General features: G+C 71.0%; 51 protein-coding genes and 3 tRNA genes (1 of these 54 cut by a window edge). 23 read left to right on the forward strand and 31 right to left on the reverse strand.

Annotated features, from left to right (window positions below; all coding sequences use genetic code 11):
• Nucleotides 1–301: right-handed parallel beta-helix repeat-containing protein (locus tag ACZ69Q_RS18180; RefSeq protein WP_471042689.1), on the forward strand; the 301-nt coding region annotated here is incomplete at its 5' end.
• A gap of 479 nt (nt 302–780) precedes the next feature.
• Here ACZ69Q_RS18180 and ACZ69Q_RS18185 read toward each other — a convergent pair.
• The 9 genes from ACZ69Q_RS18185 to ACZ69Q_RS18225 all read right to left on the reverse strand — a co-directional run bounded on the left by ACZ69Q_RS18185 (nt 781) and on the right by ACZ69Q_RS18225 (nt 9,787).
• Nucleotides 781–945, reverse strand: coding sequence for a LexA family protein (locus ACZ69Q_RS18185; RefSeq protein WP_471042692.1), 165 nt, complete (start codon nt 943–945; stop codon nt 781–783).
• 210 nt (nt 946–1,155) lie between these two features.
• The gene (locus ACZ69Q_RS18190) at nt 1,156–1,317 is read right to left on the reverse strand and encodes a hypothetical protein (protein ID WP_181925304.1); all 162 of its coding nucleotides are present in this window, start codon (nt 1,315–1,317) and stop codon (nt 1,156–1,158) included.
• Between the two features lie 216 nt (nt 1,318–1,533).
• Entirely contained in the window at nt 1,534–2,439 is a 906-nt protein-coding gene (locus ACZ69Q_RS18195; RefSeq protein ID WP_471042695.1) for a S41 family peptidase, read from the reverse strand.
• A 282-nt stretch (nt 2,440–2,721) separates the two neighbouring features.
• The gene (locus ACZ69Q_RS18200) at nt 2,722–3,957 is read right to left on the reverse strand and encodes an MFS transporter (RefSeq protein ID WP_471042697.1); all 1,236 of its coding nucleotides are present in this window, start codon (nt 3,955–3,957) and stop codon (nt 2,722–2,724) included.
• Between the two features lie 49 nt (nt 3,958–4,006).
• The gene (locus ACZ69Q_RS18205; protein ID WP_471042699.1) at nt 4,007–4,765 is read right to left on the reverse strand and encodes a GntR family transcriptional regulator; all 759 of its coding nucleotides are present in this window, start codon (nt 4,763–4,765) and stop codon (nt 4,007–4,009) included.
• A gap of 448 nt (nt 4,766–5,213) precedes the next feature.
• Nucleotides 5,214–5,681 (reverse strand): excalibur calcium-binding domain-containing protein, encoded by a 468-nt coding sequence (locus ACZ69Q_RS18210; protein WP_471042703.1) that lies wholly within the window; start codon nt 5,679–5,681, stop codon nt 5,214–5,216.
• An 85-nt stretch (nt 5,682–5,766) separates the two neighbouring features.
• On the reverse strand, nt 5,767–6,924 hold the full coding sequence (locus ACZ69Q_RS18215) for an alkaline phosphatase PhoX (protein WP_471042705.1): 1,158 nt from the start codon (nt 6,922–6,924) through the stop codon (nt 5,767–5,769).
• 413 nt (nt 6,925–7,337) lie between these two features.
• Nucleotides 7,338–8,825, reverse strand: coding sequence for a sensor histidine kinase (locus ACZ69Q_RS18220; protein ID WP_471042708.1), 1,488 nt, complete (start codon nt 8,823–8,825; stop codon nt 7,338–7,340).
• Nucleotides 8,822–9,787, reverse strand: coding sequence for a response regulator transcription factor (locus tag ACZ69Q_RS18225; RefSeq protein WP_471042711.1), 966 nt, complete (start codon nt 9,785–9,787; stop codon nt 8,822–8,824). The genes ACZ69Q_RS18220 and ACZ69Q_RS18225 overlap by 4 nt, the downstream gene beginning before the upstream one ends.
• Before the next feature lie 192 nt (nt 9,788–9,979).
• On the opposite strand from ACZ69Q_RS18225, the gene ACZ69Q_RS18230 reads away from it, so the two are divergent.
• Together ACZ69Q_RS18230 and ACZ69Q_RS18235 are read left to right on the forward strand one after the other, a co-directional pair.
• The gene (locus ACZ69Q_RS18230) at nt 9,980–10,585 is read left to right on the forward strand and encodes a carbonic anhydrase (RefSeq protein ID WP_125528785.1); all 606 of its coding nucleotides are present in this window, start codon (nt 9,980–9,982) and stop codon (nt 10,583–10,585) included.
• Nucleotides 10,582–12,381: a SulP family inorganic anion transporter gene (locus tag ACZ69Q_RS18235; protein WP_471042715.1), complete on the forward strand. Its 1,800-nt coding sequence runs from the start codon at nt 10,582–10,584 to the stop codon at nt 12,379–12,381. The genes ACZ69Q_RS18230 and ACZ69Q_RS18235 overlap by 4 nt, the downstream gene beginning before the upstream one ends.
• Before the next feature lie 184 nt (nt 12,382–12,565).
• On the opposite strand, the gene ACZ69Q_RS18240 is transcribed toward ACZ69Q_RS18235, so the two are convergent.
• The 5 genes from ACZ69Q_RS18240 to ACZ69Q_RS18260 form a co-directional block, all read right to left on the reverse strand.
• Nucleotides 12,566–13,348: an SDR family NAD(P)-dependent oxidoreductase gene (locus ACZ69Q_RS18240; RefSeq protein WP_471042718.1), complete on the reverse strand. Its 783-nt coding sequence runs from the start codon at nt 13,346–13,348 to the stop codon at nt 12,566–12,568.
• Between the two features lie 95 nt (nt 13,349–13,443).
• Nucleotides 13,444–14,028, reverse strand: coding sequence for a TetR/AcrR family transcriptional regulator (locus ACZ69Q_RS18245; protein WP_471042720.1), 585 nt, complete (start codon nt 14,026–14,028; stop codon nt 13,444–13,446).
• A gap of 49 nt (nt 14,029–14,077) precedes the next feature.
• Nucleotides 14,078–14,428, reverse strand: coding sequence for a nitrite reductase small subunit NirD (gene nirD / locus ACZ69Q_RS18250; protein ID WP_471042723.1), 351 nt, complete (start codon nt 14,426–14,428; stop codon nt 14,078–14,080).
• Nucleotides 14,425–17,019 carry a nitrite reductase large subunit NirB gene (gene nirB / locus ACZ69Q_RS18255; RefSeq protein ID WP_471042726.1) on the reverse strand — a complete coding sequence of 865 codons (2,595 nt, stop codon included), beginning with the start codon at nt 17,017–17,019 and terminating at the stop codon, nt 14,425–14,427. The genes nirD and nirB overlap by 4 nt, the downstream gene beginning before the upstream one ends.
• Nucleotides 17,020–18,231, reverse strand: coding sequence for an NAD(P)/FAD-dependent oxidoreductase (locus ACZ69Q_RS18260; RefSeq protein WP_471042729.1), 1,212 nt, complete (start codon nt 18,229–18,231; stop codon nt 17,020–17,022). It lies immediately after the preceding gene.
• A gap of 261 nt (nt 18,232–18,492) precedes the next feature.
• Between ACZ69Q_RS18260 and ACZ69Q_RS18265 the strand changes: the two genes are divergently transcribed.
• From ACZ69Q_RS18265 to ACZ69Q_RS18280, 4 genes are all read left to right on the forward strand, one after another.
• Entirely contained in the window at nt 18,493–19,014 is a 522-nt protein-coding gene (locus ACZ69Q_RS18265; protein WP_471042731.1) for a hypothetical protein, read from the forward strand.
• 10 nt (nt 19,015–19,024) lie between these two features.
• Nucleotides 19,025–20,305: a sensor histidine kinase gene (locus ACZ69Q_RS18270; protein ID WP_471042734.1), complete on the forward strand. Its 1,281-nt coding sequence runs from the start codon at nt 19,025–19,027 to the stop codon at nt 20,303–20,305.
• A 42-nt stretch (nt 20,306–20,347) separates the two neighbouring features.
• A complete protein-coding gene (locus tag ACZ69Q_RS18275; protein WP_471042736.1) occupies nt 20,348–20,998 on the forward strand; it encodes a LuxR C-terminal-related transcriptional regulator in 651 nt (216 codons plus the stop codon).
• A gap of 74 nt (nt 20,999–21,072) precedes the next feature.
• Complete coding sequence (locus ACZ69Q_RS18280) at nt 21,073–21,855, forward strand: sulfite exporter TauE/SafE family protein (protein WP_471042739.1); 783 nt, start codon at nt 21,073–21,075, stop codon at nt 21,853–21,855.
• A gap of 46 nt (nt 21,856–21,901) precedes the next feature.
• Here ACZ69Q_RS18280 and ACZ69Q_RS18285 read toward each other — a convergent pair whose 3' ends face one another.
• Nucleotides 21,902–22,810 (reverse strand): NAD(P)-dependent oxidoreductase, encoded by a 909-nt coding sequence (locus ACZ69Q_RS18285; protein WP_471042742.1) that lies wholly within the window; start codon nt 22,808–22,810, stop codon nt 21,902–21,904.
• Nucleotides 22,811–22,906: 96 nt separating this feature from the next.
• Here ACZ69Q_RS18285 and ACZ69Q_RS18290 point away from each other — a divergent pair, with 96 nt between their 5' ends.
• Nucleotides 22,907–23,308, forward strand: coding sequence for a winged helix-turn-helix transcriptional regulator (locus ACZ69Q_RS18290; RefSeq protein WP_471042744.1), 402 nt, complete (start codon nt 22,907–22,909; stop codon nt 23,306–23,308).
• Here ACZ69Q_RS18290 and ACZ69Q_RS18295 read toward each other — a convergent pair.
• The 3 genes from ACZ69Q_RS18295 to ACZ69Q_RS18305 form a co-directional block, all read right to left on the reverse strand.
• Nucleotides 23,246–23,932, reverse strand: a complete 687-nt coding sequence (locus ACZ69Q_RS18295) for a class F sortase (protein ID WP_471042745.1) — start codon at nt 23,930–23,932, stop codon at nt 23,246–23,248. The two genes, ACZ69Q_RS18290 and ACZ69Q_RS18295, sit on opposite strands and share 63 nt — an antisense overlap.
• A gap of 117 nt (nt 23,933–24,049) precedes the next feature.
• Complete coding sequence (locus tag ACZ69Q_RS18300; protein WP_471042747.1) at nt 24,050–24,565, reverse strand: hypothetical protein; 516 nt, start codon at nt 24,563–24,565, stop codon at nt 24,050–24,052.
• 705 nt (nt 24,566–25,270) lie between these two features.
• Nucleotides 25,271–26,917 carry a M4 family metallopeptidase gene (locus ACZ69Q_RS18305; protein WP_471042750.1) on the reverse strand — a complete coding sequence of 549 codons (1,647 nt, stop codon included), beginning with the start codon at nt 26,915–26,917 and terminating at the stop codon, nt 25,271–25,273.
• A 110-nt stretch (nt 26,918–27,027) separates the two neighbouring features.
• On the opposite strand from ACZ69Q_RS18305, the gene ACZ69Q_RS18310 reads away from it, so the two are divergent.
• On the forward strand, nt 27,028–27,456 hold the full coding sequence (locus ACZ69Q_RS18310; RefSeq protein WP_471042753.1) for a gamma-glutamylcyclotransferase family protein: 429 nt from the start codon (nt 27,028–27,030) through the stop codon (nt 27,454–27,456).
• Nucleotides 27,457–27,611: 155 nt separating this feature from the next.
• Here ACZ69Q_RS18310 and ACZ69Q_RS18315 read toward each other — a convergent pair whose 3' ends face one another.
• From ACZ69Q_RS18315 to ACZ69Q_RS18325, 3 genes are all read right to left on the reverse strand, one after another.
• Nucleotides 27,612–29,789, reverse strand: a complete 2,178-nt coding sequence (locus ACZ69Q_RS18315; protein ID WP_471042754.1) for a molybdopterin oxidoreductase family protein — start codon at nt 29,787–29,789, stop codon at nt 27,612–27,614.
• Nucleotides 29,790–30,078: 289 nt separating this feature from the next.
• Nucleotides 30,079–30,375, reverse strand: a complete 297-nt coding sequence (locus tag ACZ69Q_RS18320) for a hypothetical protein (RefSeq protein WP_471042755.1) — start codon at nt 30,373–30,375, stop codon at nt 30,079–30,081.
• 175 nt (nt 30,376–30,550) lie between these two features.
• Nucleotides 30,551–31,237: a SanA/YdcF family protein gene (locus tag ACZ69Q_RS18325; protein ID WP_471042757.1), complete on the reverse strand. Its 687-nt coding sequence runs from the start codon at nt 31,235–31,237 to the stop codon at nt 30,551–30,553.
• A gap of 223 nt (nt 31,238–31,460) precedes the next feature.
• Between ACZ69Q_RS18325 and ACZ69Q_RS18330 the strand changes: the two genes are divergently transcribed.
• The 5 genes from ACZ69Q_RS18330 (at nt 31,461) to ACZ69Q_RS18350 (ending at nt 38,603) form a co-directional block, all read left to right on the forward strand.
• Nucleotides 31,461–32,333 (forward strand): sirohydrochlorin chelatase, encoded by an 873-nt coding sequence (locus ACZ69Q_RS18330; RefSeq protein ID WP_471042760.1) that lies wholly within the window; start codon nt 31,461–31,463, stop codon nt 32,331–32,333.
• 148 nt (nt 32,334–32,481) lie between these two features.
• Nucleotides 32,482–33,735, forward strand: a complete 1,254-nt coding sequence (locus ACZ69Q_RS18335; protein ID WP_471042761.1) for a deoxyguanosinetriphosphate triphosphohydrolase — start codon at nt 32,482–32,484, stop codon at nt 33,733–33,735.
• A 156-nt stretch (nt 33,736–33,891) separates the two neighbouring features.
• Nucleotides 33,892–35,157, forward strand: coding sequence for an NAD(P)/FAD-dependent oxidoreductase (locus ACZ69Q_RS18340; protein ID WP_471042764.1), 1,266 nt, complete (start codon nt 33,892–33,894; stop codon nt 35,155–35,157).
• A gap of 123 nt (nt 35,158–35,280) precedes the next feature.
• Entirely contained in the window at nt 35,281–37,182 is a 1,902-nt protein-coding gene (dnaG, locus tag ACZ69Q_RS18345) for a DNA primase (RefSeq protein ID WP_471042765.1), read from the forward strand.
• A 113-nt stretch (nt 37,183–37,295) separates the two neighbouring features.
• Nucleotides 37,296–38,603 carry an RNA polymerase sigma factor gene (locus ACZ69Q_RS18350; protein ID WP_471042768.1) on the forward strand — a complete coding sequence of 436 codons (1,308 nt, stop codon included), beginning with the start codon at nt 37,296–37,298 and terminating at the stop codon, nt 38,601–38,603.
• Between the two features lie 100 nt (nt 38,604–38,703).
• Here the strand turns inward: ACZ69Q_RS18350 and ACZ69Q_RS18355 are convergent, their stop codons facing one another.
• From ACZ69Q_RS18355 to ACZ69Q_RS18370, 4 genes are all read right to left on the reverse strand, one after another.
• Nucleotides 38,704–40,632, reverse strand: a complete 1,929-nt coding sequence (locus tag ACZ69Q_RS18355; protein ID WP_471042770.1) for an ABC transporter ATP-binding protein — start codon at nt 40,630–40,632, stop codon at nt 38,704–38,706.
• Complete coding sequence (locus ACZ69Q_RS18360) at nt 40,632–42,365, reverse strand: ABC transporter ATP-binding protein (protein WP_471042773.1); 1,734 nt, start codon at nt 42,363–42,365, stop codon at nt 40,632–40,634. The genes ACZ69Q_RS18355 and ACZ69Q_RS18360 overlap by 1 nt, the downstream gene beginning before the upstream one ends.
• A 176-nt stretch (nt 42,366–42,541) precedes the next feature.
• Nucleotides 42,542–43,996 carry an FGGY family carbohydrate kinase gene (locus ACZ69Q_RS18365; protein WP_471042775.1) on the reverse strand — a complete coding sequence of 485 codons (1,455 nt, stop codon included), beginning with the start codon at nt 43,994–43,996 and terminating at the stop codon, nt 42,542–42,544.
• A 151-nt stretch (nt 43,997–44,147) separates the two neighbouring features.
• Nucleotides 44,148–44,456 carry a YtxH domain-containing protein gene (locus tag ACZ69Q_RS18370; protein ID WP_471042778.1) on the reverse strand — a complete coding sequence of 103 codons (309 nt, stop codon included), beginning with the start codon at nt 44,454–44,456 and terminating at the stop codon, nt 44,148–44,150.
• Nucleotides 44,457–44,614: 158 nt separating this feature from the next.
• Between ACZ69Q_RS18370 and ACZ69Q_RS18375 the strand changes: the two genes are divergently transcribed.
• From ACZ69Q_RS18375 to ACZ69Q_RS18390, 4 genes are all read left to right on the forward strand, one after another.
• Nucleotides 44,615–44,687: transfer RNA gene (locus ACZ69Q_RS18375), tRNA-Asn, on the forward strand.
• Nucleotides 44,688–44,693: 6 nt separating this feature from the next.
• Nucleotides 44,694–44,766, forward strand: a tRNA-Asn gene (locus ACZ69Q_RS18380).
• 179 nt (nt 44,767–44,945) lie between these two features.
• A tRNA-Ile gene (locus ACZ69Q_RS18385) sits at nt 44,946–45,019 on the forward strand.
• Between the two features lie 119 nt (nt 45,020–45,138).
• The gene (locus tag ACZ69Q_RS18390; RefSeq protein ID WP_471042780.1) at nt 45,139–45,363 is read left to right on the forward strand and encodes a hypothetical protein; all 225 of its coding nucleotides are present in this window, start codon (nt 45,139–45,141) and stop codon (nt 45,361–45,363) included.
• Between the two features lie 273 nt (nt 45,364–45,636).
• Here ACZ69Q_RS18390 and ACZ69Q_RS18395 read toward each other — a convergent pair whose 3' ends face one another.
• The 6 genes from ACZ69Q_RS18395 to ACZ69Q_RS18420 all read right to left on the reverse strand — a co-directional run bounded on the left by ACZ69Q_RS18395 (nt 45,637) and on the right by ACZ69Q_RS18420 (nt 52,008).
• Complete coding sequence (locus tag ACZ69Q_RS18395; RefSeq protein WP_471042782.1) at nt 45,637–45,918, reverse strand: DUF6510 family protein; 282 nt, start codon at nt 45,916–45,918, stop codon at nt 45,637–45,639.
• A 1-nt stretch (nt 45,919) separates the two neighbouring features.
• Nucleotides 45,920–46,684, reverse strand: a complete 765-nt coding sequence (locus ACZ69Q_RS18400; protein ID WP_471042783.1) for a ferredoxin reductase — start codon at nt 46,682–46,684, stop codon at nt 45,920–45,922.
• Nucleotides 46,654–47,253, reverse strand: coding sequence for a sulfite oxidase-like oxidoreductase (locus ACZ69Q_RS18405; protein ID WP_471042786.1), 600 nt, complete (start codon nt 47,251–47,253; stop codon nt 46,654–46,656). The genes ACZ69Q_RS18400 and ACZ69Q_RS18405 overlap by 31 nt, the downstream gene beginning before the upstream one ends.
• Nucleotides 47,254–47,306: 53 nt before the next feature.
• Nucleotides 47,307–47,915 (reverse strand): YceI family protein, encoded by a 609-nt coding sequence (locus ACZ69Q_RS18410; protein WP_471042788.1) that lies wholly within the window; start codon nt 47,913–47,915, stop codon nt 47,307–47,309.
• A gap of 207 nt (nt 47,916–48,122) precedes the next feature.
• Complete coding sequence (gene pepN, locus ACZ69Q_RS18415) at nt 48,123–50,672, reverse strand: aminopeptidase N (RefSeq protein WP_471042791.1); 2,550 nt, start codon at nt 50,670–50,672, stop codon at nt 48,123–48,125.
• Between the two features lie 82 nt (nt 50,673–50,754).
• Nucleotides 50,755–52,008, reverse strand: coding sequence for an ATP-grasp domain-containing protein (locus ACZ69Q_RS18420; protein ID WP_471042792.1), 1,254 nt, complete (start codon nt 52,006–52,008; stop codon nt 50,755–50,757).
• Nucleotides 52,009–52,440: 432 nt separating this feature from the next.
• Here ACZ69Q_RS18420 and ACZ69Q_RS18425 point away from each other — a divergent pair, with 432 nt between their 5' ends.
• The 5 genes from ACZ69Q_RS18425 to ACZ69Q_RS18445 form a co-directional block, all read left to right on the forward strand.
• The gene (locus ACZ69Q_RS18425) at nt 52,441–52,623 is read left to right on the forward strand and encodes a hypothetical protein (protein ID WP_471042795.1); all 183 of its coding nucleotides are present in this window, start codon (nt 52,441–52,443) and stop codon (nt 52,621–52,623) included.
• 61 nt (nt 52,624–52,684) lie between these two features.
• Nucleotides 52,685–54,013, forward strand: a complete 1,329-nt coding sequence (locus tag ACZ69Q_RS18430; protein ID WP_471042797.1) for a lysine N(6)-hydroxylase/L-ornithine N(5)-oxygenase family protein — start codon at nt 52,685–52,687, stop codon at nt 54,011–54,013.
• A gap of 50 nt (nt 54,014–54,063) precedes the next feature.
• Nucleotides 54,064–54,426: a cupin domain-containing protein gene (locus ACZ69Q_RS18435; RefSeq protein ID WP_031476050.1), complete on the forward strand. Its 363-nt coding sequence runs from the start codon at nt 54,064–54,066 to the stop codon at nt 54,424–54,426.
• 2 nt (nt 54,427–54,428) lie between these two features.
• Nucleotides 54,429–56,051 carry a class I tRNA ligase family protein gene (locus ACZ69Q_RS18440; RefSeq protein WP_471042800.1) on the forward strand — a complete coding sequence of 541 codons (1,623 nt, stop codon included), beginning with the start codon at nt 54,429–54,431 and terminating at the stop codon, nt 56,049–56,051.
• Nucleotides 56,052–56,055: 4 nt separating this feature from the next.
• Nucleotides 56,056–56,425, forward strand: the 5' portion of a protein-coding gene (locus tag ACZ69Q_RS18445) for an FAD-dependent oxidoreductase (protein WP_471042803.1). 857 nt of this gene lie beyond the right edge of the window; 370 of the gene's 1,227 nt are visible here — the first part of the coding sequence; its start codon is at nt 56,056–56,058; the stop codon falls past the right edge of the window.

Here is a 56,425-nt window from a genome sequence, read left to right on the forward strand (position 1 = left end):
GCGCCGCAACCAGATCCACGGCAACAAGGAGAGCGGCGTCTTCGTCCAGGACAACGGTATGGGCACGCTGGAGGACAACGACATCACCGGCAACACCAGGGCGGGTGTGACGATCAGGACGGGCGGCAACCCCACCCTGCGCGCCAACCGGATCAACCGCAACACATATGAGGCGGTATGGATCTACGACGGCGGCGGTGGCGTGATCGAGGACAACGACCTGACGGCCAACACCAAAGGCGCATGGGACATCGCGAAGGAGTGCGAGGCGAACGTCACGCGGGCCCGCAACACGGAATGAATGGCCTGCAAACGCCGCCAGGACCCGTGCGCTCAACGACGATCGTGATCAATACCCCTAGGGCCTGTGGTCGATCACGTCTGCTTGGGCGCTGCTCACACAGCCAGGAGGCGACTGGTGAAGCCTTCGGCCCGCAGCCGTTCCACGCCACCGCCACATCAGCGGGGATCATCCGTTCACTTATGAATCGGTGGCGGGCGTCCGATGCTCTGTGACCTTCAGCCATAGTTGGCCACCCGTCTGACGGGAGCGCAGGTAGCGGACTCGGGTTGAAACACTGATGGCCATTTTACTCAGTGACAGTTGGCCCAGACCAACCGGATTCACGGGGCGAGATGGACTCTGACCTGCTACTTCGGTGCACCGATTCGCGTCGCCCGCCTCATGTTGGCCAGAGGATGGCCACGGTGCCCCGTGCCGGGCAGGGGCACGGTCCGCCGCGGACGCTGACCGACGTTGGGGTGCTGGTAAGAATCGTGTCACCAGCGCAGGGCGATTCCCCTCCCCGTACGGGTGCCTGGTCCGCGATCGATGACGCCGAGCTGTGCCATCTGGTCGAGCTGGTACGCCACGGACGCCGTGCTCGACAGACCCACGCTCCTGCCGATCTCCCGCATCGAGGGCGCCTCGCCGTGCTCGGCCACCTAACCCCTGATGCACTGCGGGATCCGCTCCTGCCGGTCAGTGAGAAGTTCTTCCAACTCCTCCAGCGTCCGGACACGTTGGCGCAGTTCAACCCTGGCCGCGGGTGATCGGCCGGCTTCCGTTCTCGTGAGGGTTGTCCACCAGTGACTGCGGCTCCCCGCCGTTTCCCGACCGAACGGGCACGAGAGGGGCACGTTGACTGGCGATCTCTAGACGGCGAGCAGCCCGGCGAGGACCACAGCCCCCGCCGCGGAGAAGACCCGCAGCTTTCTCCAGCCTGGTCCCGAAGCCTGGCGGTTCAGCTCCCACATGAACACCAGACCGCCACCAAGGCCCAGCGCACTCCGCAGCAGGAAAACGGTGGTGTGCACAGGGAGCCTCCAGGGACCTTCGAATGGACGGGAAGGCTACCCCGGGCGGCGGTCTGGTGGTGGATGGGGCGCTCATACGGGGGCGCGGGGGCTCGCGCGGTCGGCGTAGCGACTTTGGCCGGGAGCTGCTTTGGCGCGAGTGATCATGGCCCCGTAGGCTTCCGGCGCGTCGGGCAGTCTGTGGACCTGCCCGGTAAAGCACGACGAGGGGCTGGGTCAGCCTGCCAGTTGGGCGAGGGCCAGCGCGTGTGCGTGGTCGAGGGAGTCGGCAGCAGCGCAAGGGATGTCCGGCTGCAAACCGGTGCCCTCCCAGTTCGTGCCGGAGACGGGGTTGATGGCACGGCCCATAGGGATGGTGGCCTCCAGGTGCGGGTGCACCGTCCAGCCCTTGCACGGATGTGCGCCGCCGCGGGTGCGCTCGCCGACGACTACGGCGCGGCCGAGCTGCTGGAGGTCGTACGCCAGCTCCTCAGCGGCAGAGAAGGTGCTGCCGCTGGACAGCACGTACAACGGCTTGCTGCCACCGAAGCGGGCGCCGGGAACGTGCGGCAGGCTCCAGGACTGCTCGCGGCGCTCGCCGTCGCGCCAGTGCATGGTGTTGAGGTGGGTGCGCTTGTCCAGTAGGTAGCTGCAGACGAAGGCGACCGTGTCCGGGTCGCCGCCCCGGTTGGCGCGAAGGTCCACGATCAGCGCCTGGGCGCGGGAGACCAGGGTGAGTGCGGCGCCCAGTGGTTCGGCGGCCCACTCCAGCGGAAACAGCATCGGTGCCAGCTCCAGTACGGCGACCCCTCCGTCGAGCAATTCCACCCGGGGTGCACCGCCCAGCGAGGTGTCGAAGTCCCGGCGCATGGCGTCCAGGGTGGCCGCGCCCTCCTTGGGGGGCACCGGGTCAGTGTGGTGCTTCAGTCTCAGGTGCCGGTCGCCGTTGACGGACTGCAGGTCCGCGGTGACCACACGGGCGAGCTCCTCGACGCCGTCGACGTCATAGGCGCCCTCGGCGAGGCGTCGTTGCAGCAGGCCGGCGACCTGCTCGGCTATCTCGGGGAAGACGTAGTGCTCGGTCAGTAGCCGGGTGGTCTCGTCGATGACAGGGGCGGGCTGAAGCTCCGTAAATGTCGTCATGGAAGGTAGTAGAGCACCGCCTTCGCGGAAGCGTCGGAGAGTTTGGACCGAGGATGCTCTTGCAGCCCTGCCTGCCGACGACCACCGCGCGGCCCACAGGCGGCCCCATGTTGGTCATTCGCCGCAGGGTCACATCGAGTTGGTGGCACGCGGACCTTGGAGTACCGAACCCTCACCCGCCGACCAACTGTGTCGTGGCTGCTCTCCGCCCTCGCCCGCCGTCGGCAGGTCGCCCTCACCTGGGGACACCCGAGCCACTCAACGTGCTGGTTCGGGGGCCTTTTACGTGGGCAGTGCGCGCATTGTTCGAAGCGGCGACAGGAAGTTGGGGAGGGCACTCAGCGTCATACCGGCTGCACCAATCCACAAGGTGCCTGTTGCTCCGAATACAGAGCCCGAGACCCCGCCCAAAAGCCCACCGAGAGGAATACCGCCCCAGGAGACGAATCGAGCTGTTGCGCTCATCCGGCCCAGAAGCCGATCCGGTGTCAGGGCCTGTTGGAAGCTTGATTGAGCCACCACGCGGACGACTCCGCCCAGAGAAAGGGCCGCGAGTCCGATCGCAGCCACATACACGCTCCAACCCGTTCGAGCCATCGGCATGAGGCCGGTCAACGGACAGGTGGCCAGTGACGCGAGCCAGATGACCCGACCGCGCCCGACTCGCTTCGAGACCCTGGTCGCCAGCAGTGAGCCCAGCAAGGCACCACAACCCATTCCCGACAGTATGAGGCCAATAGAAAAGGACCGGAGGCCCATCTCCCGTTCCAAAAAGACCAGCAACATGGTTTGATACACGACCAGGAAGAGATTGAATATTGCATCCCCCAGCATGATTGCACGTAGGATAGGGTTCGTGACTACGAACTTCAGTCCTTCCTTGATCTCTCGGCTCAACTGAGGGTGCTCACTCGGCTCTGGCTTTTGCTCGCGCTTCCGGATGGTGGCCGCAAGCAGCCCCGACGTAACCATCCCGGCCGAACTCACCAAAAGCGTTGCAGGAGCTCCGATCAGGCCGACCAGCGGCCCTGCCACAGTCGGCCCGCTGATACTGGTCACTGACCGTATTGCCGACAGTTTTGAGTTTCCTTCCACGAGATTGCTGCGTCCCACCAAGTGCGGGAGATAGCTGGCGTACGCAACATCGAAAAAAACGGTCAACACTCCATGAACCAAGGCGACTGAGTAGAGCCACCAGATGGTGAGAGTGTCTGCCCACCACGCCACCGGTATCGTCAAGAGGGCCAACGCGCGAGTGAGATCAGTGCTGATCATCACCGATCGCTTCCGCATGCGGTCCACCCACGCGCCTGCCGGCAGCCCGACCAGGAGCGATCCTGCCGTAGTCATCGCGGTCAGTAATCCCACTTGGAACTCGTCTGCATGCAATGCCGTGATGGCGGCCAGAGGCAAAGCTAGAAAGATGATGCGGTCGCCCAGTTGACCGAGCGCAGTGGCAGCAAGCAATCGCTCAAAGTCCCGATCGTGTAAGAAGCCGAGCCGGGATGATTTTGGCATGGAATACCCTACTGTCGAATTTGCGATGTCTCTCTAATGGCTTCAACGGTTACGGACGGTCGACTCCGAATTCGTAGACCACTTCACGGCGCACATCCGGAATGACCATGTCAGCCGTCTCCACCGGACGTCCGTCCGTGTCGAAGATGGTCCGCTCGATCTGAAGCACGAGGTCCCCCACGCTGATCCCCAGGAGGTTCGCCTGCACCTGGGTGGCGCGAGCTGGGCGTGGCACCTCGACCACAGTCGAGATATCCACGCCGATGGAACGCATGCGCTCGAGCACCCCCTTTCCCGCCAGGGGACCCATCTCGGGCAGCACAACCGGCGTTCCACCCGTGATGGCCATCGGCTCCCAGGATTCGGAAAGCTGCACGGGTTGCCCGTCGGCGAGGAACTCGTAATGCGTATGGACGCAGAGGTCCCCAGGGCTGATGGCGAGCCGCTCGGCGATTGGCTCGGAGGCGGGGACGCGCACCTGACTGTGTGAATCCCAGGCGTTGGCCCTGCCCCGCTCCCTCCTGTCCTGCCAGAGGGGAGAGACCTCCCGGCGTTCGCGGTGCCGCGAACGGACCAGCCGCAGACGCTCTCGCGGCATGCGGACGTAGGTGCCCGAGCCGGCGCGTCCCTCAAGGAGACCGTCGATGATCAAACGGTCCATAGCCCTCTGCATGACGTTGCGTCCGATCCCGTACTCCACGGCGAGCCGTGCCCGGGAGGGCAGACGCTCCCCGATCTCCCACTCTCCCGCGAGAATCCGTGCGCGCAGCACGTCGGCCACTGCGAGGTACGGCGCCTCTCGGGGCATGGACGATCCTCCGGCTGTTCTACTCGACGGCAATTGGTCGTTTCCAGTGGGGCGTTGGCAAGCTACTGCACCGGGTGGAAGCTGCTGGAGTAGAAATACGCTCGGCGCTCTGGCCGGACGAGAAGAAGCCACGGCCAAGAAGACACCGGCGAGGCAGTAGCCCGCCAAGAAGACGGCCCCAAAGAAGACCACCGTGAGAAAGGCGTCGGGGAGCCGGCCCCGCAGCGCTTAGTCCACGAAGCCGAGCGCCTTGTGTGGGAGGCGGAGGCGGGTCGGACGGTCGACATGATGGAAGCCGTCCTGAACGAGGTGCCCTGAGAGTGCCCTGAGGGCGTGACTGACGGCTGGCTTCCCAGGTCAGGAAGCCAGCCATACCCCCTGTGCGGGGGTGCCGCCCTTCGGTGTGTGTGGGTATGTCTGCGTTCGTGGGTGCACGCGCAGGGTGGCGTTAGCTGTCGCAGCCCACCCCGTCGTTGTCGCGGTCGAGGTGGGAGGCGTAGCCGGGTTCGCCTCGGTGGATGGGGGCGGCGCCGGCTGCGCGGGCCTCGGTGCAGTTGGCGTAGTAGACGTCCGCGCCGGAGGAGTCGTCCTCGGCGGCGGCGCCGGTGTCCGTCGCGGGTGTGGCGGTGACCGTCGTGGTGACCTTGACGGTCTTCGTGGCTGTCACCGTCGGTGCCGGCTCGGGTTCGGGTGCCTTGGCCGTCATGGTCGCGGTGACGGTGACCGTGGGCCGCGGTGAGGCCGCGGCCGGCTTCGCCTCGGTGGTCTTCGAGTCCTCGCCGGACGCGCCGCCCGCGCCGATGCCGATGAAGAAGGCCAGGGCGAGGGCGGGGATCGCGTAGCGCTTGCGGGCCCAGGCCGGGGCCGGGCGGACGGGCGGCTGCGGCATGGGTGCCGAGGTGTACGGATTGGTCATGTCATCCCCCCACTGGTGTTGCGTGAGGGGATGACCGTATTGCTCTGCGACCGTGCGTGAAGGAGATGTGGCTGTTTTGTGATCGCTATGCGCGGAAGGGGCCCGTCACCTCGTACGTGATGCCGCCCGAGGAGCTGCCGCTCGTGCCCCGCTGGCTGGAGAAGTACAGACGCCTGCCGTCCGGGGAGAACGCCGGGCCCGTGATCTCCGAGCCGGACTGGCCGTCGATCCGCAGGAACGAGGCGACCACGTCGTCCGGGGTGATCACGCAGATCTCCATGTTGCCGCCGTCCTCGGCGACGAACAGGTCGCCTGAGGAGGCGCCGGTGATGTTGTCGACGCCGGTGAGCGGGGCCGTGCCGTTGACGAGGGAGTCGTCGTACGCCAGCTCGTAGGTGTTCGACGTGAGATTGAGCTGCCAGACGCGGTTGTCGCCCTTGGTCGTGAACCAGACCGTGTCGTCGGCGTAGTGGCAGCCCTCGCCGCCGTTGAAGGACTTGGAGCCGGAGACCTGGGAGCGGGTGGCGGTGGGGGAGCCGTCCGGGTCGGGGATGTTCGCCCAGGTGAAGGAGCCGCTGGTGGCGCTGCCCGCGACCATGACCTGGAGCGTGCCGGAGGACAGGTCGCCCCAGGTCGTCGGCACGAAGCGGTAGAAGCGGCCGTTGGTCTCGTCCTCGGTCAGGTAGACCACCTTGCGGACCGGGTCGGCGGCCGCCGCCTCGTGCTTGAAGCGGCCCATCGCCGCGCGCCGCACCGCGGCGTTCGTGCCCCAGGGGTCGGTCTCGTAGACGTAGCCCAGGGACACCTCCTCGCAGGACAGCCAGGTGTTCCACGGCGTCTTGCCGCCCGCGCAGTTCTGCCGGGTGGACGAGAGGATGCGGTACGCGCCCGTGATCGCGCCCGCCGCCGAGAACTTCACCGCGCTCGCGCCGCCGGAGGGGTTGATCTCCGAGTTGGAGACATAGATCCAGCCCGAGCCGTCCGCGTAACAGGCCCCGCCGTCAGGGGCGTTGTGCCAGGTGTACGACGTCCCGGAGACCGTCTGTCCGGAGCGCGCGATGACGCGGCTGGTGAAGCCGCTCGGCAGTCTGATGCCGTTGGCGTCGGGGGAGCCCAGTGCCCCGTAGGGGCCCGAGCCGGGCTGGGCGGGCGCGGCGTACGCGGCGCCGCGCCACAGGGTTCCGCCGAAGACGGCCGAGCCGCCGCCGATGGCGGCCGCACGCAGGAAGGTACGACGTTCCACTTTTGCTCCAAAGGGTGCCGTGACCGGCCCCGCCGCCCGGTCGGGGGCGGGGTCGCGCGGTCACGGACGCTAGGGGTGCGGGGTTAAAGACCCCAGGGGTGCGCGGTGGACGCCCTATGGACAGGCTGTGAAGCGGGTGTGCGGGAGGCGCGGGCCCGCCGACACGGCGGCCCTGCGTCGGGAGCGCCGGGGGCGGCCTTGCGCTGGGAGTGGCGGGGGCGGCCTTGCGCTGGGAGTGCCGGGAGGCGGCCTGCCTTGCGCAGGGAGTGCCGGGGCGACCTTGCGCCAAGAGTGCCGGGAGTGCCGGGGCGACCTTGCGCCGGGAGTGCCGCGGGACCTCCCGGCGACGCTACGTCGGGAGTGCCGGGGCCTCCCGGCGGCACTACGTCCGGAGCACCGGACCCCCACCGCCCCTACGCCCGCAGCGCCGGAGCCTCCCGGCGGCGCTGACCGCCTCTGCCCAGCGGGTGGCCGCCCCCGGCACCCTGCGCGGGTTCCGCCGACGGCAGGCGGATCACCGCGTCCAGGCCGCCCGAACTCGCGGCGTGCAGGCTCGCCTCGCCGCCGCTCGCGTGGGCGAGGCGCTGCACCAGCGACAGGCCGAGGCCCGTGCCGCCCTTGGGGGCGCCCGGTGCCCGCCAGAACCGGTCGAAGGCGCGGGCCCGCTGCTCCGGCGTCATGCCGGGGCCCTCGTCGGTGATGTGCAGGTCGACCCAGGCAGGGCGGGCGTCGCGCAGGGCGCGGCGGGCCGGGACACGCAGCCGCAGCTCCATCGTCACGGTGGAGCCGCGCGGGGAGGCGCGCAGGGCGTTGGAGAGCAGGTTGTCCACGATCTGCTCGACCCCGCCCGGCACCGCAAGCACCGGCCCCACACTGCCCGCGAACAGCACCAGCGAGACCCGCTGCTGCTCGAAGAGCGGCAGCCAGGTGCGGTGCCGTTCCGCGCAGACGGCCCCCACGTCGACCTGGGCGGGCGTCGCGGAGTCCTCCTCCAGGCGGGCCATCGCCAGCAGCCCCTCGACCATCCGGGAGAGCCGGTCCGTCTCGGTCACGGCGGCGGTGAGGCTGCCGAGGCCACGGTCGGAGACGTTCGGCTCCAGGTTCTCAAGGCGCAGTCGCAGCGCCGCCAGTGGCGTCTTGAGCTGGTGCGAGGCCTCGCCCGCGAACGCCCGCTGGGCGGCGAGGAGATGGGCGAGCCGGGCCGCCGTACGGTTGAACGCGGTGGCCAGCCGGCGCACCTCCGGCGGGCCCTTCGTCATCGTCACCGGCGTGGCCCGCCCGCCCGCGGCCAACTCATGGGTGGCCCGCTCCAGTTCGCGGATCGGCCGCCCGGTCCAGCGCGCGATGGCGAACCCCACGACCGCGACCGCCGTGAGCACCCCGAGCCCGCCGAGGGCCAGCAACAGCCAGACGTGATGGACGCGTTCGTGCACTGTCCTGGTCGGCAGCGTCAGCCACACGGCACCCTGCAACCCCGTGGCGTGCCGGACCGGCGCCGCGACCGAGAGGTACTGGACCCCGCCGATGGTCGACGTACGGACGTCCACCGTGGAGGTGCCGTGCAGGGCTGCCGCGATACCGGGCCGCGAGGCGAGGTCGGACGACATGACGGCGGCCCGCGGATGCGAGGTGGCGAGCAGCGTGCCCGCGGCGTCCACGATCACCACCTTGCCACCGATGCGCTCGGCACAGTGCACCGCCCTGCGCGGCAGGTCCCGCTCGGCACGGCCCGCGCTGAGCGAGAGCGAGGCGTACGCGGAGACCGACTCGGCCTCGTCCTTCGCCGCGTTCACCACCCGCTCCCGCTCGCTGCGCGAGTACACGAAGCCCAGCGGGATCTCCAGGCACAGCAGCACCAGCGCGGCGAGAGAGAGGTAGCTGAGCAGCAGCCGGCGGGTCACGGCGAGGACACCCGCTGTCCGCCCGGCTCGGTCTGCACCGCCAGCCGGAAGCCGACCCCGCGCAGCGTCTGGATCCACGCCGGGTCGCCCAACTTGCGCCGCAGCGAGGCGACATGGACGTCCAGCGTCTTGGTTGGGCCCTCGTAGTGCGGATCCCACACCCGGTCCAGGATCTGCTGCCGGGAGTACACCGCACCCGGATCCTCGGTCAGCAGCGCCAGCAGCTCGAACTCCTTCGGTGTGAGGGTGACGGGGATCTCGCCGACCCAGACCTGACGGGTGCGGCGGTCCACGACCAACGGGCCGGGCGGGTAGGAGGGCCGGGGTGTCGGGTCGTCGTACGACGGAGGCGGCGCGGCCTCGTACGAGGGTGCGGCGCGCGGCGCAGCGGCCGCCCTTTCCGCCAGTGCCCCGGCGCGCAGCCGCTCCACCAGCGCCTCCGTACGGCCACGGTCCATCGCGGTCTCCATACGGACCGGCTCGGCCGGGGTCTCCGTACGGCCGCGCTCCGCCATCGCCTCCGTACGGCCGCGCTCCGCCACCGTCTCTGTACGCACTGGCTCCGCCATCGCCTCCGTACGCACCGATTCCGCCTTCGCCTCCGTGCGCTGGGTCCGCCGGGTCACGGCGCGCACCCGTGCCACCAGCTCCCGGATACTGAACGGCTTCGCGAGATAGTCGTCCGCCCCCAGCTCCAGGCCCAGCACCCGGTCGGCCTCCTCACCCCGCGCACTCAGGATGATGACCGGCACGTCCGAGACCTGCCGGATGCCCCGGCACACATCGATGCCGTCCATGTCGGGCAACCCGAGGTCGAGCAGGACGACATCGCCGTACGCGCTTCTCAACCCCTCCGCCCCGGTGGTCACGTGATCCACCGTCAGCCCGAAGTGACCCAGCCCCTCGGCGAGCGGTTCGGCGATCGTCTCGTCGTCCTCGATGAGCAGCACTCGTATGCCCATACGTCCTGTCTCTCCGTGAATTTGCATTCTCTGCCCTGACGGGCACACGCTACAAGAAACAAGCGCTTGCGGGGCGTTGCGACAAAGAATGTCCAATTGCTGGACGCGCTCTGGCCTTTACTTAACCTTCCTCTGGTGTGCCCTCCTCTACGGTGCTGTGAGCTGGTCGAACTCCAAGCTGAGGAGGCATCGTTGAAGGCATTGCTGGACCGTGCCCGCTCGTTCAGGCGCAGGGTCGATTTCGAGAGCGTTGAATACCGGAAACTGGCCGAGGGGCAATATCCCGAGGCGCTCTTCATTACCTGCTCGGACTCGCGGGTCATACCCGCACTGATTACCGGCGCGCGGCCCGGAGAGATATTCGAGCTGCGCAATGCGGGCAATATCGTGCCGCCGTACGGCAGTCCCGGCGCGTCCGGAGAAGCCGCCACCATCGAGTACGCACTGGAGGTGCTCGGGGTTCAGGACATCGTCGTGTGCGGTCACTCACACTGCGGCGCGATGGGTGCCCTGAAGTCCGGCGACGACCTGACCGCGCTGCCCGGCGTGGACGCCTGGCTCCAGCTCGCCCGCCCCGAACTGGCGCCGGTCCTCACCGCCGCCTCCGACGACCCCTCCCTGCCCGACGTGGCGCAGGGCAACGTCGTCAACCAGCTCGCCGTACTGCGGACCCACCCGGTGGTGCGGCAGCGGCTGGACGGGGGGCGGCTGCGGCTGCACGGCTGGTACTACGAGGTCGACACCGGGCAGGTGCACGAGCTGGAGGGCGACGGGCGGTTCCGGGTGCATACCGGATGAGCGGGGCGCATGCGCGCGGGCGCGCGTCGGGGCGTACGAAGAGGGCAGTGCCGAAGCGGGCAGTGCCGGAGGGGGCCGTGCCGGTCAGGGCCGCGGCGCCGCCCCCGAATCCCGGCTCTCGGTCCGGTGCCGGCTCCGGCCCCGAGTCCGGTCCGAAGCGGTCCGGTGCCAGGCCCGACCTCGCCAACGAGATCACCGCGTCCCTCGTCGTCTTCCTCGTCGCCCTGCCCCTGTGTATCGGCGTCGCCGTGGCGTCGGGTGTGCCCGCCGAGCTCGGGATCATCTCCGGGGTGATCGGCGGCCTGGTCGTCGGCGCGGTCCGGGGCAGCACGCTCCAGGTGAGCGGGCCGGCCGCCGGGCTCGCCGCGCTGGTCGCTGAGACGGTGCTGGAGCACGGCCTGGCGATGCTCGGCGTGATCGTCCTGTTCTCGGGCATCCTCCAGATCGTCCTCGGCGTCGTACGCCTCGGCCGGATGTTCCAGGCGATCTCCCTGGCCGTGGTCCAGGGCATGCTGGCCGGCATCGGGCTGCCGCTGATGTTCAGCCAGGCCTATCCGATGGCCGACGCCAAGGCGCCCGGCACGCCGATCGAGAACATGGCCGGGATGCCGGGCCTGTTCGCCGGGATCCTCACCGATCCGCAGGCGATGATCGCCACGCTGCTCGGGGTCGCCACCATCGTGCTGAGCTTCGTGTGGAAGAAGGTGCCGGGCCCGGCGAAGCGGATCCCGGCCGCGCTCGTCGCGGTCGGCGTCGGAGTGGCGGTGGCCGCGCTGCCCGGCGTGGACGTGAAGACGCTCCAGGTCGGCAACCTGCTGGCGTCCGTGCGGGTGCCGGGGGCCGGGGAGTTCGCGGGGCTGGCGGACGCGGCGGTCATCACGTCCGTCCTCACCTTCACGGTGATCGCCTCCGCGGAGAGCCTGTTCACGGCGGCCGCCGTGGACCGTATGCACAGCGGGCCGCGCACCCGCTACAACACCGAACTCATCGCCCAGGGCGCCGGGAACACCATCGCGGGCATCCTCGGCGCCCTCCCCATCACGGCGGTCGTGGCGCGCAGTTCGGCCAACGTCCAGGCCGGAGCGAAGACCCGTATCTCGCGCACCCTGCACGGCCTGTGGCTGCTGGCCTTCGCGCTGCTGCTGCCGCAGGTACTGGCGCTGATCCCGATCTCGGTGCTCGCGGGTGTCCTCGTGCACAGCGGCTGGAAGCTGTTCGCGCCGGAGGAGTTCCCGAAGATGTGGCGTCAGGACCGGGGCGAGTTCGCGGTGATGACGGTGACGACGCTGGTCATCGTGGCGACGGCGCTGCTGGAGGGCGTCCTGATCGGCCTCGCGGCCGGGATCGTGCTGGCCGCCCTGCGTATGTCGCAGACGGTGATCCGCCAGCACGTCGAGGAGGACACCGCGAAGGTCGTCATGGCCGGCAACGCGACGTTCCTACGGCTGCCGCAGGTCATCGAGGCGCTCGAGAACGCGGCGGCCTCGGGCAAACCGCGCATGCGCCTGGATCTGACCGGCGTGACGCATCTGGATCACGCGTGCCGCAGCCAGGTGGAGGAGTTCACGGCGCAGCAGCGGGGGTTGGGGCTGCGGGTGGAACTGCTGATGCCGGGACCGGCGAGGACGGAGACGCCGGTCGGCACCGGGCCCGCCCCGCAGCCGGAGGCCGCGCCGGCGTCGGCTCCCGGCCCGGACGCGCAGTGGTTCTACCTGGACACGGGCCCGCTACCCGGCGACCACGCGGACCCGGCGCAGATCCATGCGGAGAGCTACCGTCCGGTCACGTCACGTTAGCATCACGGGCCCTTCATAACTCCGCCGCGGGCGGCGCGGCCCTCCTCGCCGGGGGCGGGCCAGTGCTGCTGGTGGCGCACAGGCGCCGCACCAACCGCTGAACCCCAAGCCCACCAACGCGACGGCCCCACCACCCGGTGAGCCCCGCCACCCGCTGAGCCCCGCCACCTGCTGAGCCCCGGACTCAGGCCGTCGCCCCGCTGTCCACCACCAGGTCCGTGCCCACCACCGACGTGGCGTCGTCCGAGGCGAGATAGAGGACGGCGGCGGCGATCTCGTCCGTCGTCGAGATGCGGCCGAGGGGCAGGGTGGTGCGGGCGCGGGTCGCGCGGGCCGCGTCGTCCTCGCCGGGGCGCAGGGACATGGGGGTCTCCACGGCGCCGGGGCTGACCGCGTTGATGCGGACGCCGTCGCGGATGTGGTCGAGGGCGGCACCCCGGGTGAGTACGGAGACGGCGGCCTTGGAGGCGGAGTAGGCCGCGGCGCCGGGGTTGCGGGTGTGGACGCCGAAGGTGGAGGCGATGTTGACGATCGCGCCGCCCGTCGACTGGGTGCGCATCTGCCGGATCTCGGCCCGCAGGGCGAGGAACACGCCAGTGACGTTGATGTCGAGCTGGGTGCGCCAGTCCTCCTCGGAGAGTTCGGCCAGCGGGGCGCCGCCCCGGAAGACACCCGCGTTGTTCACCGCCACGTCCAGGGAGCCGAACCGGTCGACGGCGGCGGTGACCGCGGCCTCGACGTCCGCCGCGCGCGAGACGTCGGCGGTCACCGCCAGCGCCTTCCCTCCCGCCGCCTCGATCAGCGCCACCGTCTGCTGCAGTTGCTCCCGCCGGCGCCCCGCCGCGACGACGTTCGCCCCTTCCGCGGCGAGCGCGAGTGCCACCGTCCGTCCGATGCCCGAGCCGGCGCCGGTGACCAGGGCGGTCCGGTCCGTGAAGCGGGTGCGGTGGTGCGAGGTGGTGGTCATGGTCTCCCCTATGTCGACTGATCGGACATTTTCTTGACCGATCGGTTCAGTATCAGCGCAAAGAAAAGAGCACCCCGTGAGGTGCTCCTCGGTTCTCAGTCAAGCAGGGCCAGGGCCTGCTCCGCCGCGTCCCGCACCCGCGCCGGGTCCGACGACGCCTTGCCGACCACGCGCAGGCCCTGCAGCAGGACCAGCAGCATGCGGGCCAGGGTGAGCGGGTCGCGCCCGGCCGGCAGTTCGCCCTGCGCCTGCGCGCGGACCAGTGCCGAGTGCAGCACCGTCTCGAGCTGGTCCCAGTTGCGCTCCACGTGCCGGGCCGCGGCCGCGTCGTGCGGGCCGAGTTCCGCCGCGGTGTTGGTGATCATGCAGCCGCTCAGCCGCAGTTGGGCGTCCGTGGCCTCCGCCGCGTACCGACGGACGAGGCTTCGTACGGCCGGCAGCGCGGGGCCCGGCTGGGACAGCTCCCGCACGATCGGCGGGAGCCCGGCCCGGTCGTAGCGCTCCAGCGCCTTCAGGTACAGCTCGTGCTTGTTGCCGAAGGTCGCGTACAGGCTCGCCCGTCCGATGCCGAGGTGCTCGACGAGGTCGGACATCGACGTCGCCTCGTAGCCGCGCCGCCAGAACAGCTCCAGGGCTGCCTGCAGCGCGGCCTCGGGGTCGAATTCCTTGGTCCTGGCCACGACGGCCAGCCTAGGATCAGTCAGAACGATCAGTCAAGAAATATCGACGCTACGACGCCCGTACCTCGTACGTCGCGATCCGCACGCTCTCGTCGTCCAGGCACTGCCCCGTCTCCAGGTCGAACCGCTGCTTCAGCAGGGGCGACGCCACGAACGGGCGGCCCTGGTGGGTGCCGGTCAGGCCGCGGGAGAGGACCGCGGCGCCGCCGAACGGGTCGCGGTTGTCGATCGCGTACAGCGTCCCGGCGCGGTCGCGGAAGAGGGCCACCTGGCCGCCGTCGGGCAGCAGGGCCGCCACGCCGCGGCCCGGGAGCAGCCGGGTCAGGTCGCAGACCGTCAACCAGTCGTCGGCCAGCCGTACTTGGACCTTCAGGTCAGTGGTCTCGGGTGCGAGGGTCATCGCTGGGCGCTTCCTTCCAGGGGACGGTGGCCGATGGTCAGCAGCGGCAGGTCGGGCTTGATCTGGTCGCGCTCGGGCACGAAGCCGACGACCGGGTCGGGGGTGTCGGGGGCGTTGACGAAGGAGACGAAGCGGGCCAGCTTCTCGGGGTCGTTGATGGTCTCCGACCACTCGTCGCGGTAGTTCGCGACATGGGCCGCCATCAGCGACTCCAGCTCCTCGCAGATGCCCAGCGAGTCCTCGACGACCACGTCACGGACGTGGTCAAGGCCGCCGGGGAGCCGCTCCAGCCACACGCTCGTGCGCTCCAGGCGGTCCGCCGTGCGGATGTAGAACATCAGGAAGCGGTCGATCAGACGGATCAGCTCGGCGTCGGACAGGTCCTGTGCGAGGAGGTCCGCGTGGCGCGGCGTCGCACCGCCGTTGCCGCCGACGTAGAGGTTCCAGCCGTTGGCGGTGGCGATCACGCCGAAGTCCTTCGACTGGGCCTCCGCGCACTCGCGCTGGCAGCCGGATACCGCCGACTTCAGCTTGTGCGGCGAGCGCAGGCCCCGGTAGCGCAGCTCCAGATCGATCGCCATGCGGACCGAGTCCTGGACGCCGTAGCGGCACCAGGTCTGGCCCACGCAGGACTTCACGGTGCGCAGCGACTTGCCGTACGCGTGCCCGGACTCGAAGCCCGCGTCCACCAACCGCGCCCAGATGAGGGGGAGCTGCTCGACCCGCGCGCCGAACATGTCGATGCGCTGACCGCCGGTGATCTTCGTGTAGAGGCCGAAGTCGCGGGCGATCTCACCGATCACGATCAGCCCCTCCGGGGTGATCTCACCACCGGGGATCCGCGGCACGACGGAGTACGAGCCGTTCTTCTGGATGTTGGCGAGGAAGTGGTCGTTGCTGTCCTGCAGGGACGCCTGCTCGCCGTCCAGGACATAGCCGCTCGCGCCGATCGTCGGGGCGAGCGAGGCGATGATCGAGCCGACCGCCGGCTTGCAGATCTCGCAGCCGTCGCCGCCCCGGGCGCCGTCGCGGCCGTAGCGGTCGAGCAGGTCCTGGTAGGTGTTGATGCGCAGGGCGAGGACGATCTCGTAGAGCTCCTCGCGGGTCTGCGCGAAGCAGCCGCACAGGCCCTTGTCGACCTCGACGCCGGACGCCTCCAGCTCGGCGGTGACGAGCTGGCCGAGGACCTTGACGCAACTGCCGCAGGTCGTACCGGCCTTGGTGCACTTCTTCACCTCGGGCACGGTCGTGCACTGGTGGTCGGTGACCGCGCCGCGGATCGTGCCCTTGGTGACGTTGTTGCAGGAGCAGATGATCGCCTCGTCCGGCAGCGCGGACGGGCCGAGCTGGGCGGGCGCCCCGGCGCCGGCCGGCAGCACGAGAGACTCCGGCGAGACCGGCGGGACCGAGCCGGTGAACGCCTTCAGCGTGCCGTACGCCTCCGCGTCGCCGACCAGGATGCCGCCGAGCAGTGTGCCGTCGCGACCGATGACCAGCTTCTTGTACAGGCCCGCGCGGGAGTCGGAGTAGACGACGTCCAGGCAGTCCTCGGCGGCGCCGTGCGCGTCGCCGAAGGACGCCACGTCCACGCCGAGCAGCTTCAGCTTGGTGGACAGGTCGGCGCCGGTGAAGGACGCCTCGTCGGCGGCGATCGTCGCGGCGGCCGTCTCGGCCTGCTCGTAGCCGGGGGCGACCAGGCCGTACACCCGGCCGTCCGACGCCAGCGCGCACTCGCCGATCGCGAACACGTGCGGGTCGGCGACCGTACGGCACTGCTCGTCGACCGCGATGCCGCCGCGCTCGCCGACCGTCAGACCGCAGTCGCGGGCCAGTTGGTCGCGGGGGCGGACACCGGCGCTGAACACCACCAGGTCGGTGGCCAGTTCGGAGCCGTCGGACAGCTTCATGCCGGTGACGGCACCGGCGTCGTCGACCACGATCTCCTGCGTGCCGACCCCCGTGTGCACGCTCAGGCCCATGTCCTCGATGGTGCGCAGCAGCGCGGCGCCGCCGCCCTCGTCGACCTGGACGGGCATCAGCCGGGGCGCGAACTCCACGATGTGGGAGGTCAGTCCGAGACCCTTCAGCGCGCCCGCGGCCTCCAGGCCGAGCAGGCCGCCGCCGACCACCGCGCCGGTCGTCGCCGTCTTCGCGTACTCCTCGATGGCGAGGAGGTCCTCGATCGTGCGGTAGACGAAGCAGCCCTCGGCGTCCTTGTTGGGGACCGGCGGGACGAAGGGGAACGAGCCGGTGGCGAGGACGAGGGTGTCGTAGTCGAAGACCTGGCCGGACCGGGCGGTGACCTTCTTCGCCTCGCGGTCGACGGAGACGGCCGGATCGCCGACGTACAGCTCGATGCCGTGCGTGGCGATGAACTCCATGTCCGTCATCGACAGGTCCTCGGGTGTCCTGCCCGAGAAATACGAGGTGAGCGCCACGCGGTCGTAGGCCGGGCGCGGCTCCTCGCACAGCACGACCACGCGGTGCGTGGCCGTCAGGCCGCGCTCGGCGAGCGCTTCGAGGAAGCGCTGGCCGACCATGCCGTGGCCGACGAGCACGATCGTGGGGGTGGCCCCCGGGGCGGCGGTCATTCAGGAGCCTCCATCGTTGGTGAGCAGGTGGAGCAGGGGGGCGTCGTCGGGGAGCGGCTCCGCTCCCTCCCAGGCGCGGGCGAGCGCGCCGACGGTGCCGAGTTCGCCGACGAGAACCCCGCCGACCAGGCGGTCGTCGCGGACGACGACCTTGCGGTAGGTGCCGCGGGTGGCGTCGGCGAGCTGCACGACGTCGTCCCCGGGGAGGGCCTCCGTCTCGCCGAAGGCGGCGAGGTCGAAGGCGCTCCGCCCGGCGAGCGTGAGCCGGGTCAGTGAACGGGTGCCGGTGTAGCGGGCGTTCGTACGGCCGGACAGCGACTCGGCCAGGACGTCGGCCTGTTCGAGCGCCGGGGTGGCGAGGCCGTACACCTGGCCGTCGTGCTGGACACAGTCGCCGATCGCCCTGATGTGCGGGTCGGAGGTGCGCAGTTCGTCGTCGACGAGGATGCCCTTGTGGACGGCGAGGCCCGCGTCCTGGGCGAGACCGACGCGCGGGTGCACCCCGCAGGCGATGACCACGAGGTCCGCGTCGAGCGCGTATCCGTCGGCCATCTCGACCGAGCGGACCGCACCACCCACCGAGCGCACGTCGCGCACCCGGCACTCGGTGTGGACCTCGACGCCGAGGTCCTTCAGGTGCCGGTGCACCAGTTTCGACGCGCTCGGATCCAACTGACGCTCCATCAGCCGCTCGGACTGCTGGGCGAGCACGACCTGCGCGCCGCGCAGCGCCAGCGCACGGGCCGCCGAGACCCCGAGGAGCCCGCCGCCGATCACGACCGCCCGCACCCCCGGCCGTACCGCCTTGGACAGACCCAGGCAGTCGTCCATGGTGCGGAAGGCGTGGACGCCCTCCGGCAGTTCGTGATCGGGGGTGAACAGCCCGCGCAGCGGCGGCAGCACCGGGTTGGAGCCGGTGGCCAGTACGAGGGTGTCGTATGCGATCTCCGACCCGTCCGCGAGGTGTACGGCTCGCACCTCGCGGTCGATGCCGGTGACCCGGCCCCGGGTCAGCTCCGCGGGCGCCGGCAGGGCGATCACGTCGGGGCTGTAGCGGCCGGCCAGCACCTCGGCGAGCAGCACCCGGTTGTACGGGCGGTGCTCCTCGTCGCCGACGAGCGTCACGGGCGTGCCCAGCTCGCCGAGCCGCCGGGCGAGTCGTACGCCCGCGAGGCCGGCGCCGATCACCACCACACGCGTATTCGAGGTCATGCCAAGGAGCGTGCGGTGCCGGTGTTTCCCGACCGCATCACGTCTGTTTCCCGCGGGGAACGCTGCCCTCAGCGAGGCCCGCGAGGGGATGTGAGGGTTCGCAGGGCGCGGTGCGGGCGGGCTGTGAGGCCGGGTGGGAAGGCGGCGGGGTGGGGTGAACCGTACCTCCGGTTTCCGTGCAGGCCCCATCGTCTACGACCCGGGGCGAGGGGAACCTTGGGACATCCGGTTCCAGCAGCACATGCCCAGGGGGAGCGCGTCATGGACCTCATTCGCAAGATCCCGGTCCCAGAGCCGGGACCGGCGGGGCGGGACGTCGCCGCGGTGTGGGTCTGGCGGTTCGTGCGCGAGCCGTTCGACGCGGTGACGTGGCGGCGGACGGCGTACGCGGTGACCGCTCTGCCGGTGGGAGTGATGTGTGTCCCACTCGCCCTGGCCGGGCTGCCGACCGGGCACTGGCAGCGGGCCCTCGCACGGCGGCTCCTCGGTGCCGAGATCACCGCCGGCCCGCGCGCCGGGCTGGTGCACGCGCTGGTGGCGCTGCCGCTGAACCTGATCTGTGCCGTCGTCACGCTGTACGGCTGGTCGATCGTGCCGATGAACCTGGGCTGGCCCCTGCGCGCGGGCGGCGATCCCGCCGGCGCGTGGGGCGGGCCGACGTTCGCCGGGGCCTGGGCGTTCCACGCGATCGTGGGCGGGCTCGGCTTCCTGCTGCTCATGCCGTGCGTCGTACGCGGGCTGACCGGGCTCCAGCTCCGGTGGGCCCGCGCGGCCCTCGCCTAGGTTGGCCGCCGTGAACCGCCTCCGCTCCCTCGCCGCCGCCACCTTCGGCCGCCGCGCCCTGGCCGCCCTGCTGTACGCGGTGATCGCCTTCCCGCTGGCGCTGGTCGGCTTCGTGCTGGTCCTGGTCGGGCTGGCGCTGGGCGGGGCGCTGTCCGTGACCACGCTGGGGCTGTGGCTGATCGCCGGGACGGTGCGCGGGGCGCTGGTGCTGGGCGCGGCGCAGCGGGCGCTGGCCCGCGGGCTGCTCGGGGTGGAGATCGAGGCGCCCACCCCGCCGGGCGGCGCCGGGGTGCTGGGCCGGCGGCGGGCGCTGCTCGGGGAGCGGGTGGGCTGGCGGGCCGTCGCGTGCGCGCTGTCGACCCCGTTCACCGCGGTACTCGGGCTCGCGGCCGTCCTCGCCGGATACGTGTACGGCGTCCTGTTCACCCTGCATCCGCTGCTCAAGCACCTGAACAACCGGACCGTCCACCATGCCGACGGCTCGGTGACGCGGGTGTCGCTGGAGTTCTTCGGGTACCAGGTCGACAGTTGGCCGCGCTGGCTGATCCCGGTCACGGCAGGGCTGCTGCTGCTCGCCGTCGCGCCCGCCCTGCTGCGCCACGCCCTCACCCCCCACCGCCTCCTGCTGACGGCGCTGCTCGGGCCGAGCGCCGCCGACCGCCGGATCCGTGCCCTGGAGGAGACCCGCGCACACGCAGTCGAGGACGCCGCCGCCACCCTGCGCCGGATCGAGCGCGACCTGCACGACGGCACCCAGGCCCGGCTCGTCGGCCTCGCCATGCATCTGACCGTGATCCACGAACTGGTCACCGCCGACACCGACCGCGACCGCGTCCTCGCCGCCGTCGACACCGCCCGCTCCAACGCCACCCAGGCCATCGCCGACCTGCGCCACCTGGTCAAGGGCATCCACCCGCCCGTACTGGACGAGGGCCTGCCCGCGGCCCTCGCCACCCTCGCCGCCGACAGCGCCCTGAGCGTCGACGTCACCACCGACATCCGCACCCGCCCCACCCCGGCCGTCGAGTCCATCGCCTACTTCTGCGCCGCCGAACTACTCGCCAACGCCACCAAACACAGCGGCGCCGACGCGGCCACGGTGACGGTCACCGCCCACGACGGCCCGCTGCGCCTGCGCGTCGCCGACGACGGCCGGGGCGGAGCGGTGATCGGCGCGGGCTCCGGACTCACCGGGCTGCTCGCCCGGGTGCGCACGGTCGACGGCACCCTCACCTGCGACAGCCCGCCGGGAGGGCCTACGGTGGTCACCGTCGAGCTGCCCCGCGCCTGACTCGGCCGCACGGACCACCCGCCGACCGCCGATCGGAGCCGCATGCGCGTCGTCATCGCCGAGGACTCCGCCATCCTGCGCGACGGGATCGTGCAGCTCCTCCGGCTCAGGGACGTCGAGGTCGCCGCGGCCGTCTCCGACGCCGAGGCGCTCCTGGCCGCCGTCGCCGAACACGCCCCCGATGTCGCCGTCGTCGACATCAGGCTGCCGCCCACCCAGAGCGACGAGGGCGTGCGGGCGGCCCTGCGGCTGCGGCGCGAGCATCCCGGCCTCGGGGTGCTGCTCTTCTCGCAGTACGTCGAGACCGCGCACGCCGCCCGGCTGCTCACCGACCCCGCCGGGTTCGGGTATCTGCTGAAGGAACGGGTCGTCGACATCGGGGAGTTCGTCGGCGCGCTGGAGCGGGTCGCGGCCGGCGGCACCGCGCTGGACCCCGAGGTAGTCGCCCAGCTCTTCGGCGCGAGCCGGCGCGCCACCGCCCTGGACGCGCTCACGCCCCGGGAGCGCGAGGTGCTCGCCCTGATGGCGGAGGGCCGTACGAACCACGCTGTCGCGGCGGCGCTCACGATCTCCGAACGGGCCGTGGAGAAACACGTCTCCAACATCTTCACCAAGCTCGACCTGCCGCCCTCGGAGACGGGACATCGCCGGGTGCTGGCGGTCCTGCGCTATCTGGAGGGCACGCGCACCTGACCGGAGCGCCGCGAACCTCAGATGCTCCTCAGGTACATGGACGGCACACGCATCCCCTGCCTAGGGTCGCGATCATGCCCGACATATCCCTGACCACGGTCGTCGTCCTGTGCCTCGCGGCCCTCGCGGCCGGCTGGATCGACGCCGTGGTCGGCGGCGGAGGACTGCTGCTGCTCCCCGCCCTGCTGCTCGGCCTCCCGGCGAGCACCCCGGCCGCGTACGCGCTCGGCACCAACAAGGCGGTCGCGATCGTCGGCACGACGGGCGCCGCGGTGACCTACGCCCGCAAGGCACCGGTGGACGTAGGTCTGTCCGTGCGCATCGGCCTCGCCGCCCTCGCGGGCTCCAGTGGCGGTGCCTTCTTCGCGGCCGGAATGAGCACCGAAGTGCTCAAGCCCGTGATCATGGTCGTGCTGCTGGCCGTGGCCGCCTTCGTGATCCTGCGCCCCGCCTTCGGCACCGCCCCGGCGACCGGCCCGGCCTCACCCCGCCGGATCCTCGCGGCGATCGGCCTCGCGGGCCTGGGCATCGGCTTCTACGACGGCCTGATCGGCCCCGGCACCGGGACGTTCCTGGTCCTCGCCCTCACCGCCGTGCTCCACCTCGACCTCGTCACCGCCTCCGCGACCGCGAAGATCGTCAACTGCTGCACCAACGCCGGCGCGCTCGCCACCTTCGCCTGGCAGGGCACCGTCCTGTGGCAACTGGCCGCGGTGATGGCCGTGTTCAACCTGGCGGGCGGCACCCTGGGAGCCCGTACGGCATTGAAGAAGGGCAGCGGATTCGTCCGGGTCGTGCTGCTGACGGTGGTCTTCTCTCTCGTGGTGAAGCTCGCGTACGAGCAGTGGGTGGCCTAGGGCCCGATCCAGTGGCTGGCCTAGGGCCCGATCCGGCCGACCGGCCCTAGGAGGGCCGCCCCTGACCCCGCCGCGCATCGAGCAGTTCGACCGCGCCTGTGGTGTCCTCGTCACCGTGCCCCTCGGCCAGCCACCGCTCCATCAGCGCCATGTACGGCGTCAGCAGCTCCGGGCTCACACCCTGCTCCTCGGCCGTGGCCAGCAGGGTGGCGTTCCCCGCGACCTGCATCGCGAGGTTGGAGACGACGTCCTTGCCGTAATCACCGCTCTGCAACTGGTCGGCCGCCTTGTGCGCGGCGGGGGCCATCGCGCCGAGCCACGAGGCCAGCAGCGGCGCGAAGTCCTTCGGGGCGATGTCCTCCCGGCGGATCAGCGCGAAGGCGTGCAGGACGCCGGCGAACATGCCGCTCATCGCGCTCAGCAACGCCACGTCGTGCAGCGCCGCGAAGCCTGGGTCCGAGCCGACGTAGCGGGTGCCCGCCGGGACGGCGAGGGCGGCGCGGTGCTCCTCGAAAAGGGCGGACGAGCCGCTGTAGAGGACATAGGCGCCGGACTGCGCGTTCCCGATCATCGGCGGTACGGCCATGATCCCGGCGTCCAGGAAACGGGCGCCCCGGGCCTGCGCCCAGGCGGCGCGGGCGCGGCCCTGGGCGGGCGTTCCGGTGGTCAGGTTCACCAGGTCACGGCCGGACAGGTCGACGCCGTCGAGGGCCTCGCCGACCGAGGCGTCGTCGAGCAGACAGAGCACGACCAGCCGGCTCGCGGCCACCGCCTCGGCGGCACTCGCGGCGACGGTCGCGCCCGCGGCGGCGAGGTGCCCGGCGCGGGCCGGTGTGCGGTTCCAGACGGTGACCGGATGGCCCGCGGCGAGCCAGGCGCGGGCCAGGGCGGTGCCCATGGCGCCGGTGCCGAGAAGGGACAGGGGGGTTCGGGAGGCAACAGGGTTGTCAGTCATGGCGTTTAGGCTCGTCGCAGGGAACGGCCTGCTCAAGTACGTACTTCCAAGTGGGCGGTTACCTGTGGGAAAGGGTCCAGGCAGGGGAGGGGCGGCATGGCGGTCGGACGGCGGCCGGGGGCGTACGTCTGCGGGATCGACGCGGCGATGGACGTGGTGGGCGGCAAATGGAAGGTGCTCGTGCTGTGGGCGCTGAACGAGCGTCCGTGCCGCTTCGGGGAGCTGCGCCGGGAGCTCGCGGGGGTGACCGAGAAGGTGCTCGCCGCCCAACTGCGGGAGCTGGAGGCCGACGGCATCGTGCACAGGGAGGCGTACGACGAGGTGCCGCCGCGCGTCGAGTACTCCCTCACACCGCTGGGCACCTCGCTCAACGCGGCGCTGGCCCCGCTCGGGGCCTGGGGCCGGGAGAACATCCTGGGTCCTCGCGAGGAGCGGTCAGCGGCTGCCCGTCAGATGCGCGAACACGACGACGTTGCCCCGGTACCCGGTCGTCCGTGAGTAGCCGCCGCCGCAGGTGATCACCCGCAGTTCGGGGCGGGCCGCCGGGCCGTACACCTTCTCGTCGGGGAAGGCCTTCGCTTCGTACACCTCGACGGCGTCGACGGAGAACAGGGCGGTGCCGCCGTCGCGGCGGTCCACCTCGATCGTGCTGCCCTTGCGCAGGGCGCCGAGACGGTAGAAGACGGCGGGCCCGTCGGCGTTGTCGACGTGGCCGGCGACGATCGCGGTGCCCGTCTCGCCGGGCGTGGTACCGGCCTCGTACCAGCCGGCGAGGTTCGCGCGCCCGGCGGGCGGGACGTCGAGGCTGCCGGTCCTCGTCAGGCCGAGGCCCATGAGGGGGGCGTCGACGCGGATCGACGGTATGCGTATGCGGTCGGGCGGGGAGGGCGCGAGCGCGAGCGCGGCGGCGTGCAGCGGGTCGCGCGGGCCGGTGCGCGGACCGCTGCTCTCCCGGGCCCCGGCGAGGCCGTCGCCCTGCGAGGTCTCCCCGGCCTGTGCCGGCGACGGCTGCGGCGGGGCGTGCGTCTCGCCGCCGTTGTGCAGCAGCCAGGCGCCGGAGCACAGGGCGAGGACGGTGGCGGCGGCTATCGCGGCGTCACCGACGCTCCTTCGACTGCGCACGCGAGCCTCCTGTGACTCTCCTCGGGCCGCCCGTTCCCCCTCCGGGCCGCGAGGGGTGTCGGACCCGGAGGGGGAGGGGACGTGCGGTACCGGCGGACGGACAGCGGAGGGTGTCCGTCAGATCCCGTCGCCTCTCGCCCGGCGATGCAGGAGCCAGGTACCGCCCGCGGCGGCGACGGCGAGAGCCGCCACGCCGGCCGCGGTCTGCACGGGATCGCGGCCAAGAGCGCCGCCGACCCCCGTCTTCACACTTCCCCTCGGATGGACCTGCTGCCCGCTCGCCGGCGTCAGCGTGACCACCAGGTCGCCCGCGACCCGTTTGCCGCCGTCGGCGCAGGTCGCGACGATCTCGTACGTCCCCGGCTGCGCGCTCGGCGGCACCCGGAACCGTCCGGTCGCCTTCCGCTCCCGCGGCGCCAGCGTGAACGAACCGGCGCCGACCGCGCTGGCGTCGCCCGCCGCACCGCCGCCGGGGCACGCGGATGTGTCCACCGTGACCTGCTCGCCCGGATCCACCGAGGCCGGGCGCAGCTCCAGGCCGTCCGCGTCGGCGCCGTACGCGGGCGCGACGACTGTGGCCAGGGCTCCGACGGCCAGCGCGGTCCCGGTCAGCAGACGGGCGGTACGACGCATCGATGCTCCTTCGAGCGCAACGGACCCACGACCCGCGACACCCCCATGTGCCGCCGTCGGCCGAGCCCTGCCCTTCCGAGGAAAGTCCCGAAGAGCCGCCCGCGCCTGCCGAGGCAACACCGAAAGCGGGGTGAACGGGCGCGGGGAGGGACCGGAGGAATACGCGGAGAGAGCCGTTTCAGCAGGTCAATGGGGCGATGCGGGGAAGCGGAGGAAGAGAATCGGTTGGGTGGGGCGCGGGGGTGTGAACGGGTGACGGAATCGGCCGGAGGGTCCGATGGGGTCGCCGGGCAGTCGGCCGGAGGGTCCGTCGGGGTCGCCGGGCAGTCACCTTGACAATGGGCGACGACGACATACGGCTCCATGACGACTGGGCAGGCCACTGCCAACCCAGGGGCGCGGGGAACTGCGCGACCGGCCATCTACGACCCGCACCCGCCCACGCAGCACGGCAGGCGGCGAGCACAAGCGTCCTCGCCGCCGAACCGGCGTCGACCCGGCCAACCCAGGGGCGCGGGGAACTGCGCGACCGGCCAACTACGACCCGCACCCGGCCACGCAGCACGGCAGGCGGCGAGCACAAGCGTCCTTGCCGCCGAACCGGCGTCGACCCGGCCAACCCAGGGGCGCGGGGAACTGTGCGACCGGCCATCTACGACCCGCACCCGCCCACGCAGCTCACCCCCCGACCCCTGCCCCGACCGGTCAGCCCACGTTCACCGCACTCCAAGCCGCGGCCACCGCCCGCTCCTCCGCACTCCCGGCCCCGTAAAGATCCTTGGCCGCGCTCAGCGTCGCCGCCCGCGCCCCCGCGTACTTCGTCGAGGACGTCATGTAGACGGTCAGCGCCCGGTACCAGATCTTCCCGAGCTTGGCCCGCCCGATCCCGCTCACCGAAGAGCCGTCACAGGTGGGGGAGTTGTAGCTCACCCCGTTGATCGTCTTCGCCCCGCTGCCCTCGGCCAGCAGATACGCGAAGTGGTTGCCGATCCCCGACGAGTAGTGCACATCGAGCTGCGCGGTCGCCGTGCTCCAGCAGTCCACCGAGACCCCGTCCTTCGACGGCTTGTCCATGTACCGCAGGGCATCCCGCCCGAGCCCCGACCGGACGACCTTCTCGCCGATCCGATAGTCCCCGGGGTCCGAGGAGTTGCCCGCGTGGAACTCCACCAGCGTCCCGAAGATGTCGGAGGTCGCCTCGTTCAGCCCGCCGGACTCGCCCGAGTACGTCAGCGCGGCCGTCTTCGACGTCACGCCGTGCGACATCTCGTGCCCGGCGACGTCCAGCGACACCAGCGGCCCGAGCTGGGTTCCGTCACCGTCGCCGTACGTCATGCAGAAGCAACTGTCGTCCCAGAACGCGTTGTTGTAGCCGTTGCCGTAGTGCACGCGGTTGAACGAACCCTTGCCGTCACCCGCGATGCCGTTGCGGCCGTGGACGTCCCGGTAGTAGTCCCACGTCGCGTCAGTGCCGAACTGCGCGTCCACCGCCGCCGACGAGCGGTTGGCCGACGTACCGCTGCCCCAGTGGTTGTCGGCGTCGGTGAAGACCGTCGCCGGCGCCCGGTTGAGGCAGATGTTCAGGATGCACAGGTCCGTCTTGTTCGCCGCGTCACCCGTGTAAGTACCGCCGCGCGTCGCGTCCTTGAGCTGGTACGCCGACCCCGACGCGGTCGTCTCCAGCGGCACCGTGCCCGCGTACAGCGACTTGCCGTCACCGGACGCCGTCTCGATGCTGTCCCACGCGTCGATCTGCGCACCCGTGCCGGCGTCCGTCAGCACGGTCCGGGCGACCGGGTTGCCGAGGGAGTCCTGCGCGACCGCGTCGGTCCGCCAGGCCAGCTTCGGGGCGCCGTGCAGGGCGTCGACGACCAGCTCGGGCCTGGAGGTGAGCCTCTTGAGCGTCTCGCCGACGTTCACGGCGCGCAGCGCGCTCGCGGCGAGGTCGGCGGCCCGGGGCCCCGAGACCTTCGGTGACACGCTCTTCAGGGAGATCGGGCGCCCGACGGCACGGGAGGCGCCGCGGTACGTACCGTCCTTCTTCAGATGCACGACGAAGTCGCCCCCGAGAACGGGCAGTCGGTGATATGTCCGGTCGTAGCGGACATGCTGCGTGCCGTCCGAGTCCACCACCACGTCCCGGACGCTTGTGTCCTGCGCGGCCGTCAGCCCCAGACTCCCCGCGACGTCGGAGAGGACGGAGGCCGCGTTCTCCACGGCATCGGCCCTGCTCGGCGGTTCGTCCGCGTCGGCGGTGGGGGTGAGGACGGCGGCCAGCAGGCCGGCGACGGCGACGGCGGCGCCCGCGGTGGCAAGACGGGAACCTCGGATGTGCGCCCGTATTCGGCTCATCGGTCTCCTTGAACTGGACGGCTCGGAAGCTGACCCAGATTCAAGGGGGCATGAACATGCTGTGGCCAGGGTGAATACGTGGAGGTGTGTGAGAGGAGAGAATCGTTTCCGTGACCCCCTCTCCTCGACTCCCGTTCTTCGTCTACGGCACCCTGCGCCCCGGTGAGCCCAACCACGACCACTTCCTGCGTGGGCGCGTCCGCGCGGAGGAACCGGCGCGGCTGGAAGGGGCGGTGCTGTACGACGGGCCGGGTTATCCGTATGTCGTGGAGGAGGCGCGCGGGGGTGGCGTCGTGTACGGCGATCTGGTCGTCGCCCGGCCCGAGGAGTACGGCGCGCTGCTGGCCGCCCTTGACCTGCTGGAGGAGTACGCGCCGGGTGATCCGCGCAACCTGTACGAGCGGGTTGCCCGCGACGTGCTCCGCGGTGCCGACGGAACTGTCGTGCGGGCGTGGGTGTATGTCGCCGCCCCGGCTGTTGCCGCGCGGCTGCGGGCGCGGGGTGTGGTGATCGAGAGTGGGGACTGGGGGCGGCGTTGAAGGAACCACTGCGGGTGCCGCGATGAGTCGTCTTTCGGCCGCGGCGCCGTCGTGGCCGGTCGCGCAGTTCCCCGCGCCCCTTGGGGCGTTGGAGCCGCCGTCCGCCTACAACGCACCGCCTCCCCCCGCCCCTTAGGGCGTTGGGGTCCTGTCCCTCATGACTGCACCGTCTCCACCCGTACCGCGCACGTCTTGAATTCCGGCATTCGGGACGTCGGGTCCAGTGCCGGGTTGGTCAGGGTGTTGGCGCGGCCCTCTCCGGGCCAGTGGAAGGGCATGAAGACGGTGTCGGGGCGGATGCCGGTCGTGATGCGGGCGGGGGCCACCGCCCGGCCCCGGCGTGAGATCACGGCCACCGGGTCGCCGTCGGCCGCCCCGAGCCGCGCCGCAAGCCTTGGGTGCAGCTCCACGAAGGGGCCCGGCGCGGCGGCGTTCAGCTCATCCACGCGGCGGGTCTGGGCGCCGGACTGGTACTGGGCCACGACACGTCCGGTGGTGAGGAGAACCGGGTACTCGTCGTCGGGCTCCTCGGCGGCCGCCCGGTGCGAGACGGGCACGAACCTCGCCCGTCCGTCGGGTGTGGCGAAGCGGTCGAGGAAGAGGCGAGGCGTGCCGGGATGCGGTGCCGCGGCGGCATCGTGGTCCTGTGCGGGGTCGTCGGGCCCGGCGTCCAGCGAGGCGTCCTCGCAGTCGCCGGCGTCGTCGGCCGTCCCCGTCGCCGCGGGACACGGCCAGAACACGCCGTTCTCCTCCGCGAGCCTCCGGTAGGTGATCCCCGAATAGTCGGCAGGTCCGCCCGCGCTCGCCCGGCGCAGCTCCTCGAAGACCTCCTCGGCGTCGGTCGGGAAGCCCTTCTCCAGCCCCCGTTCCCCACCCAGCCGCGCCGCGAGCTCGTGCATGACTTCCAGGTCGCTGCGGACGCCCTCCGGCGGGCTGATCGCGCGGCGGCGCAGCAGGACCCGGCCCTCCAGGTTGGTCGTCGTGCCCGTCTCCTCCGCCCACTGCGTGACCGGCAGGACGACGTCCGCGAGTTCGGCCGTCTCCGACAGCACGACGTCACAGACCGCGAGGAAGTCCAGGGACCTGATCCGCTCCTCGATGTGCGCGGCACGCGGCGCCGACACCACCGGGTTGGAGCCCATCAGCAGCAGCGACTTGATGTCGGTGCCGAGCGCGTCCAGCAGTTCGTAGGCGCTGCGTCCCGGGCCGGGCAGGCTGTCGGGGTCCACGCCCCACACCTCGGCGACATGCCGCCGCGCCGCCGGGTCGTCCAGCTTGCGGTACCCGGGCAACTGGTCGGCCTTCTGGCCGTGTTCGCGCCCGCCCTGCCCGTTACCCTGCCCGGTGAGGCAGCCGTATCCGGACAGCGGCCGGCCCGCCCGCCCCGTCGCCAGGCACAGGTTGATCCACGCGCCCACGGTGTCCGTGCCCTTGGACTGCTGCTCGGGCCCGCGCGCGGTCAGCACCATGGCGTGCTCCGGCTCGCAGAACAGCCGTACGGTCTCCCTGAGTTGAGGCACGGACACGCCCGTGATCCGCTCCACGTACTCCGGCCAGTGCGCCATCGCGGCGGCCCGCGCGTCCTCCCAGCCGGCCGTGCGCTCCCGGATGTACTCCTCGTCCACCCGCCCCTCGGCGACGACCAGGTGCAGCAGGCCGAGGGCGAGGGCGAGGTCGGTGCCGGGACGGGGTGCCAGGTGCAGGTCGGCCTGCTCGGCGGTCTTCGTGCGGCGCGGGTCGATGACGATCAGCGTGCCGCCGTTCTCACGCAGCTCGTTGAAGTAGCGCAGCGAGGGCGGCATCGTCTCCGCGGGGTTGGAGCCGACGAGGATGACGCAGCCCGTCCTCGGGATGTCCTCCAGCGGGAACGGCAGCCCCCGGTCCAGGCCGAACGCCTTCATCCCGGCCGCCGCCGCCGACGACATGCAGAAGCGGCCGTTGTAGTCGATCTGCGAGGTGCCGAGCACGATCCGCGCGAACTTGCCGAGGCCGTACGCCTTCTCGTTCGTCAGGCCGCCCCCGCCGAAGACGCCGCACGCGTCCGGACCATGTTCCGTACGCGTGCGGCGAAGGCCCTCGGCGACGCGGTCGAGTGCCTCGTCCCACGTGGCCGGCACGAGCGTACCGCCCGACCGCACCAGCGGCGAGGTCAGGCGGACGCTCGAGGTCAGCACCGCGGGTGCCGTACGGCCCTTGCCGCACAGCGCTCCCCGGTTCACCGGGAAGTCCGGGCGCTCGACCACCGCGACACCCCCGTCCTGCTGGGGCGTGAGGTTCATTCCGCACTGCAGGGCGCAGTACGGGCAGTGGGTGGGCGTCGCGGAGTTCGGCATACCGTTCAGCGTGCTTCCGGCGTGTTACGCGCGCGGCGGCCCCCTGTTACGCCGCCGGGACGGTGACCTCCCGGCCGCCTCCCGACCGCCGTGAGCTTCGCCGGGATGCCGCATGGGTTGTCGGTCGTCTGCCGCTCTGTCGTGGCTGGTCGCGCAGTTCCCCGCGCCCCTCGCGGGGGCGTTGCCCAGCCGCCGGCGCGAGCCCTCCGGACGTGAGGAGGGCGGGAGAAGGGCACAAGCCCCGCTCCCGCCCGTTCAGGGACGGTCCTTGGTCAGAGGACGCCCTGGGTCAGCACTCGTACGCGTAGTACGGGACGTCGCCGGGCTCCAGGCCGATCGTTCCGATCGCACCGGGACCGATCTGGATGCACGACGGGTCAAAACCGTCGACCTCGACGCTGGCGAAGATGGTGTACCCGCATTCGTTGTAGATGTCCGCCCACCCGGGGCCGGAGCCGACGAGGTGGGCGCAGCCCGGCTCCCTCGGCTGTCCGGCCTCGGCCGCGGTGGCGGTCCCCGCGGCTGCCGCACCGGTGATCAGCGCCACCGCCGCGGCCGTGGCGAACAGAGAGCGAAGACGAGTCATCAGGTGTCCTTTCCCCCAGACGCGGCGGCGGTCCGATCCGCCGCCGCACTGTGACGGACGCTATGAGTAGTCGAATGACTACGGAAAGTGCTCGCTGAGGGGATTCACGCGGTTGGCTGGCGTGCGCGCGTCAAAACCTGCGTGTGAGAGCGTGGGCCACTCGTTTCGGGCGCCGCTACCGCCCTGCCGCCAGCGCGTTCGCCACCCCCGGCTCCCTCGGCCCGAGGAAGTGCGGGTCCGGCTCGAAGACGGCGTCCAGGGCCGCCTTGCCGGCCGCGAGGATCTCCCGGGTGCCGCCGTAGTACCAGGTCATGTCGTGCCTGTCCTGCACCCCGACGCCGTACGACGCCACCCCCGCCTCCTCGCACAGCGCGACCGCCCGCCGGATGTGGAAGCCCTGGCTGATCAGCACGGCCTCGTCCACCCCGAAGATCTTCTTGGCCCGGACGCAGGAGTCCCAGGTGTCGAAGCCGGCGTAGTCGCTGACGATGTGCGCGTCGGGCACGCCGTGCCGGGTCAGATACGTACGCATGGCGTCGGGCTCGTCATAGTCCTTGCGGCTGTTGTCACCGGTGACCAGGACCACCTTGATCCGCCCCGCGCGGTACAACTCGGCCGCCGCGTTCAGCCGGTGGGCGAGATAGGGGGAGGGCTCGCCGGCCCACAGCCCGGCGCCGAAGACGACGGCCACGTCGGTGCGCGGCACATCGGCCGTGCTGCGCAGCCGGTCGCCGGTGACGATGTGCATCCAGGTGGCCGGAAGCAGCGCCAGCACACATCCGGCCACCAGGGCCTGCACCAGCCGCCGCTGCCCGGCGCGGGTGCGCGGAAGTCTCGGTCGGCCCAGCTTCGGTCGGCGCATCGGACGGTCCCTCCCCGGTCGGCACACGGCCCGTTCTCGACAGTCAGGGACGCCCTGCCGACCGCCGCGGTTCACTCCCCATGGTGTGAGCAGTTGCACTCCGGCAAGTGAAACCGCAGGTCACACCACCTCACACCGCCCGGGTGCGGCACCGTGAACCCGGCGAAAGAACCCGTCATTCCTGTGAAACGGGGCGGCAACGTCGCGCCGCCACCATCGGTTCATGACGGCGTCGAACCACCTTCACGACGAGTCCACGACGGCCCACCTCGACAGTACGGCGCACCTCATGAACCGGATCAGCAGCCAGCTCGCCAGCCAGCTCAGCCTCGTCCAGCTCGACGGGCGCCGGCGCCCCGAACCGCCCGCGCTCGTGGTCGTGGCCCACGGCAGCCGCGACCCGCGCGCCCTGAGCACCGTCCGTGCGCTCCTCGACGAGGTCCGTGCGCTGCGCCCCGGCCTGCCGGTCCACCTCGGCCACATCGAGCTGAACGAGCCCCTGCTCCCCGACACCCTCGCCGCCCTCGGCGACCGCGAGGCGATCCTCGTCCCGCTCCTGCTCAGCCGCGGCTACCACATCAAGCGGGACATCCCCGAGATGGCCGCCGAGTCGTCGGTACGCGCACGCGTGGCCGGCGCGCTCGGCCCGCACCCCCTGCTGGTGGAGGCCCTGACCGCCCGTTTGGTGGAGGCGGGCTGGCGCACCCGCATGGACGAGCCGACGCGCCGCACAAGCGCGGTGGTCCTGGCCGCGGCGGGCTCCCGCGACCCCGCGTCCAAGCTCGACACCTCCCGCACGGCCCGCCTCCTCGCCGACCGCCTGGGCGTCCCGGTCATCCCGGCCTACGCCACGACGGCGACCCCGACGGTCCCGGACGCGCTGACCGCACTGGCGGCCCGAGGCCGCACGCGGGTGGCGGTGGCCTCGTACTTCACGGCCCCGGGCCGCTTCGCGACGGAGTGCGCCCAGGCGGCCCCATGGATCGCCTCGGCCCCCCTCGGCACCCACCCGGCGATGGCCCGCCTCCTCCTGCACCGCTACGACCGGATGGCGACAACGCCGGTCACGGCAGCAGTGGAACTGGCGTCGGCTTAGAACGCCGGGAGCGTATGCGCTTCCAGGGGCGCGGAGAACTGCGCGAACGGCCACACACCACCCGCACACGCAATCCGACACATCCCGGCAGACGAGTAGGCGAAACACAGCCCCCCGTTTGTCACTGTCTGCCTTTACTGTCGGGTGCATGTACTACGACGAGTCGGCAGTCGAACGCTGGGCAGCCGAACCCGACAAGCGCCCCGGCCGCACCGCCTTCCAGCGCGACAGAGCCCGCGTACTCCACTCGGGGGCCCTCAGAAGGCTCGCAGGCAAGACCCAGGTGGTCACGCCGGGCACCCACAGCCAGGCATGGGACCCCAGCCCCCGCACCCGCCTGACCCACTCCCTGGAGTGCGCCCAGGTCGGCCGAGAGCTGGGCGCCGCCCTCGGCTGCGACCCCGATCTCGTGGAAGCCGCCTGCCTCTCCCACGACCTCGGCCACCCGCCCTTCGGCCACAACGGCGAAGTCGCGCTGAACGAGTTCGCCGAGGACTGCGGCGGCTTCGAGGGCAACGCCCAGTCCCTGCGCCTGCTCACCCGCATCGAACCCAAGCGGTTCACCCCGGAGGGCTCCGTCGGCCTCAACCTCACCCGCGCCACCCTCGACGCCGCCACCAAGTACCCCTGGCCCCGCGGCGCCCACCCCGCCGACCCCAAGTCCCCGAAGTTCGGCGTCTACGAGGACGACAGGCCCGTCTTCGACTGGGTCCGCAAGGACGCCCCAGCCTCCCGCACCACCTTCGAGGCCCAGGTCATGGACTGGTCCGACGACGTGGCCTACTCCGTGCACGACGTCGAGGACGGCCTGCACGCCGGCCACATCGACCCCAACTGCCTGCACGCCGAACCCGAACGCCGCGAGGTCTTCGCCGTGGCCGTCGGCCGCTACGTCCCCGAGGACACCGACCCCGCCGAACTCGCCGCCGCCCTCGACCGGCTCCAGGACGCACCCTGGTGGCCGCACGGCTACGACGGCTCCGCCGTCGCCCAGGCCCGCCTGAAGGACGCCACCAGCCAGCTCATCGGCCGCTTCTGCCTGGCCGCCGAGTCCGCCACGCGCGCGGCGTACGGCGACGGCCGGCTCACCCGCTACGGCGCCGAACTCGTCGTACCCCGGCAGACCCGCCTGGAGTGCGCGGTCCTCAAGGCCGTCGCCGACCGGTACGTCATGCAGCGCGCCGAGCAGGAGCGGCTGCGCGCCGATCAGCGGATCGTCGTCGCCGAACTGGCCGAGGCGCTCACCGCTCGCGCGCCCGAGGGGCTGGACCCGCAGTTCCGGGCCCTGTTCGACGCGGCCGGCGACGACCGCGCCCGCAAGCGCGTGATCGTCGACCAGATCGCGTCCCTCACGGACGCCTCCGCGCGCGCCCTGCACACGCGGCTCACACAGCGGGCCTGAGCGCGGGTGCCGTCACCCGCGCGCGACAGGTGAGACACCGGGGACGAACGGGCACTCGAAAGTGACCCTGCGTGGCCTGATCGGGTCACCCCCTCTTCCCGCATCACGCTGCGTGCGGGACGCTCATGTGGCGGCACCCTTACGAGGAGGCATCAAGTGGTCGACGCGGATCAGACATTCGTCATCGTCGGAGGAGGGCTCGCCGGCGCCAAGGCGGCCGAGACGCTCCGAGCGGAGGGCTTCACCGGGCGGGTGATACTGATCTGCGACGAGCGCGACCACCCGTACGAGCGGCCGCCGCTGTCCAAGGGCTACCTCCTCGGCAAGGAGGAGCGCGACAGCGTCTTCGTGCACGAGCCCGCCTGGTACGCGCGCAACGACATCGAGCTGCACCTCGGCCAGACCGTCGACGCGATCGACCGTACGGCGAAGACGGTGCGGTTCGGCGAGGACGGCACCGTCGTCCACTACGACAAGCTCCTGCTGGCCACCGGCGCCGAGCCGCGCCGCCTGGACATCCCGGGCACCGACCTGGCCGGCGTGCACCATCTGCGCCGGCTCGCGCACGCCGAGCGCCTCAAGGGCGTCCTGACCTCGCTCGGCCGGGACAACGGCCACATCGTGATCGCCGGAGCCGGCTGGATCGGCCTGGAGGTCGCGGCGGCGGCCCGTGAGTACGGCGCCGAGGTCACCGTCGTCGAGCCGTCGTCGACGCCGCTGCACGGCGTGCTGGGCCCCGAGCTGGGCGCGGTCTTCGCCGAGCTGCACCGTGAGCGCGGGGTGCGGTTCCACTTCGGCCGGCGGCTGACGGAGATCGTCGGCCAGGACGGCATGGTGCTGGCCGCGCGCACCGACGACGGCGAGGAGCATCCCGCGCACGACGTGCTCGCCGCGATCGGCGCGGCCCCGCGCATCGGTCTCGCCGAGGCGGCCGGGCTGGAGATCGCCGACCGCGCCCACGGCCGGGGCGTCGTCGTCGACGAGCGGCTGCGCACCTCCGACCCCGACATCTACGCCGCCGGCGACGTGGCGTCCTTCCCGCACGTCCTGTTCGACACCCGGCTGCGGGTGGAGCACTGGGCCAACGCGCTCAACGGCGGCCCCGCGGCGGCACGGGCGATGCTGGGGCAGGACGTCACCTACGACCGCGTGCCCTATTTCTTCTCCGACCAGTACGACCTGGGGATGGAGTACTCCGGCTGGGCGCCCCCGGGGTCGTACGACGAAGTGGTGATCCGGGGCGACGCCGGGAAGCGGGAGTTCATCGCGTTCTGGTTGAAGGACGGCCGGGTCCTCGCCGGGATGAACGTGAACGTGTGGGACGTCACAGAGCCGATCCAGCAGCTCATCCGCTCGAAGGCACCGGTGAACACGGAGACCCTGGCGGATCCGCATGTGGCGCTGGAAAGCCTGATCCCCTAGGCGCCTGCCGGGTTCCCCCGGCTCACGGGTGCGGGCGGTCCGTGGCCGGTCGCGTACTTCCCCGCGCCCCTGGGCGTTGCAGCTCGCCACAGACATGTCGGTGCGCCCCCGTAGAATTCACGCGTGGCAGGACGGATCAACGACGAGGACGTGAAAGCGGTACGGGACGCGGTCCCGATCGACGCCGTGGTGTCCGAGTACCTCCAACTGCGCAACGCGGGCGGCGGGAACCTCAAGGGGCTGTGCCCCTTCCACGACGAGAAGTCGCCGTCCTTCCAGGTCAGCCCCAGCAAGGGGTTCTTCCACTGCTTCGGCTGCCAGGAGGGCGGCGACACCATCACGTTCGTGATGAAGGTCGACCACCTCTCCTTCTCGGAGGCGGTCGAGCGCCTCGCCGCCCAGGCCGGTATCACCCTGCGCTACGAGGAGGGCGGCTACAACCCCTCCCACCAGCGCGGCGAACGCATCCGCCTGGTCGAGGCCCACAAGATCGCCGCCGACTGGTACATGGAACAGCTCGCCACCAGCCCGGAGGCCGACACCGGCCGCCAGTTCCTCGCCGAGCGCGGCTTCGACCAGGCCGCCGCCCAGCACTTCTCCGTCGGCTACAGCCCCCAGGGCTGGGACCACCTCACCCGCTTTCTGCGCGGCAAGGGCTTCACCGACAAGGAGCTCCTGCTGTCCGGGCTGTCGCAGGAGGGCCGCCGCGGCCCGATCGACCGCTTCCGGGGCCGCCTCATGTGGCCGATCCGCGACATCGGCGGCGACGTGGTCGGCTTCGGCGCCCGCAAGCTGTACGAGGCGGACAACGGCCCGAAGTACCTGAACACCCCCGAGACGGCGATCTACAAGAAGTCCCACGTCCTGTACGGCATCGACCTCGCCAAGAAGGACATCGCGAAGGCGAGCCGCGCGGTCGTCGTCGAGGGCTACACCGACGTCATGGCCTGCCATCTCGCCGGCGTCACCACCGCCATCGCGACCTGCGGCACCGCCTTCGGCGGCGACCACATCAAGATCCTGCGCCGGCTGCTGATGGACAACGGCTCGGCGCGTGTCATCTTCACCTTCGACGGCGACGCGGCCGGCCAGAAAGCGGCCCTGCGCGCCTTCGAGGACGACCAGAAGTTCGCGGCGGAGACGTACATCGCCATCGCGCCCGACGGCATGGACCCCTGCGAACTGCGCCTCGCCAAGGGCGACGAGGCGGTCGCCGACCTGACCCAACCGCGCACCCCGCTCTTCGAGTTCGCGCTGCGCCAGATCGTGGTCCGCTACGACCTCGACACCCCGGCGGGCCGCGCCGCCGCGCTGGACGAGGCGGCACCGATCGTCGCCCGCATCAAGAACAGCGGCGCCCAGCACGAGGTGGCGGTCCAGCTCGCGGGCATGCTCGGCATCCTGGACACCCAGTTCGTCGTCAAGCGGGTGGCCCAGTTGGCGCGCTGGGCGCGTGATCGGGGCGGCAGGGGACAGGCGCCGGCGTCCCGCGGGCAGCAGCAGTACGACTCCGCACCCGCGCCCCGCACCTCCGGCCCGGCCCTGACCCTGCGCAACCCCGTCTACGCCACCGAACGCGAACTGCTCAAACTCGCCCTCCAGCGACCCGAGTTGGTCTCACCGGCATTCGACGCGTACGGCATTGACGAGTTCACCGCCGCCCCCTACGCCGCCGTACGCCAGGCGATCATGGACGCGGGCGGCGCGGAGTACGGCATCCAGGACGCGCAGGAGTACCTGGTCCGCGTCCGCGACGCCGCCCCCGACGACCAGGTCCGCGCGATGGTCACGGAGCTCGCCGTCGAGGCGATCATGCGCAGGACCGTCGACGAGAACTACGCCGGCGAACAGCTCGTCACCGTCCGCCGCCGCGCCGTGGAACGCCGCGTGCGCGACGTCCAGAGCCAGCTCACCCGTCTCGGCGCGGGCGGCGACCCGGCCCAACTGACCTCCGTGCAGAACGAACTGTGGGTGTTGCAGCAGTACGACCAGGCATTGCGCGGACACGGCGCGGCAGCGCTCTGACCGTCCCCCCGCTTCCCCGTACGTCGGGGTAACCGCGCGGTCACGGCCCGATTGCAAAAAGTCACCGCACGCCCCTCGTGGCGGCTATGTGTCGTACTCCACACTGGGTTCCGGTGCCTGAGTCCTCGGAGCGCGGCCGACCCGTTTCCCACGAGTCCCACACCCCCGCGGTTCCGCTCATCGCGTACGGGACGGACAGCGGCAAGGCCGCCGACTCCGCCCTCGAAGCAGCGCTGCCGTACGCCTCGGCAGCGATCATCCTGGAGGTCGCCCCCGTGCAGACCCAGACCCTCATCCAGAACGACACCGGTACGGACGACACGGCCGCGGACGCGGAGCCCGACGTTCTCGTCGCGGTGCCCCCGCAGAGCCGTGTCGTGCACCACCCCGGGGCGGAAACCGACGCCTCACCCGAGCCGGCGGAGCCGCCGGCCGAGGCGCTGGACACCGCCGACACCGCCGAGCCGGTCGAGACACCGCTGCCGGCCCGTGCGCGCGCCGACAACAGCGGCCCCTCCTCGGACCTGTTCCGCCAGTACCTGCGGGAGATCGGCCGCATCCCGCTACTCACGGCGGCAGAGGAGGTCGACCTCGCCCGCCGCGTCGAGGCCGGCCTGTTCGCCGAGGAGAAGCTCGGCAGCACCCCCGACCTGGACAGCCAGCTCGCCCTCGACCTGGACCGCCTGGTCGTCATGGGCCGGATGGCCAAGCGGCGCCTCATCGAGGCGAACCTGCGGCTCGTGGTGTCCGTGGCCAAGCGGTACGTCGGCCGTGGCCTGACCATGCTCGACCTCGTCCAGGAGGGCAACCTCGGCCTGATCCGGGCCGTCGAGAAGTTCGACTACGCCCGCGGCTACAAGTTCTCGACGTACGCCACCTGGTGGATCCGCCAGGCCATGTCCCGCGCCCTCGCCGACCAGGCCCGCACCATCCGGGTGCCGGTCCATGTCGTGGAGCTGATCAACCGGGTCGTCCGCGTCCAGCGCCGCATGCTCCAGGAGCGCGGCTACGAGCCGACGCCGGAAGAGGTCGCCGACCACCTCGACCTGCCGCCCGAGCGGGTCAGCGAGGTGCTGCGCCTCGCCCAGGAACCGGTGTCGCTGCACGCGCCCGTGGGCGAGGAGGACGACGTCGCCCTCGGTGACCTGATCGAGGACGGCGACGCGGCATCGCCGGTCGAGTCGGCGGCGTTCCTGCTCCTGCGCGAACACCTCGAAGCGGTCCTGTCGACCCTCGGCGAACGCGAACGCAAGGTCGTCCAGCTCCGCTACGGCCTCGCGGACGGCCGCCCCCGCACGCTGGAGGAGATAGGCCGCATCTTCGGCGTGACGCGGGAGCGGATCAGGCAGATCGAATCGAAGACCCTGAACAAGCTCAGGGATCATGCGTTTGCGGATCAACTACGGGGCTATCTGGACTGATGCCGTCCCCGCGCCCCTGAAGGGGCGCGGGGAACTGCGCGACCAACCACAACGGACCCGCAGCCGCCCCACGACCCCCGTGGCACCCCCGGACCGCGGATCAGTCCACCTCGGCCACCGCCTGGGCGAACTGCGCCTTGTACAGCCGCGCATACGCCCCGTCGGCCGCCAACAGCTCGCTGTGCGCGCCCTGTTCGACGATCGAGCCGTTCTCCATGACGAGGATCGTGTCCGCGTCCCGGATGGTCGACAGCCGGTGCGCGATGACGAACGACGTACGCCCGTGCGCCAGCTTCGCCATAGCCTTCTGGATCAGCACCTCGGTACGCGTGTCGACCGAGGACGTCGCCTCGTCGAGGACCAGGATCACCGGGTCGGACAGGAACGCCCGCGCGATGGTGATGAGCTGCTTCTCGCCCGCGCTGACCCCCGACCCCTCGTCGTCGATCACCGTGTCGTACCCGTCGGGCAGCGTACGCACGAACCGGTCGGCGTGGGCGGCCCGCGCCGCCTCCTCGATCTCGCCCCGGGTGACGTCCCTGGACGCCCCGTACGCGATGTTCTCCGCGATCGTGCCGCCGAACAGCCAGGTGTCCTGCAGCACCATCCCGATCCCGGCGCGCAGTTCGTCGCGGGACATACGGGCGATGTCCACGCCGTCGAGGGTGATGCGCCCGGACGACACGTCGTAGAACCGCATCAGGAGGTTCACGAGCGTCGTCTTGCCTGCGCCCGTCGGACCGACGATGGCGACCGTGTGCCCCGGCTCCACCTTCAGTGACAGATCCTCGATCAGCGGCTTCTCGGGGTCGTACCGGAACGACACGTGCTCCAGCGCCACCCGGCCCCGCAGCTCCTCCGGCCGCAGCCCCGGCACGGGATCCGCCTGCTGTTCCTCCGCGTCGAGGAGCTCGAAGACCCGCTCGGCCGAGGCGACACCGGACTGCACGAGGTTCGCCATCGACGCGACCTGCGTCAGCGGCATCGAGAACTGCCGCGAGTACTGGATGAACGCCTGCACGTCACCGATCGACAGCGAGCCCGAAGCGACCCGCAGACCGCCGACCACCGCGACCAGGACGTAGTTGATGTTCGACACGAACAGCATCAGCGGCTGCATGATGCCGCTGTTGAACTGCGCCTTGAACCCGGCCTCGTACAGCGCCTCGTTCTGCTCGGCGAACTGCTCGGCCGACTCCTCCTGGCGCCCGAACACCTTCACCAGGGTGTGCCCGGTGTACATCTCCTCGACGTGCGCGTTGAGCTTGCCGGTGGTGCGCCACTGCTGCACGAAGTGCGGCTGCGACCGTTTGCCCACGCGCGTGGCGACGAAGAACGACACCGGCACGGTCACCAGCGCGACCAGCGCCAGCAGCCACGACACCCAGAACATCATCGCCAACACACCGATGATGGTCAGCACCGAGTTGATGAGCTGCCCCATCGACTGCTGGAGCGTCTGCCCGATGTTGTCGATGTCGTTGGTCGCCCGCGACAGCACTTCACCGCGCTGGCGCTTGTCGAAGTACGACAGCGGCAGCCGCGACAGCTTCGTCTGCACGTCCTCGCGCATCCGGTACATCGTGCGGTTCACGGCCCGGTTCACCAGCCGCGTCGCCACCGCCATCAGCAGACCGGCGACGACGAACACCGCGAGCGCGAAGAGCAGGACGTTCCCGACGGCGGTGAAGTCGATGCCCTGGCCCGGGGTGAAGTCCGTGCTGCGCAGCATGTCGGCGATCTGGTCGTCACCGCGCTCCCGCATGGCCGCGAGGACCTGCTCCTTGGTCATCCCGGGCTCGAACTGCCGCCCGACGATGCCGGCGAAGACCAGGTCGGTGGCCTCGCCGAGGATCTTCGGCCCGGCGACCGACAGACCCACGCTCACGACCACGCAGAACAGCAGCACGTAGATCGTGATCCGCTCCGGCTTGAACTGGCCGATCAGCCGCCTGCCCGACACCTTGAAGTCCAGCGAGCGCTGATCGGGACCTCCGCCGGCCATCATCCGTCCCATGGGCCCGGCCATCAGGCAGCCTCCGCTTCCGTGAGCTGGGAGAGCACGATCTCTCGGTACGTCTCGTTGTCCGCCATCAGCTCGTGGTGCCGGCCCGTGCCGACGACCCGGCCCTCGTCCAGTACGACGATCCGGTCCGCGTCCCGGATGGTCGCCACCCGCTGGGCGACGATGACGACGGTCGCCTCGGACGTCTCACGCCCCAGGGCGGCGCGCAGGGCGGCGTCGGTGGCGTAGTCGAGGGCGGAGAAGGAGTCGTCGAAGAGATAGATCTCCGGGCGCTGCACCAGCGTGCGCGCGATCGCGAGCCGCTGGCGCTGACCGCCCGAGACGTTCGTGCCGCCCTGGGCGACGGGCGCGTTCAGCCCGCCCTCCAGCCGCTCCACGAACTCCTTGGCCTGCGCCACCTCCAGCGCGTGCCACAGCTCCTCGTCCGTCGCCTCCGGATTGCCGTAGCGAAGGTTCGTCGCCACCGTCCCCGCGAACAGGTACGGCTTCTGCGGCACGAGCCCGACGGTCTTCGCCAGGAGCTGGGGATCGATCGTCGCCACGTCCTCCCCGTCCACCAGCACCCGCCCGTCGGTCGCGTCGAACAGCCGGGGGACCAGCCCCAGCAGGGTCGACTTGCCGCTGCCGGTCGAGCCGATCACGGCCGTCGTCTCACCCGGCCGCGCGACCAGGTCGATCGACTTCAGCACCGGCTCCTCGGCACCCGGGTAGCGGAACCCGCCGCCCTGGATCTCCAGATGACCGTGCCGGCGCAGCTCCCGCACGGGCGCGGTCGGCGGCACCACGCTGGAGGAGGTGTCCAGGACCTCCTGGATGCGCTCGGCGCACACCTCCGCGCGCGGCACCATCATGAACATGAAGGTGGCCATCATCACGGACATCACGATCTGCATCAGATAGGCGAGGAAGGCGGTCAGGTCACCGATCTGCATGCCGCCGCTGTCGATGCGGTGGGCGCCGAACCACACCACCGCGATGGACGACAGGTTCACCACCGTCATGACGATCGGGAACATCAGCGCGAGCAGGTTGCCGGTGCCCAGCGCCATGTCGGTGAGCCCGGCGTTGGCCTTGCCGAACCGGTGCTGCTCGTACTCGTCGCGCACGAACGCGCGGATCACCCGGTTGCCGCTGATCTGCTCGCGCAGCACCCGGTTCACCGTGTCCAGGCGCACCTGCATGGTCCGGAACAGCGGCCGCAGCCGCCGCACGATCAGGAGCACGCTGATGCCGAGGACGGGCACCACGGCCACCAGCACCCCGGACAGCGGCACGTCCAGGCCGAGCGCCAGCACGATCCCGCCGACGCACATGATGGGCGCCGACACCATCAGCGTGAACGTCATCAGCGCCAGCATCTGCACCTGCTGGACGTCATTGGTCGTCCGGGTGATCAGCGACGGCGCGCCGAAGTGGCCGACCTCACGCGCCGAGAAGGACTGCACCCGGTCGAAGACGGCGGCCCGTACGTCCCGGCCGAGCGCCGACGCGGTCCGGGCGCCGTAGTAGACGGCACCGATGTTGCACACGACCTGCGCCAGCGAGATGCCGACCATCAGGGCGCCGTAGCTGAGGATGTAGCCGGTGTCGCCGTTGACGACACCCTTGTCGATGATGTCCGCGTTCAGCGTGGGCAGGTAGAGAGTGGCGCAGGTCTGCAGGAACTGCAGCAGCACCAGCAAGGTGATGGGTTTTCGGTACGGACTGAGGTGGGTCCGCAGAAGTCGTATGAGCACGCTGCATCTCTCGGAGTCGGCGATGGGACGGCTTTTGGTTGCCCCTGGCCCCTATCGTCGAACACTCCAGTGGTGTTACCTCAACCGATTAAGCCGTCAGCGCCGCCTCGTACCGCCTTCCGGGTCCGGTTCCTACCGGGCTCTTACCTTCCGGAAGATCGACAGCGCCCCGGCCGCTACGACCGGAACGCCCCGGGGTGCGTCTGCTCGCGCACCGACACGAACTGCTGACGCACCGCCTGGCCCACCGCCAGCTCCTCGCCCGGCTCCAGGACCTGCGCCGCCGCACCCTGCCAGACGGGTGGCGTACGCGGGTCGAGCGAGCCCTGCGACACCCCGAGCGCCCAGGCGGCCTGCCGGGCGGCCCCGATCGCCGCGTAGTCCGCGGGCTGCGGTACGACGACCTGCGTCCCGAACAGGGCGGGCGCCGCCGTCTGCACGGCCGGCAGCTCGGCCACCGCCCCGAGCAGGAAGACCCGCCGCACCTCGACACCCCGGCCGCGCAGCACGTCGAGCGCGTCGGCGAGGCCGCACAGCATGCCCTCGAAGGAGGCCCGCGCCAGATGCTCCGGCTTCATCGACTCCCGCCGCAGGCCCGCGATCGTGCCCGCGGTGTGCGGCAGGTTCGGCGTCCGCTCGCCCTCCAGATAGGGCAGGAACACCAGGCCGTGCGAGCCCGGCGTCGACTTCATCGCCAGGTCGGACAGGCCCTCCAGATCGGGCACCCCGAGGAGTTCGGCGGTGCCGCGCAGGGTGCGCACGGCGTTGAGGGTGGTGACGACCGGGAGATGCATGCCGGTCGCGTCCGCCAGGGAGGTGATCATCCCGGAGCTGTCGACGAGCGCCTCGGGGTGCACGGCCATCACGGAACCGGACGCGCCGAGCGACACGACGGCGTCGCCCAGCCCGATGCCGAGCCCGAAGGCGGCGGCCATGGTCTCGCCGGTCCCGGCGGAGATCAGCAGCCCCTCCGGCGTCGTACCCGCCGCCTCGGCCGGCCCGATCACCTCGGGCAGCATCGCCTGGTGGCCGAGCGCCAGCTCGACGAGGTCGGTGCGGTAGACGCCGGTCGCCGCCGACCAGTAGCCGGTGCCGGAGGCGCCGCCCCGGTCTGTGGTCCTTCTCACGGGCCGGCCCAGGAGCTGCCACACCAGCCAGTCGTGCGCCTGCATGAGGACGGCGGCGCGCGCGGCGTTCTCCGGCTCGGTCTTGGCCAGCCAGCGCAGCTTGGTCACCGGCTGCGCGGCCTGCGGCACACAGCCCACCGCCTGCGCCCAGGCCTCGCGCCCGCCCAGCGCGTCGATCAGATCCGCCGCCGCGACCTGGGCGCGCTTGTCGCCGCCGACCATCGCGGGGCGCACGGTGTTGCCCTGCGCGTCGAGCGGGACCAGCGCGTTCTGCTGCGCCGACACGCCGATGGCCTGCACACCTTCGAGCAGCCCGCCGGTTGCCGCCTCACCGAGTGAGAGCAGCCAGGCCTGCGGGTCGACGTCGGAGGGACGCGCGCCGCCCTCCGGCGACTCCACCGGGTGCGGGGCGTACCCCTGCCTGAGCACGGCGCCCGTGTCCGTGTCGCAGACGACGATGCGCGTGAAATCGGGCGAACTGTCCAGCCCGGCGACTATCCCCATGGCCCAAATTGTGCCGTAGCGCTGCGCTTGCTTGGGCCGTGGGCGTCGTGGGGGTTCGTGGCGGCTTTCGGGTGCGGGTGCGTGAGGGGCCGGTCGCGCAGTTCCCCGCGCCCCTGGAGTGGCTGCCCTGCCCGGCAGCGCAGAGGTGCTGTCACGTGTTGCTCGTACCCCAGTCGTCCTCCGCGCCGCCGTTGTGGGCGCTGCGCTCTCGCAGTGAGCGGACCCGCTGGGCCACCGTCTCCGGGACCCGGTCGCCCACCTTCTCGCTGACCGTGTGGTACGCCTTGCCCGCGAACACGCGGCCCTGCTGTGCCGCCGACTCCGCGGTGTTGCGCACCGCGGGGTTCTGGGAGATCTCCCGGGCGGTCTTCTTTAGCTGCTCGTAGCGCTCGCGTCCGGCGTGTGTCCCGAGGACGTAACCGACGGCGAGTCCGATGACGAACGTGAGCCGGTAGCGCATGGCTGCCACCCTTCCTCTGAGTAGGTCCCTGGTGCGGCGTCGGTGCCGGGGGGAACCGATTGGCGGAGCACCCCCCTGCTTGCGCTAATGTATGTGTCGCAGCGAGCGCACGCCCCCTGGCGAATACCCAGGTAGGTGCGTTCGATGCAACGAGGCATTCCTCCGTAGCTCAATTGGCAGAGCAGCCGGCTGTTAACCGGCAGGTTACTGGTTCGAGTCCAGTCGGGGGAGCTTCGATCTTCCGTAGCTCAATTGGCAGAGCAGCCGGCTGTTAACCGGCAGGTTACTGGTTCGAGTCCAGTCGGGAGAGCGCGATGAACGAGGACCCCGATGGGGTCCTTTTTCATGTCTGCTCGTCCGCCCCGGGAACCGCGCAGGTCACGGCGGAGTCCTTCAGGGCATGCGAAGTCGACCATGCGAAGCAGGAGATCGTATGAGCGGCTATGCTGCGGCAGACGGCGCGCACACTTGTACGCGACACGCCGCTATGGGGCGGTAGCTCAGCCGGTTAGAGCAGCGGACTCATAATCCGTCGGCCGTGGGTTCGAGTCCCACCCGCCCCACTGTGCGCCTCTGTGACTCGCGGAAACGTCTCAGCAGAGGCGCGTATTCAGGACTTTGAGCGGACCGGTCCGGCAGGCGCCTTGGTGAGAGGGCCCCTGCGGGCGGGTAACCGCCAGGCATGATCCTGTCGTGGGAGGTACTGCCGGAGTCGGACCTGCGTGAGGCGATCGGCGTCCTCGTCCGCGTGGTGGAGACCGCGGGCGCGGTGATCATTTTCGTGGGGGCGGTCTGGGCGGTCTGGGCGTTCGCGCGTTTCCTCGCGGCCCTGGCGGGCGATGTGCTGCGTACCGCGGTGGCGCCCAGTCTCACTGAGATCGGACAGCTCGCCGCGATCGCGCCGTAGCGTGAAAGACGCGATCGAGGCAGCCGCGCTTCTGGTCACCGCACTCGGCGTCGTGTCGTTCTTGACGGCCTTACGCGGCCACGCGCACGATCCGCGTCGCTCTGGCGCTCCTCCTGGACTTTCTCACCGCGGCCGGCCTGCTGCGCCTCGCGGGTGATCTGTCGTGGGCCGCCATCGTGCAGACGGTCGCCGTCATCGCCGTCCGCAAGGTCGCCGCTTTATGCGTCACCGAGAAGAGCACGGCATGAGCGGTGCCCAAGGCGGGCGGAGGCTTCAGGCGGGCGACATGGGGACGCGCATGTAGACCGTGCCGCGCAGGTCCAGCCAGGCGGCGTCGGGGGTCCGTACGAACCGCAGGATCACCGTGTCGCAGCTCGGGCAGCGGGCCACCAGGCCGGGGGCGCGGGCGTAGACGCGCAGGTCGGCGACGAGAGCGGTGCGCCCGCAGCCGGCGCAGCGCCCGGCCGCCGAGGTGACGTCCGCGGTGAACAGTTCGCGCAGGGGGCCGGCGAGGGCGTTGCCGTCCTCGTAGTCCGTGGTGTCGGGTCGGTCCATGTCAGCCTCCCGTGGGGCCGAAGCGTTCGGTTCTGATCCGGCGCGGGTCGTGGCCCAGGGCCACCAGATGGGCTGCGGCGATCTCGACGAAGCCGGTCGGCCCGCAGACGAAGCAGATCGGTTCGAAGTCCGGTGGCCAGCCGTGGGTCCGCAGGTCCGCGGGTTGCAGGCGCCCCGCCGGTCTCGGCCAGCCCTCGGGCGTGTGCCGGGTGTATAGGTGGGTCACGTCCAAGCCGCCGTCACCGGGCTGCGCGATGCGCAGTTCGGAGGCGTAGTACCGGTCCTTTGGTGTGCGGACCGAGTAGACCAGCCGGAAGGGGACACGGCTGCCGAGGCCGCGACGCGTGCGGATCATGGCCATCAGCGGGGCGATCCCCGATCCGCCGCCCACCAGCAGCACCGGCCGGGTGTCGGCCGGGCGCCAGACGAACCAGCCGCCTACCGGTCCCCGGAGCTCCACCAGGTCACCGGGCTCCATCACATCGACCAGATACGGCGAGACCTCCCCGTCGGGTACGCGCTGCACCGTCAGCTCGATCCGGTCGCCGTCGGGTGCCGAGGCCAGCGAATAGCTGCGCTGGGTGCTGTATCCGTCCTCGGCCGTCAGGCGCACATCCACGTGCTGACCGGCCAGGTGACCGGACCAGCCGGGCACGTCGAAGACCAACGTGCGGGCCGAAGGCGTCTCGTCGCGCAGACCGGCCAGCCGGGCGGTCTGCCAGGTCAGGGGCGCCGTCAGTCGCCCTGGTACCGCTGCTCGCGCCATGGGTCACCGTAGTCGTGGTAGCCGGCGCTCTCCCAGAACCCCGGTTCGTCCTCGGTGAGCAGCCGCATGCCGCGCACCCACTTGGCCGACTTCCACAGGTACAGGTGCGGCACCAGCAGCCGGGCCGGGCCGCCGTGCACCGGAGCGAGATCTTCGCCCTCGTACCGGTAGGCGATCCAGGCCCGGTCGCCCAGCAGGTCCTCCAGCGGGAGGTTCGTCGTGTAGTCGCCGTAGGAGTGGACCAGCACGAACTCGGCCGCCGTCTCCACATCGGCGAACAGCGTGTCCAGCGACACCCCTTGCCAGCCGGTGCCCAGCTTCGACCACTTGGTCACGCAGTGCAGGTCCACCGTCGGCCGCTCGCTCGGCAGCGCCAGCAGTTCCCGCCACGACCAGCGGTGGCCCGTCCCGCTCTCGGTCGTGATGGTGAATTCCCACTCCTCCTGGGCGATGCGAGGCGTGGGTCCGGCCGCCAGCACCGGAAAGTCCTCGGTCAGGTACTGGCCGGGAGGCAGTTTCACATCCGCTGGGCGCGCCCGGCCGTGGAAGCCTCGCGAAACAATTCCCATGGATCTGCCTCATTCCGTCAGGGGACGACACCGACGGCCCCTGGGGCGACATCTCAATTGTGGGAGACGCGAGCGGAACTCACATCTCGTGGCGTGGCCGGTTCGCCGGGCTCAAGGACGGCCTCGATGTCCACCACGACGTCGACCATGGCGCTGACGACGACTCCGCCCCGGTCGACCGCGTCGTTCCAACTCACCCCGAAGTCATGGCGGTTGATGCGGGCGGTGGCCGTGAAGCCGGCACGTCGTCGAGGGCCGAGGTCTCGGTCGTCCTCCCACCAGGGAGTGTCCCACTGTCCCAAGTGGGTGACGTCGAAGGAGACGGGATGCGTGACGCCCCGAACCGTGAGATCCCCGGTGACCTCGAACTCGGTGGCGCTGAGCTGGTGAACGCGTGACCCGATGAAGGTCCACGTCGGGTGGTGTTCGACATCGAAGAAGTCGGCGCTGCGCAGGTGGGCGTCACGCTGGGGCTGACCGGTGTACACCTGGGTCGCGTCGACGGTCGCCTGGACGCGGGCCGTCTCCGGCTCGTCGGGATCGACCTGCAACCAGCCGTGCACATTCTTGAACTGTCCGCGCACGTAGGTGACCATCATGTGCCGCGCGCGGAACTCCGCGCCGGTGTGGCCGGGCTCGAAGAACCATTTGGTCGTGGCCATGTCGGCTCCCCTGGCGCCATCGCCCCTGGGGTTGAGTTTGACCTCACTCCCGCTTTCCACCATGTCACCGGTCCGAACTATGTCAAACGGGAGCCTGGGGCGGCGATCACCGCAGGTGCGGATGGCGTTCAGCTCAGTGCGCTGATGTGGCAGTTGGAGAGTGCCGGCCCCCCCCGCTCGGCGGGGGAGCCGGCAACGGCTCCGAGGTCAGTCCGCCGCCACCTCGTCGTGGCGGCGGGCGCGTAGGGCGCGGGACACGTCCTCCCGTGCGTCCAGCAGCAGGCGGCGCAGGGCGGGGGCCGGGCTGTGGGTGGCGAGATAGGCGTCGGTCGCGGCCAGGGTGGCCTCCTCGACCAGGGTCCGGGGATACAGCGCGTCCACCACGCCCTTGGCCACGTCGCCGCCGCGCTCGCGCCAGAGGTCCTCGAGCACCTCGAAGTACGCGGCGACATACGGGCGCAGCAGCTCGCCGCCGTCCTGCGGCAGGCCGCTGAACGCGCCGGCGACGGCCGTCTGCACGGCGTTCGGCAGGTCCGTGTGGTGGACGACCGACTCCCACGCGTGCGCCTTCGCCTCGGCGGTCGGGCGGGCGGCGTGGGCGCGGGCCGCGTGGCGCAGGCCGACGGCCGTGTGGTCGCGGGCTGCCTCCGCGTCGACGGCGGCGGCGTCGGCTCGGCCCGCCGCCGAGAGCGCGGTGAGTAGCTGCCAGCGCAGTTCGGCGTCCACCTCCAGACCCGGCACCACCAGTGCGCCGGACAGCAACGCCGCCACCCGGTCGAGGTCGGCGTCGGCGCGGGCGGTCTCGGCGAACGCGCGGACCCACATGAGCTGGAAGTCGCCGCCGGGCTTCGCCCGGTCCAGCAGCCGCCACCAGGTGGCGGCCAGCGCGTCGCGGGCGCCGTCGCGGTGGGCGGGGGCGGTGAGCTGGGTGACGGCGGTCTGCGCCTGCCGCTGCTGGACCTGCGCCACGCCGAAGTCGGCCTCGTGGGGCAGGCAGTCGGCGATGGTGCGCAGATAGGTCCGGGCGGGCAGTTCGGCGCTGCCGACCATGTCCCACAGCGCGTACCAGCACACGGCCCGCTGCACCGGGCCGCGCAGCGCCGTGACATGGCGCAGCAGGGTGGCGAGGGAGAGGTCGTCGAAGCGGACGCGGGTGTAGCCGAGGTCGTCGTCGTTGAGCAGGACGAGGTCGGGACGGTGCACCCCGTGCAGTTCGGGCAGCTCGGTGCGGGCGCCCGTGATGTCGGCCTGCACGCGCCGGACTCGTTCGAGGTGGCCGTCGCGCAGCTCGTACAGGCCGACGGAGATCCGGTGGGAGCGCAGCACGGGGTGGTCGGCGGGGGCCTCCTGCAGTACGGCGAAGGAGGTGAACCTGCCCTCGGTGTCCACCGCGAGTTCGGGGCGCAGGGTGTTGGGGCCCGCGGTGCGCAGCCATTCACCGGCCCAGTGGGCCAGGTCGCGGCCGGAGCTCTTGGCGGCGACGGACAGCAGGTCCGCGAGGGAGGCGTTGGACCAGGCGTGCCGCTGGAAGTAGTCGCGGACCGCCTCGTTGAAGGCTTCGTCACCGACCCAGGCGACCAACTGCTTGATGACGGCGGCGCCCTTGGCGTAGGTGATGCCGTCGAAGTTGACCTGGACGTCGGTGAGGGTGTCGATGTCGGCGACGACCGGGTGCGTGGTGGGCCGCTGGTCGGCCTGGTAGGCCCAGGTCTTCTCGACGTTGGCGAACATCGTCCACGACTGGGTCCACTCGGTCGCCTCCGCCTGGCAGCGGGCTGAGGCGTAGGTGGCGAACGACTCGCTGAGCCACAGGTCGTCCCACCACCGCATGGTCACCAGGTTGCCGAACCACATGTGGGCCATCTCGTGCAGGATGGTCCCGGCCCGGCGCACCTGGACCGCCTCGGTGGCCAGGGAGCGGAAGACGTAGTTCTCGTGGACGGTGACGCAGGCCGCGTTCTCCATGGCCGCGACGTTGAGCTCGGGGGCGAAGATCTGGTCGTACTTGGCGAACGGGAACGACCCGAAGAGCTCGGTGTAGTGGGTGAGTCCCTGGCGTGTGGTGTGCAGGATCTCGTCCGCGTCCAGGTGCGCGGCGAGCGAGGTGCGGCAGGCCACCGCGAGCGGGATCCGCCGGCCGTCGGGGGCCGTGTACGTGTCGTCGCGGACGACGTGGTACTCGCCGGCCACGAGGGCCACCGCGTACGTCGGCAGCGGCGGGGTCGGCTCGAAGTGCCAGGTGGCGCCGTCGGGTTCGGCGGGGGTGGGCGAGGTGGAGAAGACCTGCCAGCCGGCCGGCGCGGTGACGCTGAGGCTGAAGCGGGCCTTGAGGGACGGCTGGTCGAAGCAGGCGAACACCTTGGCCGCCTCGGCCACCTGGAGGTGGGTGTACAGGTACACCCTGCCGTCGGCGGGGTCCGTCATCCGGTGCAGGCCGGTGCCGGTGTTGGTGTAGCGGCAGTCCGCGACCACGCGCAGCTCGTTGCGCTCGGCCAGTTTCTCGAGCCGGATCCGCCCCTCGGCGTACACCGCACCCGGCGCCAGCTCCCGGCCGTTGAGCTCGATGGCGTGGATGTGCTCGGGCACCAGCTCGACGAAGGTCGCGGCGTCCGGTTCGGCGGTGAAGCGGATGAGCGTCTCCGACCGGAAGACCTCGGGGCCGTGGGTGAGGTCGAGGTGGATCCGGTAGGAGTCGGTCTGCAGCAGCCGGCCGCGCGCGTCGGCCTCGGCTCGGGTGAGTTCGGTGATCGCGGACACCGGTGGGGTGCTCCTTGTCTGCGGTGGGAGTGGCGGGCCGGCGCGGCGGGGCGACGCCGTACCCCGGATCTGCTCGGGCCCGTCAGTCCAGCGGCGCGAACGTCAGGTGCGCGCCACGGGCGGCCTCGTCGAGGCTCCGCTCGCAGGCGGCCCGCTCGGCAGCGGCGCACACGACGTAGGCGTACCGGCTCAGGTACCCCCCGGGGGGCAGGCGCAGTTCGGCGCCCTCGTCCGCGATGGCCTCGGCCCGCAGCAGTCCCTCGACGGAGTCGACGGAGGGGACGGACACCTCCTGGACGCGGCAGTCCCGCGGGGGATAGGTGAAGCGGATGCCGGCCGTGCGGTCCTCGGTGCGGGTGAGGTCGGGGCGCACCCCGAGGGCGAGTTCGGCCGCCACCCGGCCGGGCCTGATGCCGGTGGCCAGTTCGCCGAGCCAGGGGATGAGGTCGCCGCCCAGGCGCGCGTTGACCTCTACGATGACGGGACCGCGCTCGGTGAACAGGACCTCGGTGTGGGTGATGCCGGTGGAGACGTGCAGCGCCTCGTGGGCCGCCCGGAGCACGTGCAGCAGATCCGGGTCGCTCAGCAGGTCGTCGGCGGCGTCGACGACATGGCCGGTCTCCTCGAAGTAGGGCTCGAAGCCGGTCTGCTTGTGGGCGATGAACATCGGCTCGTACACGCCGTCGACGCAGACCCCGTCGATGCTGATCTCCGGGCCGGTCATGTACTCCTCGAGCAGCACGCCGCCCTCGTAGTCCGGTGAGCCGCCGTGCCCGGCCTGCTCGGCCATGGCGAAGGAGTCGTCGAACTTCTCCGGGTCGTCGACGCGTACGACGCCGATGCTGGCGCCCATGCCGCGCGGCTTGAGGACCATGGGGAAGCCGACCGCCGGTGCCGCCTCGCGTGCCTCCTTCAGGGTGTACGCGAGGGCGAAGCGGGGCTGCGGCAGCCCGACCAGGGTGAGGGCGGAGCGGGTGCGGTGCTTGTTGCGGCAGCGGTCGGCGCCGTCCACGGTGAGGCCCGGCAGGCCCAGCTTCTCGGCGATCAGCGCGGCGGTCGTCACCAGCGTCTCGTCGTAGGTGAAGACGCCGGCGATCCGGTGCTCGGCGGCGATCTCCTGTGCCGTGGCGAGGATCCGCTCGCGGTCCGGGATGAGCCGGGCGCGGTCGAGCAGGGGCACCACGCTCCAGCCCGCCACGTGGGGGCGCTGCCAGGTCGGCTTGGCCGCGTCGATCAGCCACAGCGGGTGCCGCTCGGCGGCCGACGCGAGCAGGTACTCGCGGTAGCGCTGCTGTCCGCTGCCGATCACTAGCAGGGCGTCGGTCTGTGCGGTCATGGTGCCGGCTCCTCAGCCTCGATGGGATCGGGGACCGCAGGCCGGCCCCGTCCACCACCATCGCCGTTCGGTCACGAGTTGACGGGGTGTACGCGGGGCCAGAAATCCGCCAGGCGGGAACCTGCCGGGTGCAGGAACCAGGTGAAAACTCCGAAAACCTCAGGAAAACGAGCACAGGGGGACGAAGAGCTGCTCTCAGCGTGCCGTTTCCGGATCCGGGCGGGCACTCGGCGTTACCGGAACGGTTCATTCATCATCGTTTCCTGGCATATGGGCGGTCTGTCCAAGTGCCGTATTTCTGCCAGGCGGTTAGACGGTCGCAGGGAATCCCGCACTCCGCCCGACGGGCTGTCAATGTTGCCGAGGCATCCCGAGCGAACCCGCCGGTTGAGGCCCAGTTCCCACCCGAACTCAACGATTCGAGGAGCACTCATGTCCCGCACCCGTGCTGCCGTAGTCGCCGCTCTGTCGCTCACCGCCCTGGTCGTAGCCCTGACCGGTTTCACCAACACCACCAACAGTGACTCCGGCTGGGGTTCGGTCCAGGCGAACGACTCCGGCTGGGGCCGCTCGATCACGGCGGCCGAGGCCGCGTCGACCGAGCCCCGCGTCTGAAGCCGTTCAGCCCGCTCCGGCACATCGCCAGGAGCAATGCCACTGCACCGAGGGGAAGTTCATGTCCAACCACGACGTCGAAGTCCTGGCCATCGGAGCTGGCCCGGCCAACCTGGCCCTGGCCGTGGCGCTGGAGGAGCTCGCGCCAGCGAACCTGGCGGACCGCACGCTCCTGCTCGAACAAGGTGACAGGGTCACCTGGCAGCGCGGCATGCTGCTCCCGTGGTCGCAGAGCCAGGTCTCCTTCCTCAAGGACCTGGTGACCCTGCGCAATCCGAGAAGCAAGTTCTCCTTTGTCAACTACCTCCACGAGACGGGGCGACTGGAGGACTTCATAAATCTCGGAACCTTCACCCCCTACCGCAGCGAGATATCCGACTACCAGCGATGGGTGGCCGAGTCCCTGGAGCGCGTCAAGGTGCGCTACGACTCCCGGGTCACCTCGCTTCGCCCGCGCCGCGACGGAGGAGGCGCGGTCGACGGTTGGGTGGCGCGCATGGCGGACGGCACCACCGTCACGGGCCGTCAGCTCGTGGTGGGCGCCGGCCGCGACGCCAACATCCCGGCGGTCTTCCAGGGACTCGGCGTGGACCGGATCATCCACAGCACCGAGTACATGGACCGGATCGCCGAGCGGCCGCGGACCGCGGGCCAGCGGGTCGTGGTGATCGGCGGGGCGCAGAGCGCCGCCGAGATGTTCCACTCCGTGCAGCAGGACCTGCCCGGCTGTGAACCGACGCTGGTCATGCGCTCGATCGGGTTCAACCACTACGAGACCAGCAAGTTCACCAACGAGCTGTTCTACACGGGGTTCGTCGACGAGTTCTTCCACGCCGAGCCGGAGGCGCGCGCCCGCATCCTCCAGGAGATGCACCGCACCAACTACGCGGGTCTCACCCCGCCGATGCTGGAGACGCTGTACCGGCAGGTCTACCTGGACCGGATGCGCGGCCGGGACCGGCAGTCGATCCGCACGATGACCCATGTCACCGAGGCCAAGGACACCGGCGACGAGCTGGTCCTGACCCTGGTCAACCAACTGACCGGCGCCGAGGAGCAGATCTCCTGCGACGTCGTCCTGCTGGGCACCGGCTTCCGTTCCCAGCAGCCGGCCGTCATCCAGGGCCTCGCCGACGCGCTGGGGATCAAGGACGTCGAGGTCGGCCGGGACTACCGCCTGGACATCGGCGAGCAGTCCACCGCCACCGTCCACCTCCAGGGCGTCAACGAGGCCACGCACGGCATCGCCGACTCCCTGCTGAGCATCCTCGCGCAGCGCAGCGAGGAGATCGCCCGGAGCCTGATCCGGCACGCGGCACCCGCCGCCGACCTGATCGAGCCCGCACCGACCGGCAGGGACCGCGAGCCGGTCGTGGCGGGCAGCCACTGATCCGGCCCCGGCCCGCCCCGCCCCAGGCCCCATCTCCCGAAGGAACTCCCTTGGACATCCGTCATTTCGACCGTGCCGCACTCAGCGCGGAGAACAGTTGGTCGCAGCGGCTGCTGCCGTGGCCCACGCTCAACGCGCCCTTCGAAGGGGCCCAGAGCGTCATCCGGGCCGGCTCATCGTCCCCCCGTCACGCCCACCACGAGTACGAGATCTTCGTCGCGGTCAAGGGTGAGGCCTGGATCGAGTCGCGCGGTGAGCGGCTGCCGTTCGTCGCCGGCGACATCGTGCACTTCCCGCCCGGTCACGAGCACCAGGTCATCAACGACACCGACACCGACTTCGAGATGTTCAGCATCTGGTGGGACACCGACATGACCCGGGCCTTCAGCACCCGGCACGAGAGCGAGGCCTGACCATGACCTCCGTCGACGAGCTCGGTGACCGCCGCGTCATCGTCATCGACACCCCGCCCACCCCCAACGGCAGCCTGCACATCGGCCACCTCGCCGGCCCGTTCATCGGCGCGGACGTCCACGCGCGCTACCTTCGGGCCACCGGCCGCGGCGTCCTCTACTCCTCGGGCACCGACGAGAGCCAGACGTACGTGCTGGCCAGCGCCCGCAAGCTGGGCATCAGCCCCGAGGAGCTGGCCACCCGCTCCTGGCACGGCATCCGCGACACCCTGACGACGATGGGTATGTCCGTCGACGGCTTCGCGCCGTACGACGACGGCTACCGGGCCACGGTGCTGCGGTTCGTGCAGGAGCTGTACGACACCGGCAAGTTCCGGCTGCGCACGGTGAACCTGCCCTACTCGGAGAAGACCGGCGAGTTCCTCGTCGAGGGGCTGATCTGCGGCGACTGCCCCATCTGTCTGTCGGAGAGCCGCGGCGGCCTGTGCGAGACCTGCGGGCACCCCAACAACTTCGACGAGCTGATCGGCACCCGCTCCACCGTCGACCCCACCGACGTCCTCACCACCCGTGAGGCCGAGATCCTCGTGCTGCCCATGGAGGAGTACCGGGACCGGCTCACCACGTACTACGCCGAGAAGCTCCCCTACCTCCGGCCGCACATGGCCCAGCTCATCCGTGAACTGCTGGACCGCCCGCTGCCCGACTTCGCGATCACGTACCCGATCGGCTGGGGCATCCCCGCGCCGTTCGCCGAGACGCCCGGCCAGGTCATCAACGCCTGGGTCGAGGGCATCCCGGCCGTCATGTACACCACCGACTACGCGGCCCGGCAGCTCGGTGAGGAGACCGAGTCCTCCGACGAGCTGTGGCAGACCCGGCGCGACCACGAGCTGGTCTACTTCATCGGCTTCGACAACATCTGGTTCTGGGGACTGACCCACCTGGCGCTGATCATGGCGCACGAGGGCCGGTACATCGTGCCGGACGCCATGGTGGTCAACGAGTTCTACGAGCTGGAGAACGAGAAGTTCTCCACCAGCCGCGGCCATGTCCTGTACGCCGAGGAGCTCCTCAAGGAGGTCCCCCGGGATCTCGTGCGGTACTACCTCGCACTGGCGAACCCGGAGAACCAGCGCACCAACTTCAGCCGGGCCGCCCTCGACAAGGTCACCGACGAGCGCCTGGTCCGGCCGTGGCAGCGGCTGAGCGCCCGGCTCGCCGAGGCGACCGAGCGGGCCGGGGCCGACGCGCTGCCCGTCTCCGACCGGGCCCGCAAGCACGCCGCGATCATGCTGGACCGCTTCGCCGGCTGCTACGAGCTGGAGAGCTACAGCCTCACCCGCGCCGCCGACCTGATCTGCGTCCAACTGGAGCGGCTGACCCGGTGGGCCGAGCAACTCGACCTGACGGCGGCGGAGTTGGACCGCACCGCGCTGGGTGACCTGTTCGTCGAGGTCCGGGCACTCATCGCGTGTGCCTCGCCGATCCTGATCGACCTGGCCGAGGCGGCGACCCTGGCCGGCGGGTTCGACGGCTCCCTCGGCTTCGAGGCCTTCGCGATCTCCGAGGTCAAGCCGTTCGCCCTGCCCTCGTTCGACACACTCCCGGAACAGATCGGCTGACGTCGTGCGGATCATCGTCGTGGGCGGCGGGGTCATCGGCCTCCTCACCGCGCTGGAGTGCTCCCTGGCCGGCGCCGAGGTCATCGTCGTGGACCGGGGCGAGATCCCCAACCCGGAGGCCACCTCCTACGACCGGCACCGGGTGCTGCGAGCCCTGCACCCGGGTCCGGCGGAGGCCGCCGCCGCGATCGAGGCCCACCACCGGTGGGCCGAGGTGGAGTCCCGGCTGGGCAGGACCGTCTACCACCGGGTGGGCGCGCTCACCGTGCTGGGACCGGGCGAGCCCGAGGCCTCGGCGGCCACCTTCGCCGAACTGCCGGGCGCGCGTCGGCTCAGCGAACACGAGACCGCCGAGCGGTATCCGCAGTTGCGGC

The organism is Streptomyces sp. NPDC036764 (genome assembly GCF_055609385.1).

What these genes read in the sequence shown, in the direction of transcription:
- ACZ69Q_RS18425 (WP_471042795.1), top strand. Translation starts at nt 52,441, where the DNA reads ATGTCCCGCACCCGTGCTGCCGTAGTCGCCGCTCTGTCGCTCACCGCC.
- nirD (WP_471042723.1), bottom strand. Translation starts at nt 14,428, where the DNA reads ATGACCCTCGCACCCGAGACCACTGACCTGAAGGTCCAAGTACGGCTG.
- ACZ69Q_RS18390 (WP_471042780.1), top strand. Translation starts at nt 45,139, where the DNA reads ATGATCCTGTCGTGGGAGGTACTGCCGGAGTCGGACCTGCGTGAGGCG.
- ACZ69Q_RS18355 (WP_471042770.1), bottom strand. Translation starts at nt 40,632, where the DNA reads ATGGCCGGGCCCATGGGACGGATGATGGCCGGCGGAGGTCCCGATCAG.
- ACZ69Q_RS18420 (WP_471042792.1), bottom strand. Translation starts at nt 52,008, where the DNA reads ATGACCGCACAGACCGACGCCCTGCTAGTGATCGGCAGCGGACAGCAG.
- ACZ69Q_RS18200 (WP_471042697.1), bottom strand. Translation starts at nt 3,957, where the DNA reads ATGCCAAAATCATCCCGGCTCGGCTTCTTACACGATCGGGACTTTGAG.
- ACZ69Q_RS18290 (WP_471042744.1), top strand. Translation starts at nt 22,907, where the DNA reads ATGGCGGTCGGACGGCGGCCGGGGGCGTACGTCTGCGGGATCGACGCG.
- ACZ69Q_RS18280 (WP_471042739.1), top strand. Translation starts at nt 21,073, where the DNA reads ATGCCCGACATATCCCTGACCACGGTCGTCGTCCTGTGCCTCGCGGCC.
- ACZ69Q_RS18240 (WP_471042718.1), bottom strand. Translation starts at nt 13,348, where the DNA reads ATGACCACCACCTCGCACCACCGCACCCGCTTCACGGACCGGACCGCC.
- ACZ69Q_RS18430 (WP_471042797.1), top strand. Translation starts at nt 52,685, where the DNA reads ATGTCCAACCACGACGTCGAAGTCCTGGCCATCGGAGCTGGCCCGGCC.
- ACZ69Q_RS18260 (WP_471042729.1), bottom strand. Translation starts at nt 18,231, where the DNA reads ATGACCTCGAATACGCGTGTGGTGGTGATCGGCGCCGGCCTCGCGGGC.
- ACZ69Q_RS18210 (WP_471042703.1), bottom strand. Translation starts at nt 5,681, where the DNA reads ATGACCAATCCGTACACCTCGGCACCCATGCCGCAGCCGCCCGTCCGC.
- ACZ69Q_RS18410 (WP_471042788.1), bottom strand. Translation starts at nt 47,915, where the DNA reads ATGGCCACGACCAAATGGTTCTTCGAGCCCGGCCACACCGGCGCGGAG.
- ACZ69Q_RS18265 (WP_471042731.1), top strand. Translation starts at nt 18,493, where the DNA reads ATGGACCTCATTCGCAAGATCCCGGTCCCAGAGCCGGGACCGGCGGGG.
- ACZ69Q_RS18370 (WP_471042778.1), bottom strand. Translation starts at nt 44,456, where the DNA reads ATGCGCTACCGGCTCACGTTCGTCATCGGACTCGCCGTCGGTTACGTC.
- ACZ69Q_RS18195 (WP_471042695.1), bottom strand. Translation starts at nt 2,439, where the DNA reads ATGACGACATTTACGGAGCTTCAGCCCGCCCCTGTCATCGACGAGACC.
- ACZ69Q_RS18315 (WP_471042754.1), bottom strand. Translation starts at nt 29,789, where the DNA reads ATGCCGAACTCCGCGACGCCCACCCACTGCCCGTACTGCGCCCTGCAG.
- ACZ69Q_RS18400 (WP_471042783.1), bottom strand. Translation starts at nt 46,684, where the DNA reads ATGGCGCGAGCAGCGGTACCAGGGCGACTGACGGCGCCCCTGACCTGG.
- ACZ69Q_RS18405 (WP_471042786.1), bottom strand. Translation starts at nt 47,253, where the DNA reads ATGGGAATTGTTTCGCGAGGCTTCCACGGCCGGGCGCGCCCAGCGGAT.
- ACZ69Q_RS18395 (WP_471042782.1), bottom strand. Translation starts at nt 45,918, where the DNA reads ATGGACCGACCCGACACCACGGACTACGAGGACGGCAACGCCCTCGCC.
- ACZ69Q_RS18440 (WP_471042800.1), top strand. Translation starts at nt 54,429, where the DNA reads ATGACCTCCGTCGACGAGCTCGGTGACCGCCGCGTCATCGTCATCGAC.
- ACZ69Q_RS18300 (WP_471042747.1), bottom strand. Translation starts at nt 24,565, where the DNA reads ATGCGTCGTACCGCCCGTCTGCTGACCGGGACCGCGCTGGCCGTCGGA.
- ACZ69Q_RS18330 (WP_471042760.1), top strand. Translation starts at nt 31,461, where the DNA reads ATGACGGCGTCGAACCACCTTCACGACGAGTCCACGACGGCCCACCTC.
- ACZ69Q_RS18320 (WP_471042755.1), bottom strand. Translation starts at nt 30,375, where the DNA reads ATGACTCGTCTTCGCTCTCTGTTCGCCACGGCCGCGGCGGTGGCGCTG.
- ACZ69Q_RS18205 (WP_471042699.1), bottom strand. Translation starts at nt 4,765, where the DNA reads ATGCCCCGAGAGGCGCCGTACCTCGCAGTGGCCGACGTGCTGCGCGCA.
- ACZ69Q_RS18305 (WP_471042750.1), bottom strand. Translation starts at nt 26,917, where the DNA reads ATGAGCCGAATACGGGCGCACATCCGAGGTTCCCGTCTTGCCACCGCG.
- ACZ69Q_RS18325 (WP_471042757.1), bottom strand. Translation starts at nt 31,237, where the DNA reads ATGCGCCGACCGAAGCTGGGCCGACCGAGACTTCCGCGCACCCGCGCC.
- ACZ69Q_RS18275 (WP_471042736.1), top strand. Translation starts at nt 20,348, where the DNA reads ATGCGCGTCGTCATCGCCGAGGACTCCGCCATCCTGCGCGACGGGATC.
- nirB (WP_471042726.1), bottom strand. Translation starts at nt 17,019, where the DNA reads ATGACCGCCGCCCCGGGGGCCACCCCCACGATCGTGCTCGTCGGCCAC.
- ACZ69Q_RS18365 (WP_471042775.1), bottom strand. Translation starts at nt 43,996, where the DNA reads ATGGGGATAGTCGCCGGGCTGGACAGTTCGCCCGATTTCACGCGCATC.
- ACZ69Q_RS18225 (WP_471042711.1), bottom strand. Translation starts at nt 9,787, where the DNA reads ATGGGCATACGAGTGCTGCTCATCGAGGACGACGAGACGATCGCCGAA.
- ACZ69Q_RS18285 (WP_471042742.1), bottom strand. Translation starts at nt 22,810, where the DNA reads ATGACTGACAACCCTGTTGCCTCCCGAACCCCCCTGTCCCTTCTCGGC.
- ACZ69Q_RS18235 (WP_471042715.1), top strand. Translation starts at nt 10,582, where the DNA reads ATGAGCGGGGCGCATGCGCGCGGGCGCGCGTCGGGGCGTACGAAGAGG.
- ACZ69Q_RS18335 (WP_471042761.1), top strand. Translation starts at nt 32,482, where the DNA reads ATGTACTACGACGAGTCGGCAGTCGAACGCTGGGCAGCCGAACCCGAC.